Source organism: Bacillus sp. Pc3 (assembly GCF_000815145.1).
GTDB lineage: Bacteria > Bacillota > Bacilli > Bacillales > Bacillaceae > Bacillus > Bacillus velezensis.
The window spans coordinates 519045-576715 of sequence record NZ_CP010406.1; the positions used below are offsets into that span (position 1 = coordinate 519045).

Annotated in this window: 57 protein-coding genes, 1 riboswitch and 1 other annotated feature (2 of these 59 cut by a window edge); of the genes, 4 read left to right on the forward strand and 53 right to left on the reverse strand. The window is 46.8% G+C overall.

Annotated elements, in window-relative coordinates:
- From SB24_RS02035 to SB24_RS02220, 38 genes are all read right to left on the reverse strand, one after another.
- Nucleotides 1-969, reverse strand: the 5' portion of a protein-coding gene (locus tag SB24_RS02035; RefSeq protein WP_007409730.1) for a carbamoyl phosphate synthase small subunit. 126 nt of this gene lie to the left of the window's left edge; only the first 969 of its 1095 coding nucleotides appear in the window; it begins with the start codon at nt 967-969; the stop codon falls past the left edge of the window.
- A complete protein-coding gene (locus tag SB24_RS02040) occupies nt 966-2252 on the reverse strand; it encodes a dihydroorotase (RefSeq protein ID WP_033574589.1) in 1287 nt (428 codons plus the stop codon). The genes SB24_RS02035 and SB24_RS02040 overlap by 4 nt, the downstream gene beginning before the upstream one ends.
- Nucleotides 2236-3150 carry an aspartate carbamoyltransferase catalytic subunit gene (locus tag SB24_RS02045; protein WP_015417435.1) on the reverse strand — a complete coding sequence of 305 codons (915 nt, stop codon included), beginning with the start codon at nt 3148-3150 and terminating at the stop codon, nt 2236-2238. Before SB24_RS02045 ends, SB24_RS02040 begins: the two co-directional genes overlap by 17 nt.
- Before the next feature lie 141 nt (nt 3151-3291).
- Nucleotides 3292-4602: a uracil permease PyrP gene (pyrP, locus tag SB24_RS02050; RefSeq protein ID WP_039254937.1), complete on the reverse strand. Its 1311-nt coding sequence runs from the start codon at nt 4600-4602 to the stop codon at nt 3292-3294.
- A 153-nt stretch (nt 4603-4755) separates the two neighbouring features.
- On the reverse strand, nt 4756-5301 hold the full coding sequence (gene pyrR, locus SB24_RS02055) for a bifunctional pyrimidine operon transcriptional regulator/uracil phosphoribosyltransferase (protein ID WP_003154392.1): 546 nt from the start codon (nt 5299-5301) through the stop codon (nt 4756-4758).
- Nucleotides 5302-5489: 188 nt separating this feature from the next.
- Nucleotides 5490-6404, reverse strand: a complete 915-nt coding sequence (locus tag SB24_RS02060) for an RluA family pseudouridine synthase (RefSeq protein ID WP_020955794.1) — start codon at nt 6402-6404, stop codon at nt 5490-5492.
- Between the two features lies 1 nt (nt 6405).
- Nucleotides 6406-6867, reverse strand: a complete 462-nt coding sequence (gene lspA, locus SB24_RS02065; protein WP_003154398.1) for a signal peptidase II — start codon at nt 6865-6867, stop codon at nt 6406-6408.
- Between the two features lie 101 nt (nt 6868-6968).
- The gene (locus SB24_RS02070) at nt 6969-7340 is read right to left on the reverse strand and encodes a TraR/DksA family transcriptional regulator (RefSeq protein WP_007409725.1); all 372 of its coding nucleotides are present in this window, start codon (nt 7338-7340) and stop codon (nt 6969-6971) included.
- A gap of 150 nt (nt 7341-7490) precedes the next feature.
- A complete protein-coding gene (ileS, locus tag SB24_RS02075; protein WP_039251552.1) occupies nt 7491-10256 on the reverse strand; it encodes an isoleucine--tRNA ligase in 2766 nt (921 codons plus the stop codon).
- A gap of 52 nt (nt 10257-10308) precedes the next feature.
- Nucleotides 10309-10535: a binding site (T-box leader), on the reverse strand.
- A 62-nt stretch (nt 10536-10597) separates the two neighbouring features.
- Nucleotides 10598-11092, reverse strand: a complete 495-nt coding sequence (gene divIVA / locus SB24_RS02080) for a septum site-determining protein DivIVA (RefSeq protein WP_003154406.1) — start codon at nt 11090-11092, stop codon at nt 10598-10600.
- A 94-nt stretch (nt 11093-11186) separates the two neighbouring features.
- Complete coding sequence (locus tag SB24_RS02085; protein ID WP_015388260.1) at nt 11187-11957, reverse strand: YlmH family RNA-binding protein; 771 nt, start codon at nt 11955-11957, stop codon at nt 11187-11189.
- Nucleotides 11958-12018: 61 nt separating this feature from the next.
- Complete coding sequence (locus tag SB24_RS02090) at nt 12019-12297, reverse strand: YggT family protein (RefSeq protein ID WP_003154408.1); 279 nt, start codon at nt 12295-12297, stop codon at nt 12019-12021.
- A gap of 6 nt (nt 12298-12303) precedes the next feature.
- Nucleotides 12304-12762, reverse strand: coding sequence for a cell division protein SepF (gene sepF, locus SB24_RS02095; protein WP_007409719.1), 459 nt, complete (start codon nt 12760-12762; stop codon nt 12304-12306).
- Entirely contained in the window at nt 12759-13451 is a 693-nt protein-coding gene (locus SB24_RS02100) for a YggS family pyridoxal phosphate-dependent enzyme (RefSeq protein ID WP_031378756.1), read from the reverse strand. The genes sepF and SB24_RS02100 overlap by 4 nt, the downstream gene beginning before the upstream one ends.
- 4 nt (nt 13452-13455) lie before the next feature.
- On the reverse strand, nt 13456-14292 hold the full coding sequence (pgeF, locus tag SB24_RS02105) for a peptidoglycan editing factor PgeF (protein ID WP_014304972.1): 837 nt from the start codon (nt 14290-14292) through the stop codon (nt 13456-13458).
- 154 nt (nt 14293-14446) lie between these two features.
- Nucleotides 14447-14698 carry a YlmC/YmxH family sporulation protein gene (locus SB24_RS02110; protein WP_003154415.1) on the reverse strand — a complete coding sequence of 84 codons (252 nt, stop codon included), beginning with the start codon at nt 14696-14698 and terminating at the stop codon, nt 14447-14449.
- Between the two features lie 60 nt (nt 14699-14758).
- Complete coding sequence (locus SB24_RS02115) at nt 14759-16039, reverse strand: acetylornithine deacetylase (protein WP_039254938.1); 1281 nt, start codon at nt 16037-16039, stop codon at nt 14759-14761.
- Between the two features lie 76 nt (nt 16040-16115).
- A riboswitch (TPP riboswitch) is annotated at nt 16116-16220 on the reverse strand.
- 4 nt (nt 16221-16224) lie between these two features.
- On the reverse strand, nt 16225-17022 hold the full coding sequence (locus SB24_RS02120) for an ABC transporter ATP-binding protein (protein WP_015417427.1): 798 nt from the start codon (nt 17020-17022) through the stop codon (nt 16225-16227).
- A gap of 128 nt (nt 17023-17150) precedes the next feature.
- Nucleotides 17151-17933, reverse strand: a complete 783-nt coding sequence (sigG, locus tag SB24_RS02125; RefSeq protein WP_003154420.1) for an RNA polymerase sporulation sigma factor SigG — start codon at nt 17931-17933, stop codon at nt 17151-17153.
- Nucleotides 17934-18073: 140 nt separating this feature from the next.
- Complete coding sequence (gene sigE, locus SB24_RS02130; RefSeq protein WP_007409714.1) at nt 18074-18793, reverse strand: RNA polymerase sporulation sigma factor SigE; 720 nt, start codon at nt 18791-18793, stop codon at nt 18074-18076.
- 57 nt (nt 18794-18850) lie between these two features.
- On the reverse strand, nt 18851-19780 hold the full coding sequence (gene spoIIGA, locus SB24_RS02135) for a sigma-E processing peptidase SpoIIGA (protein WP_039251558.1): 930 nt from the start codon (nt 19778-19780) through the stop codon (nt 18851-18853).
- Between the two features lie 215 nt (nt 19781-19995).
- Nucleotides 19996-24291, reverse strand: a complete 4296-nt coding sequence (locus tag SB24_RS02140) for a S8 family peptidase (RefSeq protein WP_039251560.1) — start codon at nt 24289-24291, stop codon at nt 19996-19998.
- Nucleotides 24292-24561: 270 nt separating this feature from the next.
- Entirely contained in the window at nt 24562-25710 is a 1149-nt protein-coding gene (gene ftsZ / locus SB24_RS02145; protein ID WP_003154424.1) for a cell division protein FtsZ, read from the reverse strand.
- Nucleotides 25711-25745: 35 nt separating this feature from the next.
- Nucleotides 25746-27059, reverse strand: coding sequence for a cell division protein FtsA (gene ftsA, locus SB24_RS02150; RefSeq protein ID WP_003154425.1), 1314 nt, complete (start codon nt 27057-27059; stop codon nt 25746-25748).
- Nucleotides 27060-27608: 549 nt separating this feature from the next.
- Nucleotides 27609-28397 (reverse strand): cell division protein FtsQ/DivIB, encoded by a 789-nt coding sequence (locus SB24_RS02155; protein WP_039251561.1) that lies wholly within the window; start codon nt 28395-28397, stop codon nt 27609-27611.
- A 128-nt stretch (nt 28398-28525) separates the two neighbouring features.
- Nucleotides 28526-29437 carry a UDP-N-acetylmuramate dehydrogenase gene (murB, locus tag SB24_RS02160; protein ID WP_015388267.1) on the reverse strand — a complete coding sequence of 304 codons (912 nt, stop codon included), beginning with the start codon at nt 29435-29437 and terminating at the stop codon, nt 28526-28528.
- Between the two features lie 25 nt (nt 29438-29462).
- Nucleotides 29463-30554, reverse strand: a complete 1092-nt coding sequence (gene murG, locus SB24_RS02165) for an undecaprenyldiphospho-muramoylpentapeptide beta-N-acetylglucosaminyltransferase (protein WP_015417423.1) — start codon at nt 30552-30554, stop codon at nt 29463-29465.
- 116 nt (nt 30555-30670) lie between these two features.
- Nucleotides 30671-31771, reverse strand: a complete 1101-nt coding sequence (gene spoVE / locus SB24_RS02170) for a stage V sporulation protein E (RefSeq protein ID WP_003154430.1) — start codon at nt 31769-31771, stop codon at nt 30671-30673.
- Nucleotides 31772-31829: 58 nt separating this feature from the next.
- On the reverse strand, nt 31830-33185 hold the full coding sequence (murD, locus tag SB24_RS02175) for a UDP-N-acetylmuramoyl-L-alanine--D-glutamate ligase (RefSeq protein ID WP_015417422.1): 1356 nt from the start codon (nt 33183-33185) through the stop codon (nt 31830-31832).
- The gene (mraY, locus tag SB24_RS02180; protein ID WP_007409707.1) at nt 33186-34160 is read right to left on the reverse strand and encodes a phospho-N-acetylmuramoyl-pentapeptide-transferase; all 975 of its coding nucleotides are present in this window, start codon (nt 34158-34160) and stop codon (nt 33186-33188) included.
- A gap of 107 nt (nt 34161-34267) precedes the next feature.
- Complete coding sequence (locus SB24_RS02185) at nt 34268-35740, reverse strand: UDP-N-acetylmuramoyl-L-alanyl-D-glutamate--2,6-diaminopimelate ligase (RefSeq protein ID WP_003154436.1); 1473 nt, start codon at nt 35738-35740, stop codon at nt 34268-34270.
- 195 nt (nt 35741-35935) lie between these two features.
- Entirely contained in the window at nt 35936-37855 is a 1920-nt protein-coding gene (locus SB24_RS02190) for a stage V sporulation protein D (protein ID WP_003154438.1), read from the reverse strand.
- Nucleotides 37856-37968: 113 nt separating this feature from the next.
- Nucleotides 37969-40113, reverse strand: coding sequence for a penicillin-binding protein 2B (gene pbpB / locus SB24_RS02195; protein WP_039251564.1), 2145 nt, complete (start codon nt 40111-40113; stop codon nt 37969-37971).
- A 6-nt stretch (nt 40114-40119) separates the two neighbouring features.
- Nucleotides 40120-40473, reverse strand: a complete 354-nt coding sequence (ftsL, locus tag SB24_RS02200) for a cell division protein FtsL (protein WP_003154442.1) — start codon at nt 40471-40473, stop codon at nt 40120-40122.
- Nucleotides 40474-40512: 39 nt separating this feature from the next.
- Nucleotides 40513-41448: a 16S rRNA (cytosine(1402)-N(4))-methyltransferase RsmH gene (gene rsmH, locus SB24_RS02205; protein ID WP_007409704.1), complete on the reverse strand. Its 936-nt coding sequence runs from the start codon at nt 41446-41448 to the stop codon at nt 40513-40515.
- Nucleotides 41449-41517: 69 nt separating this feature from the next.
- Nucleotides 41518-41949, reverse strand: coding sequence for a division/cell wall cluster transcriptional repressor MraZ (mraZ, locus tag SB24_RS02210; protein WP_007409703.1), 432 nt, complete (start codon nt 41947-41949; stop codon nt 41518-41520).
- Between the two features lie 125 nt (nt 41950-42074).
- Entirely contained in the window at nt 42075-43694 is a 1620-nt protein-coding gene (gene bshC, locus SB24_RS02215; protein WP_031378760.1) for a bacillithiol biosynthesis cysteine-adding enzyme BshC, read from the reverse strand.
- An 86-nt stretch (nt 43695-43780) separates the two neighbouring features.
- Complete coding sequence (locus tag SB24_RS02220) at nt 43781-44662, reverse strand: 2-dehydropantoate 2-reductase (protein WP_039251565.1); 882 nt, start codon at nt 44660-44662, stop codon at nt 43781-43783.
- A gap of 162 nt (nt 44663-44824) precedes the next feature.
- Here SB24_RS02220 and SB24_RS02225 point away from each other — a divergent pair, with 162 nt between their 5' ends.
- Nucleotides 44825-45307, forward strand: a complete 483-nt coding sequence (locus SB24_RS02225) for an N-acetyltransferase (RefSeq protein WP_007409700.1) — start codon at nt 44825-44827, stop codon at nt 45305-45307.
- A gap of 40 nt (nt 45308-45347) precedes the next feature.
- On the opposite strand, the gene gerR is transcribed toward SB24_RS02225, so the two are convergent.
- The 3 genes from gerR to SB24_RS02235 all read right to left on the reverse strand — a co-directional run bounded on the left by gerR (nt 45348) and on the right by SB24_RS02235 (nt 46800).
- Nucleotides 45348-45923, reverse strand: coding sequence for a sporulation-specific transcriptional regulator GerR (gerR, locus tag SB24_RS02230; protein ID WP_003154450.1), 576 nt, complete (start codon nt 45921-45923; stop codon nt 45348-45350).
- A gap of 157 nt (nt 45924-46080) precedes the next feature.
- Entirely contained in the window at nt 46081-46260 is a 180-nt protein-coding gene (rpmF, locus tag SB24_RS19360; RefSeq protein ID WP_003154457.1) for a 50S ribosomal protein L32, read from the reverse strand.
- Nucleotides 46261-46281: 21 nt separating this feature from the next.
- The gene (locus SB24_RS02235) at nt 46282-46800 is read right to left on the reverse strand and encodes a YceD family protein (RefSeq protein ID WP_007409699.1); all 519 of its coding nucleotides are present in this window, start codon (nt 46798-46800) and stop codon (nt 46282-46284) included.
- A gap of 208 nt (nt 46801-47008) precedes the next feature.
- Here SB24_RS02235 and SB24_RS02240 point away from each other — a divergent pair, with 208 nt between their 5' ends.
- Nucleotides 47009-48256, forward strand: a complete 1248-nt coding sequence (locus SB24_RS02240) for a nucleotidyltransferase (protein WP_015417417.1) — start codon at nt 47009-47011, stop codon at nt 48254-48256.
- A gap of 18 nt (nt 48257-48274) precedes the next feature.
- Here SB24_RS02240 and SB24_RS02245 read toward each other — a convergent pair whose 3' ends face one another.
- A complete protein-coding gene (locus SB24_RS02245) occupies nt 48275-49297 on the reverse strand; it encodes a SepM family pheromone-processing serine protease (RefSeq protein ID WP_007409697.1) in 1023 nt (340 codons plus the stop codon).
- 5 nt (nt 49298-49302) lie between these two features.
- Nucleotides 49303-50082 (reverse strand): patatin family protein, encoded by a 780-nt coding sequence (locus SB24_RS02250; protein ID WP_007409696.1) that lies wholly within the window; start codon nt 50080-50082, stop codon nt 49303-49305.
- A 179-nt stretch (nt 50083-50261) separates the two neighbouring features.
- Between SB24_RS02250 and ylbJ the strand changes: the two genes are divergently transcribed.
- Nucleotides 50262-51488 (forward strand): sporulation integral membrane protein YlbJ, encoded by a 1227-nt coding sequence (gene ylbJ, locus SB24_RS02255; protein WP_003154466.1) that lies wholly within the window; start codon nt 50262-50264, stop codon nt 51486-51488.
- Nucleotides 51489-51506: 18 nt separating this feature from the next.
- On the opposite strand, the gene coaD is transcribed toward ylbJ, so the two are convergent.
- The 8 genes from coaD to SB24_RS02295 form a co-directional block, all read right to left on the reverse strand.
- Complete coding sequence (coaD, locus tag SB24_RS02260) at nt 51507-51989, reverse strand: pantetheine-phosphate adenylyltransferase (protein ID WP_007409694.1); 483 nt, start codon at nt 51987-51989, stop codon at nt 51507-51509.
- 4 nt (nt 51990-51993) lie between these two features.
- Entirely contained in the window at nt 51994-52548 is a 555-nt protein-coding gene (gene rsmD / locus SB24_RS02265) for a 16S rRNA (guanine(966)-N(2))-methyltransferase RsmD (protein ID WP_007409693.1), read from the reverse strand.
- A 298-nt stretch (nt 52549-52846) separates the two neighbouring features.
- Nucleotides 52847-53119: a YlbG family protein gene (locus SB24_RS02270; RefSeq protein ID WP_003154470.1), complete on the reverse strand. Its 273-nt coding sequence runs from the start codon at nt 53117-53119 to the stop codon at nt 52847-52849.
- A gap of 58 nt (nt 53120-53177) precedes the next feature.
- Nucleotides 53178-53627 (reverse strand): regulatory iron-sulfur-containing complex subunit RicF, encoded by a 450-nt coding sequence (locus SB24_RS02275; RefSeq protein WP_003154472.1) that lies wholly within the window; start codon nt 53625-53627, stop codon nt 53178-53180.
- Nucleotides 53628-53697: 70 nt separating this feature from the next.
- The gene (locus tag SB24_RS02280) at nt 53698-53937 is read right to left on the reverse strand and encodes a YlbE-like family protein (protein WP_003154475.1); all 240 of its coding nucleotides are present in this window, start codon (nt 53935-53937) and stop codon (nt 53698-53700) included.
- A gap of 15 nt (nt 53938-53952) precedes the next feature.
- The gene (locus tag SB24_RS02285; RefSeq protein WP_007409691.1) at nt 53953-54363 is read right to left on the reverse strand and encodes a YlbD family protein; all 411 of its coding nucleotides are present in this window, start codon (nt 54361-54363) and stop codon (nt 53953-53955) included.
- 164 nt (nt 54364-54527) lie between these two features.
- On the reverse strand, nt 54528-55568 hold the full coding sequence (locus SB24_RS02290) for a CAP domain-containing protein (protein ID WP_039251566.1): 1041 nt from the start codon (nt 55566-55568) through the stop codon (nt 54528-54530).
- Between the two features lie 84 nt (nt 55569-55652).
- The gene (locus SB24_RS02295; RefSeq protein ID WP_017417724.1) at nt 55653-56096 is read right to left on the reverse strand and encodes a CBS domain-containing protein; all 444 of its coding nucleotides are present in this window, start codon (nt 56094-56096) and stop codon (nt 55653-55655) included.
- 140 nt (nt 56097-56236) lie between these two features.
- Between SB24_RS02295 and SB24_RS02300 the strand changes: the two genes are divergently transcribed.
- Nucleotides 56237-56596 (forward strand): YugN family protein, encoded by a 360-nt coding sequence (locus SB24_RS02300; RefSeq protein WP_007409688.1) that lies wholly within the window; start codon nt 56237-56239, stop codon nt 56594-56596.
- A 34-nt stretch (nt 56597-56630) separates the two neighbouring features.
- Here SB24_RS02300 and ctaG read toward each other — a convergent pair whose 3' ends face one another.
- Both ctaG and ctaF read right to left on the reverse strand, forming a co-directional pair.
- Nucleotides 56631-57515: a cytochrome c oxidase assembly factor CtaG gene (gene ctaG / locus SB24_RS02305; protein WP_021493723.1), complete on the reverse strand. Its 885-nt coding sequence runs from the start codon at nt 57513-57515 to the stop codon at nt 56631-56633.
- A gap of 24 nt (nt 57516-57539) precedes the next feature.
- Nucleotides 57540-57671 carry the 3' portion of a cytochrome c oxidase subunit IVB gene (ctaF, locus tag SB24_RS02310; RefSeq protein ID WP_007409686.1) on the reverse strand. The gene runs 201 nt beyond the window's last position, so the window shows 132 of its 333 coding nt (coding positions 202-333); its start codon lies beyond the right edge, outside the window; it ends in the stop codon at nt 57540-57542.

A 57671-nucleotide genomic window follows, 5' to 3' on the forward strand; every position in this document is an offset into this window, starting at 1 on the left:
TGCCGGCAATGTTTTATGCTTGAGTCCTTCGATCGTTTGATCATTGATCGCAATGTGCGTCACTTCAAGCTCTGTCTCATCTATTGAAGAAACTGTATATCCGTGGTTTTGGGCGGTTAAAGCGACTTTCCCTGTCGCAAGCTCTTTAACCGGATGATTGGAACCCCTGTGTCCGAATTTCATTTTTTCCGTTTCCGCTCCGGATGCCAGCGCAAATAATTGGTGGCCAAGGCAGATTCCGAATAACGGCACCTTCCCGAGTATGCCTTTTATCATCTCAATGGCTTCCGGCACATCTTTCGGATCTCCGGGTCCGTTAGAAAGCATGATGCCGTCCGGCTTGAGCTGAAGCACTTCTTCCGCCGTTACATTGTACGGCACAACGATGACATCGCATTTTCTTTTGTTTAACTCTCTTAAAATGCCGTGCTTCATACCGAAATCGACGAGTACGATGCGTTTGCCGCGGCCCGGACTCGGATATGCCGTTTTCGCAGATACTTGAGCGACTTGATTTCTCGGCAGTTCCGTTTCTTTCAGCCTTGCAAGAACCTCTCCGACATTCTCCTCACTTGAAGCAAACGTTCCCTTTAATGCGCCGGCCGTGCGGATCATTCTTGTGAGCTTTCTCGTGTCAATCCCTTGTAAGCCGGGAATATTTTTCATTTTCAAATACTCGTCAAGCGTGTAAGCCGAACGCCAGTTGGAAGGCAGCTCGCACAGTTCTTTTACGATCAGCCCTTTTACAAAAGGAGTGATGGATTCAAAGTCATCTCTGTTAATTCCGTAGTTGCCGATCAGAGGATACGTCAGCGTCACGATCTGCCCGCAGTAAGAAGGGTCTGATAAAATTTCCTGATAACCGGTCATTCCCGTGTTGAATACGACTTCACCCGCGGTATGCTCCAGGCTCCCGAATGCTTCACCCTCAAATACCGCTCCATTTTCCAGCACTAGTCTTCTTTTCATTTGACGAGTCTCCCTTCTTCGTATGCAAGCTTACCGGCAGCCATCGTTGCAACAGGCCAGCCGAAGCACTTCATCTTGTTGAATGGCGTATTTTTTCCTTTAGATAAAAATGTATCTTTGTCAATGGCTGCTTCTTTTTCCAGATCAATCAGGGTGATGTCAGCCGGCGCCCCCGGTGCAAGCGTTCCGTACGGAAGATCAAATGCCTCGCAAGGTTTTGACGTCATGAAATCAACCAGCTGCTTCAGCGTCCACGCCCCGTTTTTCACAAAATGTGTGTACAGAAGCGGAAAGGCTGTTTCTAAACCGACGATACCGAAAGGCGCAAGCTTCATATCCGTGTTTTTCTCTTCTTCTGTATGCGGCGCATGGTCAGTGGCGATGAAATCAATCGTACCGTCTAAAAGCCCTTCAATCAGCGCCTCTCTGTCCTCTTTGCTGCGAAGCGGCGGATTCATTTTAAAATTGGTATCAAGTCCCGGGATATCTTCGTCACAAAGCAGCAGGTGGTGCGGCGATACTTCCGCCGTCACGCGGATTCCCGCTTTTTTTGCGTCTCTTACGGCTCTGACGGATTCTTTCGTGCTGATATGACACACGTGGTAATGGCAGCCCGCCGCTTCCGCCAGCAGGACGTCACGGGCGATATGTACCGCTTCACAAATGGAAGGTATGCCGTTCAGGCCGTTCGCTTTTGAAAAAGAACCTTCATGCACACTCCCTCCGTAAATAAGTGAGTTATCCTCACAATGAGCGACAATCGCTTTATTCATTGAAGCCGCCCGTTTCATGGCTTCATACATCATTCCAGCCGTCTGAACGCCGACGCCGTCATCGGTGAAGGCGAATGCGCCCGCTTCATGAAGCGCCTCAAAATCTGTCATTTCTTCGCCGGTTTGTCTGATCGTAATGGATGCGTAAGGAAGAACCCTGACAGATGAGGTTTCTTTGATCCGGTTTTGCAGCCATTCCATCTGCTCTTTCGTATCCGGCACCGGTCTTGTATTCGGCATGGCTGCGACTGTGGTAAAGCCGCCCCGCGCCGCGGCTTTAGAGCCCGTCTCAATGGTTTCTTTTTTCTCGCCGCCCGGTTCTCTGAAGTGGACATGAAGGTCTACGAGTCCCGGTGAAACGAACAGTCCGTCAGCGTCGATCACCGTTTCTCCGTCTTTCGCTGTCAGAAGCCCGGTTTCCGAAATGAATTCACCCGTTACCCGGATATCCTGTGCCACTTTTTCTCCCTGTTCATTTAACATCCAGCCGTTTTTAATGAGATAAGACATAAGCCGCTTCTCCCCTTTTTACATTGGTTTGCAGTGCTCTTTTTAAGACTGCCATTCTGATATACACGCCATTTTCCATTTGTTTAAAGATTCTTGATTTTCCGCATTCCACTAATGTTGTGTCAATTTCGACTCCTCTGTTCACCGGTGCGGGATGCATGATGATGGCATGCCGCTTCATGCTCTCCGCCCGCTTTGCGGTCAGCCCGTATGCTTCCAGGTAGCCTTTTTGGTCGGCTTCTGTCTGATGCCTTTCATTTTGGATGCGGAGCAGCATGACGACATCTGAAGCTTGTATGGCTTCATCCGTCTGTACACAGGTGCCGAAGGCGTTTTTCTCATCCTGCCATTGCGGCGGCCCTGAAAACAGCACGCGTGCGCCGAGCCTTGTCAGCACCTCGGCATTTGACCTTGCCACCCTGCTGTGTTTGATATCGCCATGAATGGAAACCGTCAGGCCCTGAAAGGTCTCAAATTCCTCTTGAATCGTCATTAAATCGAGTAATGACTGAGTCGGGTGCTGGCCGCAGCCGTCGCCGGCGTTTAAGATCGGAATATTGACTCTGCCGGTCAGATCTTTGTAATATTCATCCGTGCTGTGCCTGATGACGCAGGCGTCCGCTCCGATTGATTCCAGTGTTTTGACCGTATCGTATAAGGACTCGCCTTTTTGAACGCTTGTGCTCGTGCCGTCTAAGCTGAGCACGTTCATCCCGAGTTTCTTTTCCGCCACTTCAAAGCTGAACCGCGTTCTCGTGCTCGGTTCAAAAAACAGATTCGCAACAAATTTTCCCGCGAGTTCGGGGCGGACTGTTCCCTCTTTTATCGCTTTTGCCTCACGCAGCAGTTCTGTAATTTCAGCCGCGCTCAGTTCAGACATCGCCGTTAAATGATTCATGTTTTTCTCCTCCGTTTCCGCTTGAAGGCCGAAAAAAACACCCCGGTCTATAGACTCGGGGTGCGGTTAAAGAGAGAAGCAGCGTACAGCTTCTTCCCGTTATAACCCTTCCAAGCCTCTCTGGACTTTCTTTAAAAGGTTTTACATATGATTTTGTTTTTCTGATGCAATCGCGTCTTCTTCATTTGCATGCGGCAGGATAAGGTTCAGGATGACTCCGACGATTGCCGCAAGCGCCATGCCGGATATTTGGAATCCGCCTTTTGATACTTGAATAAAAGCCCCTCCGACGCCGATCACGAGGATGACGGATGTGATAATCAAATTTCTCTTGTTTTCATAATCAATGTTGTTGTCAATCAGCATTCTTAAGCCGCTGGAGGCGATAATTCCGAAGAGCAGGAAGGAAACGCCTCCCATAACCGCGGACGGAACAGAGCTGATCAGCGCCGAAACTTTTCCGATAAATCCGAAGCACAGCGCAATCACTCCCGCGCCGCCGATGACAAAGACGCTGAAAACTCTCGTAATTGCCAGTACACCGATGTTTTCGCCATATGTTGTCGTGGGCGGGCCGCCGATTAACGAAGCAATGATCGTCGCAACACTGTCCCCCATTATGGAGCGGTGCAGTCCCGGCTTTTTAATGAAATCCTGTCCGACGACTTTACTCAGCACCATTTGATGGCCGATATGTTCTGACATCGTCACGAAAGCGACCGGCACCATCGCAGCCGCAATGCCCAATGTCACTGACGGCGTATAGTCTTTGAAAGGGATGATAAATTCAGGAACGGCGAACCATTTTGCATCAATGACCGGCTGAAAATTGACGATGCCCTGTGTCAGCGCAAACAGATAGCCGCCTATAATGCCGATCAATACCGGAATCAGGCTTAAAAATCCCCGTAAAAAGATGGCGCAGATAATGGTGATGGCCAAAGTGACGCCGGCTACACTGAAATGTTTCAAGCTGTAGACGAGTTCCTTCGCATTCGGATCGGCATACATTGCCATATTGACGGCTGTGCTTGCCAGTCCGAGGCCGATGGCGATGATGACCGGCCCGACGACCACCGGGGGCAGCAGCTTCATCAGCCACCCCGTTCCAAGCTGCCTGATGAGCAATGCGATCAGGCCGTACACAATTCCCGCCAGGAAAGCACCGACCATGGCAGCCCCCGGCCCTCCCGTCGCCTTCACCAAGATAATCGGTGATATAAAGGCGAATGATGAGCCGAGATAAGCGGGAATCTGGCCTTTTGTCACCAAGAGATAGGCGAGTGTCCCGATTCCGCTCGTGACAAGCGCCACTGCCGGGCTCATTCCGACCAGTTTCGGCACGAGTATGGTTGAACCGAACATGGCGAATAAATGCTGCAGGCTGAATGACAGCCAAGACAATGGATTGGGGACGTCCCTGACTCCCAGGTTTACTTTTTTCTTACTCATGGCGTTTTCCTCCCGGTTGACTTTCAAATGGTATAAAAAAACCTCTTTGCTTTTTGCGCAAAGAGGCATACAAAACCCGGCCGCGTCGATCCGCCCGGCTTTGTGTTTTAAAATCCTCTTTGCAAACTCTCTGGAATGCATTTAAAAAGGTGATTATTCATTTTCGTAAATGGCGACCATATCAGTCTGATCAACTTCGCTCAGCTGAACCATCACTTTTTCAGCTTTTGAGGTCGGAATGTTTTTCCCGATATAGTCCGCTCTGATCGGCAGCTCCCGGTGCCCTCTGTCGACAAGCACGGCAAGCTGTATCGATGACGGCCGTCCGACATCAACGAGGGCATCCATCGCCGCTCTCACCGTCCGGCCGGTATAAAGCACATCATCAACCACAATGACCTTTTGGTCTGTAATATCGGCCGGAATGTCCGCGCCTTTTACAAGCGGCTCTTCATTGCTCGTTTTTTTCGTGAGGTCGTCACGGTAAAGGGTGATATCGATTTCCCCGACGGTGACCGGATTCCCTTCAATCTGTTCGATCCGCTCGGCCAGCCGCTTCGCTAAATAAATGCCTCTTGTTTTAATCCCTACAAGAATGCAGTCATTCATTCCTTTATTCCGTTCGATCATTTCATGGGCTATCCTTGTCAGCGCCCGCCTGATCGCCTGTTCGTCGAGAATAACAGCTTTTTGATTCACTCGTGACACCTCTCCATTCGTATATAAGAAGAAAAAACCCCTCCTGCCAGAGCATAGAGGGGTTCCTTTCCAGGACGAAGACACATGCGTATCTCTTCTGTCCTATCCGTTATCCTTCTCAGCCTCTCTGGACTGTGTTAAAGAATCTATTCAGCTTGTTTTTATTATTTCAGAAAAGAAAGTCGCTGTCAATGGCTATTTCTTAAATCTTCAATGAGTTTTTTCATATCTTCAGGAAGGGGCGCTTCAAACTCCATGTATTCTCCCGTCCGCGGATGATCAAAACCTAATATTCCGGCATGAAGCGCCTGACCATTGAAATCAATGGTTTTTCTCGGTCCGTACTTCGGATCGCCTGCCAGAGGAAACCCGATATATTTCATATGAACACGGATCTGATGCGTTCTTCCGGTCTCAAGACGGCACTCTACGAGCGTGAAGTCTTGAAACCGCTCAAGCACGTGGAAATGCGTGACGGCGTTTTTGCTGCTTTCTCTTGTTACGGTCATGCTTTGACGGTCTTTTTTATCTCTTCCGATCGGAGCGTCAATCGTTCCGTCATCATGTGAAATCACCCCGTGGACAACCGCTTTGTACTTTCTGGTCACGGTTTTATTGACGAGCTGATTAACGAGTGATTCATGCGCCATATCGTTTTTAGCGACCATTAACAGACCGGAAGTATCTTTATCAATCCGGTGGACGATTCCCGGGCGCATGACGCCGTTAATGCCGGAAAGGTCGTTGCAGTGAGCCATCAGTCCGTTTACAAGCGTCCCTGTCACATGGCCGGGCGCCGGGTGTACAACCATGCCCCGCGGTTTGTTCACAACCAAGACGTCCTGGTCTTCATAGTAAATGTCCAAATCCATCGGTTCTGCAAGCACGTCCAATTCTTCCGGTTCAGGAATGGTGACGTTTACCTGATCGCCGGGCTGCATTTTATAATTCGCTTTTACGGATTTGCCGTTAACGGATACCAATCCCTCTTTTACCCATTGCTGCACTTGAGTGCGTGACCAGTTTTCTCCCGTTGAAGCCAAAAATTTATCAATCCGTTCGCTCTTTTGTTCAGGCTGAACGGTTATCTCAAATTGATTCATGTTATTGCTCCTTCTTTTTCCCGCTGTCAAACAGCATATGAATAAATAAAAGTATTACACCGACGCACAGTGAGGAGTCCGCGATATTAAAAATCGGATAGTGATAATCCACGATGATGACATGAATAAAATCAACCACTTCCTGGCGCGCCGCCCGGTCAATAAAGTTTCCGGCCGCACCGCCCAGCATTAAGCCGAGAGAAATTCCGAGTAACATCTGCCCTTTTGCATAACGCTGTATGTAATAAACGATTCCGATAATCACGGCGATGGTAATGACGTAGAAAAACCACATTTGGCCGGCTAAAATCCCCCACGCCGCTCCCGTGTTGCGATGAGATGTGATATAAAGCACCTGGTCGATGACAGGTATGCTTTGTCCCAATTCCATATGGCTGACGACAAGCCATTTGGTCAATTGGTCGGCAATAATAATAAAAAGAGCGATAAGATAATAAAGCACACACGTTCCTCCAGTATACAGTTACTTTTATCCTTTATGAATTTTATCAGTAAAAGGTGCCAGAGTAAAGGCAGATCATAAGCGCATGCAAACAGACGCTGTCACTCATACAGCGCCTGATCATATGCATAATCTCCGGGTTCCCAATATGGAAGGGTTTTCTTTTCAAATTGAGCGGGATAATAGAAATCATCAGCGGTTCTGGCCGTCGGCAGCACCGCAAGTTTTTCAATCGGAATGGGGTCGCCTGTTTTTTCACAATAACCGTACGTATTGTTTTCAAACTTAGACAGGGCAAGAAGAACGTCCTGAAGTTCTTCTTTTATATGATAGATCAGAGTTGCTTCTTGGTCGTTCATTGAAGGTTCAACAGATGCTGACATTTGAAAGCAAGAATATTCGAATAATCTTGATTGAAGTTCTTCTTTCATCATGAGAAGCTCCGTGTGGATTGCGGTCAGTTGATCATTCATTCATCACAACTCCTGCTCTTGATGTTATAGCTTTATTGTTGCCCCCAGGGCGCCATTTGAAGCCCATAAGATTTTTCCTGTCGTTCTAATCGATGACATTAGTGGCATGTAAAAAAAGCGCCCGGCTGTCACCGGGCGCTTTCTCATTCATTATTTTTGATAATATTTTTCAACGATTTCCGCATTGCGCAGTGATAATGTCGGATATTTCGGATTGGCTCCGACATCTTTAGAAATTACGCGGGAACGTTCACACATCTGGCCTTCCGCTTTTTCTACGGTCATTTTTCCTGTTGTGAAGCTTTGCGCGTTTTCAGGCGCTTCACTTTCGTCTTTTACTGTCAGTTCTGAGACGATAAACAGCTGCGCGATATTTTCTTTAATGGATGACAAGAGGTCGCGGTTTTCTTTGTCCGGATACAAAGTCAGGCTCGCTTCCAATGATCTTCCGATAATTTTTTCGTTACGGGCTGTTTCCAAAGCTTTCAGCACGTCGTTTCGAAGCTCCATGAAGCGGTCGAACTTTTCTTCTGTCGCTTGACTGTCCGGAACAGCGATGGTTTCCGGCATATCTGTCAGCTGCACGCTCGCTTCTTCAACAAATGATAAGTGAGACCACATTTCATCCGCCGTATGCGGGAGAATCGGCGCCGTCAGCTTCACTAACGCCAGCAGCGTTTCATAGAAGACGGTCTGCATGCTGCGGCGGTCCGGATGATCCGCATGCTCGATGTACACAACATCTTTTGCAAAATCAAGATAGAAAGAGCTGAGCTCGATCGTACAGAAATTGTGAATGCTGTGATACACAACCGCAAATTCATATTCATCGTACGCTTTTTTCACCTTATCGATCAGCTTATTCAGCTTGATCAGCATATATTGATCCACTTCGCGGAGATCTTTTACATCAACGGCATTGACGCTTGGATTGAAATCGAACAGGTTGCCGTGAAGGAAGCGGAACGTGTTGCGGACTTTCCGGTATACTTCCGCGACCTGCTTCAGAATGGCGTCAGACACGCGAACGTCCGCCTGATAATCCACTGACGATACCCATAATCTTAAGATGTCGGCACCAAGCTGTTTCATGACTTTAGCCGGAACAACAACGTTACCGATTGATTTACTCATCTTGCGTCCTTCTCCATCCAGTGCGAACCCATGGCTGAGCACACCTTTATACGGCGCTTTTCCTGTTACGGCTACTGCTGTAGAAAGAGAAGAGTTAAACCAGCCGCGATATTGGTCAGATCCCTCTAGGTATAAATCAGCCGGGCGAACGAGGTCATCACGTTCTTCAAGCACTGCTTGATGTGAAGAGCCTGAATCAAACCAAACATCCATGATATCCTGTTCTTTTGTAAATGTGCCGTTCGGGCTGCCAGGATGCGTAAAGCCTTCCGGAAGAAGATCCTTTGCTTCTTTTTCAAACCAAATGTTTGATCCGTGCTGTCTGAACAATTCAGAAACATGTTCAATGGTTTCATCTATAATAATCGGTTCTCCGTTTTCAGCGTAAAATACCGGAATCGGCACACCCCACGCACGCTGTCTGGAAATACACCAGTCTCCGCGGTCCCGAACCATGTTGTGCAAACGCTGCTCACCCCATTCAGGAACCCATTTGGTTTCTTTAATGGCATCCAGCAGGTCTGATCTGAAATCTTTAATAGACGCAAACCATTGCGCTGTCGCTCTGAAAATGGTTGGTTTTTTTGTTCTCCAATCATGCGGATAAGAGTGAGTAATGAATTCAAGCTTCACAAGTGCGCCTTTTTCATCGAGCTGCTGTGTGATCGCTTTGTTTGCATCATCATAGAACATGCCTTCAAACCCAGGAGCTTCGCTTGTCATTACACCTTTTTCATCGACCGGGCAAAGCACATCTAAACCGTATTTTTGGCCAATGATAAAGTCATCTTCCCCATGTCCTGGCGCTGTATGAACACAGCCTGTTCCGGCATCAGTTGTTACGTGTTCACCAAGCATAACGAGAGAGTCTCTGCCATATAGCGGGTGTTCAGCGATAATGTTCTCAAGGTCTTTTCCTTTGACCGTTCTTGTCACTTCATACTGATCAAATCCGCATGCTGATGCAACACTTTCGACTAAGGCACTTGCTACGACAAAGCGGTCTTCACCTACTGCAATCACGCTGTACTCAAGATCAGGGTGCACTGAGATTCCGAGGTTCGCCGGAATTGTCCAAGGCGTTGTTGTCCAAATGATGATGCGCTCGCCGTTTTCAAGAACGCCTTTTCCGTCTTTTACACCAAAAGCGACGTAAATAGATGCTGAACGTTTGTCTTGATATTCGATCTCGGCTTCAGCCAGAGCAGACTCACTTGAAGGTGACCAGTTAACCGGTTTAAGGCCTTTGTAAATGTAGCCTCGTTTTGCCATTTCACCAAATACGCGGATTTGCTGCGCTTCGTATTCCGGTTTTAATGTCACGTATGGGTTTTCCCAGTCACCGCGGACACCAAGACGTTTGAATTGCTCACGCTGTCCCTCGATTTGCTTCCAAGCGTACTCTTCACATAGTTTGCGGAATTCCGCTACTGACATTTCTTTGCGGTTGACCTTTTTGTTTTTCGTCAGCGCCGTTTCAATCGGCAGTCCGTGCGTATCCCAGCCCGGCACGTACGGTGCGTTGTAGCCGCTCATTGACTTATAGCGGACGATGAAGTCTTTCAGGATTTTGTTCAGGGCATGGCCCATGTGGATGTCTCCGTTTGCATAAGGAGGTCCGTCATGCAATACGAATTTCGGGCGGTCTTTCGTCCGTTCTTGAACAAGACGGTAAATGTCCTGCTCCTCCCAGTCTTTTTGCATGTCCGGCTCACGATTCGGCAGATTTCCGCGCATCGGAAAATCTGTTTTTGGCATTAACAGCGTATCTTTGTAATCCATTTTCATTCCTCCACAACATTTTTCAGAAAATAAAAAAAAGCCCTCTCATCCCATAAGGGACGAGAAAGCTTATCTCGCGGTACCACCCTTTTAGAAAAAGCAAGCATACACTTTTTCCTCTTGAGCATCGTAACGTGATGAGCGTCCTAACCTACTGTGAGTTCAGCAAGGAAACTAAAGGGCTGATCTACATGATTCCGGCCATCCCGGACTCTCACCATCTCCGGGTCGCTATGAAGGCCTGAAGGAAACATGACTGTCCCTTTCAACCGTTTTTTCATCTGAATTTATGAACGTATTATATTCGACAAGCTAAGAAAATGTCAAGATAATCAGAGAATTTATTCCTTTTCCTCAAATACAGCGTCGACTTCATACTCAAGGAGATGATCCCAATCGTCATTTTTCAGAAGATCAAGCTGAGCTTCAATCAGCATTTGGAAACGTGTTCTGAAGACTTTAGACTGTTTTTTCAGCTCTTCAATTTCCATTGCGATTTTTCTTGATTTGGAAAGCGACTCATTGATGATGCGATCGGCATTTTTTTCTGCTTCACGGACGATCAGCTTCGCTTCCTTCTGCGAGTTGCGCTTTACGTCTTCTGCGGCTTCCTGGGCTACGAGAATTGATTTATTCAGCGTTTCTTCGATATTGGCAAAGTGGCCGATTTTTTCGTCCAGCTCGTTCACTTTCGCCTCAAGCTCCGTTTTTTTACGGAGTGCGATTTCGTAATCTTTTCTGACCTGCATTAAAAATTCATTTACTTCATCTTCATCATATCCGCGAAAACCTTTTGTAAACGTTTTGTTATGGATATCATTCGGCGTTAATGGCATATTGCCACCTCCATTTTTACATTTCAGTACGGTTATCTAGTTCACATTATAAAACAAATACGGCACAGATGGAGAAAAAAACTGAAAAAACGACTCATTTTTGCCGTTCAAATGTAACTTTCCATTTGTCTTTTTTCGTTTTTCCGTCAACTTTTGCCAAACTGCATCGTCCGAAGCCGCGAATCGAAAGCATGTCCCCTTCAGCAACCTGATAAGACGGATCTTCAATGGCTTTCCAATTCACCTTAACGAGCCCGTTTTTCACAAGCGCCTGCGCTTTCTGACGGGATTGCCTGCTCATTGAAGCGCAGACGGCGTCGAGACGCAATGAAGAAACCGTGTCATCCCTTATTTCGACATCTGAAGCGGGAATGTGAAGAGCGGAAAGCTCGATTTTCTCAAGCTTTACCGGCGCTTTGCCCGCCTTGGTCAGCTGAGTGCTGACAAAATCGGCGATTTCACCGGAGACGATCAGCTGCACGGCTTCCTCTGAGAAAATCAGATCGCCGTATTTCTGCCGCTTTAAGCCGATCCCCATTAATGATCCGAGAAGAGAGCGGTGGTCAATGCTGACGAATTTTTCAGCGTATTGAACGTCAAAAGCCCGAAGCTCAAAATCATCCTGTTCAGGTTCCATATATTCAGGGTATAAAATCGCGCGTTTGCGCTCAGCTCTGTCATATCCTCCGAAAAACGCAAGACCGCAGGCGTCGCCGATAACGGCTTTTACAATGACCTGTTCTCTGGGATCTAAGAAATCAGTCAGCTTCATCCGATACTGGTCCAGGACAATCTGTTTCCATTCAAGCACCTGATCAATAAAAGGCCGCTCGTCTTGTCTGAAGTGCTGGTAAATATCGCTCATGTTCTTTCCTTTCTATGTAAAGAGGCTTGGCTGGTGCCAAGCCCGTATCAAACTGTCGCATTCAAGTATACATTGCGATCATGCGGTATAGGCCCCAAAGTCCCGTCGTGGCAAACCGAAGCACGATAATCGCTACAATCGGGGATATATCCAGCATGGCAATGGGCGGAATGATCCTTCTGAACGGCTCTAAATACGGTTCGCAAATCGCTGCGAGAAACCGTCCGACCGCCGTTTCTCTCGTACTCGGCACCCATGACATAAAGATATAGATGATCAGGGCAAACGAGTAGATGTAAATTAAATAACTCAGAACGGAAAAAATTTGATAAAGAATCATCCTGCTTTACCACCTCTGATGTTCGTCTTCATTTATAAGCTCCGAAATCGTGCCGGAAACGTCGACATTATCAGGCGTGCACAGAAAAATATCTGAACCGATTCTCTGAATGTCGCCGCCGATGGCGTAGACGGTACCGCTTAAAAAGTCGACGATTCTTTTCGCCTGATCATGCTGGATGCGCTGCAGATTGACGACAACCGCCCGCCTGTTCTTTAAATGATCGGCGATTTCCTGCGCTTCCGCATATACACGCGGTTCACTCAACACCACTTTAGAGGATTTCTGAACACTTTGCAAGCTTACTACGTTCTGCTTGCCCTGCGGCTTCTGAGCGTAAGCAGGCTGTTTATCTTTCTGCTGTTCATGCTCTTCCGGATGATCCTGCTCCGTTTCAATGTATTCGTACTCGTACTCCTCCTCATCCATTGAGAAAAAGTTTTTCAGTTTATTTTTCATGCTCATTTGTTTACACCCCCCGGTTCATTTCCGACTAATGAAGAGCCGATTCTGATAAAAGTTGCGCCCTCTTCAACAGCGATTTCATAATCATTTGACATGCCCATTGACAGTTCCCGGCACGGTGCGTTTGTCTGATTCAGTTTTTGTACCTGATCCCTCAGATCACGCAATTGCCGGAAGCAGGCTCTGATCGTTTCTGTATCGTCTGTCAGGGGAGCCATCGTCATCAGGCCCTCTACAGAAATGTATCTAAACTCAGAAAGCTCTCTGATAAAGGGGATGACCTCCTCTGTTTTCAAACCGTGCTTAGACGGCTCAAGCGAAGTATTCACCTGCACAAAACAGCGAACCGCATGCTGCGCCCGTTTTTCAATTTCTTTTGCCAATGACAGTCTGTCTAAGGAATGAATATAAGATACACGGTCAACGACGGCCTTCACCTTTCTGGACTGAAGACTGCCGATAAAGTGCCACTCCGGGCTGCCTTTGATGACTTCCTGCTTATGGATAAGCTCGGCATCCCGGTTTTCTCCCAGACTTGTAATACCGGCATCAACGGCCTCTTGAGCCCTTTCAGCTGATACGTATTTTGTAACCGCGATGACGGTAACATCTTCGGGGCTTCGGCCCGATCTGTTACATGCTTCGTTTATTCTTTCGTTTATATGTCGTAATTGATCAGCAACACGCAAGATCTTACGCCTCCTTCATTCCGATAAAGGACATCATGCGTCCCGTTTTCCCTTTGTCGCGGCGGTGTGAAAAGAATAGTTCACGCTCTCGTTCGGTGCATAAACCGCTGACTGAAATGTTTTCTTCCGGAATGCCGCAATGTATCAGAAGAAGACGGTTGACCTCTTTTAAATCAAGCTGATACTGGCCTTTTTCCGTTTCGCATATGGCGGATTCAGCCGTAAAAGGCAGCGCCCGCACTTCATTGATGACGCGGTCGTCGACTGTATAGCTTCCCGCGCTGATGGACGGACCGATGACAGCCTGAATATCTGTTAAACGGGAGCCTTCTTCGTTTACCCAGCGTTCCGTCATGATGCGTCCGATTTGTTTGACCGTCCCCTTCCATCCGGCATGGGCAGCGCCGATAATGGATTTCACCGGGTCATAAAAATACAAGGGCACACAGTCCGCAAAACAAAGGGCCAAAAAAAGATTCGCATCTTTCGTGTAGAGCCCGTCCGTCCCGCGGAATGCGGAAGAATAGTCTCTCGCCCCTTTTCCTTTATCCCCGGCTGTCACGCGCCGGACGCGGTTTTCATGTGTCTGGTCGGCGAACACCCAGGAATCCAGATCAGTACCGCATAAGGACGCTATGACTTCACGGTTTGTCACAACATCATGAGCTTCGTCTCGGACGTGCAATCCGGTATTTAATGACTCATACGGAGGATTGCTGACCCCGCCGTTTTTCGTCGTGAATCCGGCGATGACCTTTGTGTTAAGCTGATTCACACAGTTCCAGTCTTCTATCATGAGTGCCGAGGGGGTGGTAAGACTAAACGGGTGATATGTATTCATGGAGATCCAACCTTTCGACAAACATTAAAAAAGCGTAATTTCCCACTCATTTTAACACAATTTTAAGCATACGTTTAGCGGCTGATTGAAAAATGAGATAAATAAATGTGCCGGAAACATTGAGATTTCCGGCTTTTTACAAGTAAAGGGAGGATTACGCTCCCCCCTTTGGTTCGTTTACACGCACTAAGATGACATCTTCCCCAATTTTAACTATATTTCGCCAAGGAATGATCATTTCCTCTTCTTTTCCGAAAAAACCGAGAACTTTTCCGCTGCCGCCTAAAATAATCGCCTGAATTTTTCCCGTTGTCACGTTAATATCAATATCACCGATGCTTCCGAGTTTTTTTCCGTTCGACACGTTTACCACATCTTTTATTTGAAATTCAGATATGCTGATCATCCGTATCACGCCCTTTGCCCGTTCTTTTTCCTATTATATGAACGGCCGGGCTGAACCTTGTCACATCGGGCAATCTTTTTTGCGGCTGCACCAGCCGAGGATAAATCTCAGCATAATTTTCGTATAGTCCATAAGCTCATCAACGGACACTTCCTCGTTTACGGAGTGGGCGTTTTTTAAATCGCCGGGACCGTATATGACGCTCGGAATCCCGGCATGATAAAGCCACCCTCCGTCAGTTACGGTTTGGGAAACATCAATGACGGGCTCCTGTTTTCTGACGGCTGAGTGTGATGCAGCCAAGACAGAAACTGCCGGATGGTCCGAATCGATTTCCAGCGCCGGGAACACCTCTCCTCTGTCTTCAATCATCGAAGATCCTCCCCATTTGAACACCGGCCTGTTTTCTTTGAGCCACAGATCACTGTCAGCGACACGATTAATATAGTCTTCGATTTCTGCGGCTGCTTGTTCGTACGTTTCGTTCGGATAAAAGTGGACGGTGATCCATAACCGGCATTCATCGGCGACAAACGCTGCGTGTCTTCCGCCTTCAATGACGGCGGGGTTGATCGTATTGGTGCCGGGCGCAAAGCCGGGATAGCTTTTCGTTACCGCCCAGTGGCGCTCCAGCTCTCCCAAGGCAGTGATGATTTTTGCCATTTTTTCGATGGCGCTCGCTCCGAATGTGCCTCCGCCCGCATGAATCATATTGCGCCTCATGCCGTCATGAAATGTTTGTTTGCTTTTCAATTCTATCCAGCCGGTGATGACACCGCCCTGCCCTTGAATATGCAGGCTGCTCGTATCCGCAACAACCGCAAAATCCGCGTGATAGCCGCGGTTGCAGCATTCCAGCGTCCCCGCCTCACCGACTTCTTCTCCGATTACAGACTGTACAATGAGGTCGCCCGGAAGCTCAATGCCGGCATCATGGATCAGCTTCAGAGAGAAAAGAACACACGCCAAACCCCCTTTCATATCAGCGGCGCCCCTTCCGATCAGCATGCCGTCTTTTACGATCGGCTGAAACGGGTCAGAGTGCCAGTCTTCGCCCCCGGCTTCTGCCACATCAATGTGTCCGTTTAAAATCAGGCTTTGATGCCTGCTTGAATCTGTCCCTTTTAAAACACCGACTACATTCGGATCTTCCGGATACACATCCCACATATCGACCGAGAAGCCCGTTTCTTTTAAAAAGCCGGCCACCCACTTTTGGGCTTCTGCCGTATTTCTTGCTGGCGGGGCCGGAATCGGAAAGGCTATCAACCTTTCAGCAATATGTATGAAGTCATTCCGCCGTTTTTCCGCCTGGTGTAACAGCATATCAATCTGATGCATTGGAAATCTCCCCTTTGGCTGTATCAAAAAACCCGTTTCATTCATGAAATGAAACGGGTGAAAAACGGATCTTCCTCCGCTTTTTTCACCGCTTCCCTCCGCCGGCATGATCCGGATCAGGTCCGTTAAGGGTTGAGACAACGTCTCTCTCAGCCGCATGGCAGCACCCCCAGGGTGAATTTATGTTATTTTACGGATGATGCCTCTTTTGCACGTGTTAAAAACGGGCGGCCATTGTTCCATAAGACATTGACAGGCGTATCGAAAAACGCTGTAAGCCGCTCGTCAGAAAGCATGTCCCTGATTTTCCCGGAGGCGAACACCTCGCCCTGTTTTAAAAGCAGCGCCTGATCAAATACCGGCAGAATTTCTTCAGCGTGATGGGTGACATAAAGGATGGACGGCGCATTTTCTTTTTCGGCGATCGACGTAATCGTGTCCAGCAGCTGCTCCCTTGCCATAAAATCAAGACCCGTCACGGGTTCGTCCAAAATCAGCAGTTCCGGATCAGCCATAAGCGCCCGCGCAATCAGCGCTCTTTGTCTTTCCCCTTGTGATAATGTTTCATACCGTCTGTCGGCGTAACTGATGGCGCCCAAATCCTTCAGAAGACCGATCGCTTTTTCCCTTACCTGCTCACTCGGAGTTTCGTACAGCCCGATTGAAGCGTACGCGCCGCTGAGGGCGATTTCAAAAGCGGAGTCCGCGGCATATAATTTGTGCTGAAGACCTGCTGAAACAAGGCCGATTTTCCTCCTGAGCCTGTCACCGAGCTCTGTTTTGCCGAATTGATGGCCGAGCACCTGCATCTCTCCTGAAGTGGGGAAGTAATAAGAGCATAACATATTCAGCAAAGCCGTTTTTCCGGCTCCGTTTAATCCGTACAGCACCCAATTTTCGTTTTTCTCGACGCGCCAGTTGATATCTTTCAAAATCCATTTCCCGTTTCTTTTTAATGACACACTGTCCAGCTGTAAAATCATTGCAGTTTCCCCCGTTTACTTTATTTAAATTTTCCAAAAACTTTTACACATTAGAATACATCACTTTTTTGCAAACGTAAACCATCGCATGAAAAAAGCCTTTAAACAAGGTTTAAAGGCTTTTTCCGTTATTGATGGATATTCTTATTCATTTGTTTAATGGCTGCCTTTTCAAGCCTTGAGACCTGAGCTTGGGATATGCCGATTTCTTCAGCGACTTCCATTTGGGTTTTCCCTTGGAAAAAGCGCTTTCGCAAAATCATTTTTTCCCGTTCGTTCAGTCTTCTCATGCCTTCTTTCAGAGCCAGCTCCTCAATCCATTGTGTATCCTTATTGCGCTCATCGCTGATCTGGTCCATCACGTAAATCGGATCGCCGCCGTCATTATAAATCGGCTCAAACAGTGAAACCGGATCCTGGATGGCGTCAAGGGCAAACACAATTTCTTCATGGGGCACTTCAAGAACTTTAGCGATTTCCTCTGCTGTCGGCTCCCTGCTTGTCTCACTGATTAACCGCTCTCTTACTTGAAGCGCTTTATATGCGATATCGCGAAGCGACCTCGAGACGCGGATCGGATTGTTATCCCGCAAATATCTGCGGATTTCTCCGATGATCATCGGTACAGCGTATGTTGAAAACTTAACATTATGGCTTAGGTCAAAATTATCAATGGATTTCATTAGTCCGATGCAGCCGACCTGAAATAAGTCATCAACATACTCTCCTCTGTTGTTAAACCTCTGAATGACGCTTAAGACAAGGCGCAGATTGCCGTTTACAAGCTTTTCCCTCGCTGAATCATCGCCCTCATCCTGTAATTGCCTAAACAGCTTTCTCATCTCTTCATTCTTGAGCACCGGTAATTTGGAGGTATCCACCCCGCAAATTTCGACTTTATTTCTTGACACGTTTTTCCCTCCCACTAGGAGCTGCTGTACAACGTTAAGTATCTCCTCGGGTGGGAAAAATATGCACCGCCATTTTACAGAAATAAACATCCGGCTGCGGCAATCCTTGCAGCAGTAAGGGCTGTCAGATGGAAAAAATTTTACACCATTTTGTTAAACTCTTTTCTCAGTCTTTTGATAATCCGCTTTTCGAGCCGGGAGATATAAGATTGTGAAATCCCCATCATGTCGGCTACATCTTTTTGTGTTTTTTCTTCTTCTCCGACAAGCCCGAAACGCAGTTCCATAATCTGCTTTTCTCTTTCGTTTAATTGCTCAAGCGCTTTTTTCAAAAGTTTTTTATCCACATTGGCTTCAATGTCTTTTGTAATAATATCATCATCTGTGCCGAGCACATCCGAAAGCAGCAGCTCGTTTCCGTCCCAATCAATATTCAGCGGTTCATCAAAGGACACCTCTGAACGGATTTTATTGTTTCGGCGCAAGTACATTAAAATTTCGTTTTCGATACATCGCGACGCGTAGGTGGCGAGTTTGATTTTCTTTTCCGGATTAAAAGTGTTTACCGCTTTGATCAAACCGATGGTGCCGATGCTGATTAAGTCCTCGATATTGATGCCGGTATTTTCGAATTTGCGGGCAATGTAAACGACAAGACGTAAGTTTCTCTCAATCAGAATGGCCCGCGCCGCCTGATCCCCGCTCGGCAGCTTTAATAAGAGCACCTGCTCCTCTTCTTTAGACAAAGGCGGCGGCAGCGCCTCGCTTCCTCCTATGTAATACACTTCATCGCTTTTCAGTCCGAGTTTCATCAGCCATTTATACCACAAATATGTCAGACGCAGCTTAAGTTTTTTCATCTTCCTCCCCCTTCTAAATACAACGCGTTTTGAGTATGATGAATAACAGACTTTTCGTCAGGAAACATGTTTTACAGCCTTCCCTGTCAGCATCTTCGGATGAACGATTCCGTCAAATTCACCGTCCGCAGATAATGGTTTCGTGCTGATGCCGATCAGGCATTTTTCACAAGCGATCATTTCGTCTTTTGTTAAAATCGTGACGTAATCCGGCTTTAAACAGATTAAAAATTGATTGTCCTGGCCGACGCCCCTGTATGGAATCAGCCTCAGCTTATCCGCATGGCGGAACGAATCATCAAGCTGCTCTATCACTTCAAGCGGACTGGCGGATTTGATGAGGTCCGTTTCCTTTTCGCTGAGAATCGGAGCGAATTTGTCAATGTGAAGGATCATGACCGGCGTTTTCGTCAGCGGATCATACAGCTGATTCCCGGAATCCACCAATCCTTTCGCGCGGATTGTCTGTCCGCTGAATTCCGCCTGCACCATGACAAGTTCATCGTACTGAATGGACTTCGTCTCGATGTCTTCAATTCTCTTTTTCGAAAAAAACCATATGGCCGGAAATCCGATAACTACAAACATCCAGCTGATCGGGTCGCCGAATCCGGTCTGGCTTGTGACCATTACGCCTTGCTGCACAATTGATTCTGTCTGCAGCAGGGAATGTACGCCGATCATTCCCCCGCCGACGAGAAAAGTCGCGAAATAAAAGGCGAACAAATTTTGAAAAAAGTATCGGAACCGTTTAAAGCCAAAAGCCGCAAGCACGATGACTACTGAAAACGCCATTTTTCCCGCCGGATGCTCCACAAAGGGAGAAACAGGCGTAAACATCAGAAGCACAATGGCTGACCCGATGAAACCGCCGGCGGCCACTCTTCTTTTTTTTACCTGGCGTTTTAAAATAAAGGCGGTCAATAAAAGCAAAAGAGAATCAAAACAAAAGTTCAACAGCCAAATGACATCCAGATAGATTTTCACATCTGACCCCTTTCCTCTTTTGTCTTACTTATCTGTTTCTCTCTCTTGTTTCATAAGTATAAAGCAAGCTCTGTGGGAAAGTCTGTCAATTAATGTTGAGGGTAAAGTACAATTTTTAAGGGATAACCGTTTTATTTGTCGAGGGCCGAAAGGGTTGCTTTCCTATTGTCCGCTTCAACTAAAAAAGCGCTGCCGTGATCTGGCAGCGCTCTGTCTTACTCATTGATATAAAGTTTTCCTTTAGCCGTCTGTCTCGTTTCATTTCCGTAGTCATCTCTAGCGATAACGTCAATTTTTGCTCCGCTTGCTTTGATGGAAGAAGTCGCCGTCCAGTAACCCTCATATCGTCCCGGAGAAATTTCTCTCAGCGGAAGCTCTGTTGCGTTTTGGCTCCCTGCCCGGGCGTTTGTCAGAGGCAGACGGATAACGAAGGAAGCGTCTAATTTCTTTCCGCTTGAAAAAGCGATTTTCACTGATTCTCCGGCTTTTAATTCCTTATCCGCTCCGGGAACCAATCCGGAAATGACGGGAGCATTGTAATTGACATCGATCACCGTCTTTTTCGTTGTTTTGTTACCCGCTTCATCTGAGGCCGTGACCTTGATCTCATTGCTGCCGTTTTCCAGAAGGGTTCTCGCTTGATAAGAACCGTTATTAACTTCAGCTTTTTTTCCGTTCACCTTTACCCATTTTAAATGGGCGTCGTGCACTTTTCCTTTTACGGTCACTGCTTCTTTATTTGTTTTATCACCGTTTGCCGGACTGTCAATCGTCACATCCGGCTTATCCTCATCCAGTATGACCGTGACAGGGCGTGACTCATCGGTTGACCCGCTGTCTGTCACAGATGCCGCCGTCAGCCGATTGGCATCTTCAGTGAGTGTGACGCCGGCCTGGAAATTGCCGTCTGCATCTGCTTTCGTTTCTGCGGCGGTTTTACCGTTATTGGTAAGACGGACAGCGGTTTTTGGTGAAGCCGTTCCTTTCACCGTGACTGACTTCTTGTTTGTAAATGACCGGTCTTTAGGCGACGTTATGTCAGGCACAGAAGCTTCGTAGTCGACCAAAGCCCTGATCATAAAGTTTCCGTCTGATTTATCGGTTTTAGACCAGCGGCCGTCGAGGTATTGCCAGTTTCTGTTCGAGTACGGACTGCCGTCATCAGATGACAGGGCAGGTGTATAAGGATCGGGTTTCGTCTGGCGGAACACAAGATAAAAATCCTTTCCGACCGCGATTCCTTTTGAGCTGAGATCCACTCTGGTCCATTCGCCGTTTCGAAGCGCTTCAGCTTGGAACGGGCCGGCAATTTTGCTGCCCGGAGCTCCATCAGGGCCGGATGCATCATATACTTCTGCTTGAAATTCGGTACCGCCCGGATCAGGCCAGTCGGCGCCCCAAAATTTAAAAAGGCCTCCCGTCAGCATACCGTGTTCTTTTCCGTCTTTGAGCGTCATCTTAACGGCAGATTTGCTGCCGGCTTTAAAATATGACAGCGCGGCTTCTTCCGTTCCGTTATCATAGGCAATTTCCCCTTCATAACCGATATACGGCTTAAGCTTGACGTTTTTTTCAGCATCTCCTTTGATGTCAACGGAAAATTCGCTATTGTAAAAGCCTTTTGCCGCTACTTTGATTGTGTAGGAGCCTTCGTACGCCTTAAGCGAATATTCCCCTTTATCGTTTGTCACCGCCGGTTCAATTGCGGCATCCTCAGCCACATAAAGCGCAGCCCCTTTTACCGGTTCGCCTGTTGACTGATTGGTGATGGTTCCTTTTAGCGTGCCGGACGGCATTTGCTCCAGTGTAAAGTCTGCCTGTGCGGTTTTGTCCGATTGAATAGAAACTTGTTTCGAAGCGGACTTAAATCCGTAAGCCTCGGCTTTCAGCGTATAGCTTCCCGCCTTATGTGACAGGCTGTAGCTTCCGCTTGCAGGGTCGGAATATACGGATTTCCCCGTCTCGGCGACACTGATTTGCGCTCTGAGAGGGAGGAGGTTTGTTTCACGTTTCACTCTTTTTCCGGGTGATTTCACTGCCGGTTTGGCCTGTTTCGGACTGACGGCTTTTTTCTTCAGGTGGCCGGGAGGTGTTTGTCTATTGTGTTTACTTTTTTTAGCCGCCTTGCCGAGAGGGCTGCTTGAAAGCCGGACATCATCGATATACCATCCGTCTTCATTGAGTACTTCGTCAGACTGCATATTAAACATGAGCTTTATGTTTTGGCCTTTATACGCAGATAAATCCGCCTCTTCATCGTTCCATCCTGCGGAGTCACCATTGTAAACGGCCGCCTGCTCCCAATTTGATTTTCCTTCCGGAAGAACGAACACATACCCGTAATCAAAAAATTCTTCGAGCTTGTGCCAGCTTTTAAATTGCAAAAACAGCCGTCCTGTTTCCGGAACTTGAATCGGAGGCATCACCAAATTCATGTTGGCTGAATCGGCATAAGGGCCGGACAGATTCGTCGCATACACTTTATCTCCGGAAAATGCGGTGCCGGGCCCTGAACCCGGGATACCCCATTCCCATTGGTCATGTGTCCCGTAACTGGACCAGCCCGCCGGCTGTGATTCAAAATCCTCTTTGTATCCCGCCGTAATGCTCGGTTTCACGTCAGCCCTGTACGTATCAGATTCTACAGAATGACCTCCGAAATCTTTTATGGTCCATTTATAACTTACCTTGCTTCCCGTTACATCCGGAATCTCCGCCTGGTATGTTCCCTTTTTTTCATCACCGCTTTTTTGAACGGCGGCTGTCGTTTTCCACTTTCCTTCATCAAACTGATAGGAAAGGATGACTTCAGTTACGCTTACATCGTCTTCTGCTGTAACCGTCAACGGAAGGTTTGCCCCTTTGTAAGCCGCTGAGACCGGTTCATGGTGAAAGCTGGGCGGATTGTGATCTTCGCCCGCAGAAGAGACCTTGCCTTCTACGCTTCCGATTCCGTCCGTTACGGCAGAAACGGCATCAAAAGCGTTAACGAGACCGTGGCCGTAACCGTTATTCGGTGATTCCGGAAAAACGGAATCTGTCAGCTTTTCGGCGGTGCGCGTCAAAACGTCTTCCATTTCATCGACCGTAATAGAGGCGTTCGCCTGCCTTAACAAAGCCGCCGTCGCCGCCACATGCGGCCCGGCCATTGAAGTTCCGTCCCAGCCGCCTTCGTATGTTCCTCCAGGAATCGAAGAACGGATATTCACTCCCGGAGCCGAAATGTCCGGTTTTGTTTCATGATACGGTGAGGGGCCTTGAAGTGAGAAATCAGCGAGTTTCTTGTCGATGTCAGTCGCACCTGTCGCAAATGCTTCAGGATAATTGGCCGGATTTGCGATTGACCCAGGTCCTCCCGGTGTAAATAAGTCTTCATTTCCCGCAGAGAATTCCGGAAAAATCCCTGCCGCTCTCCACGCATTCACCATATCGCGGTACCACTCGTCCATTCCCGAACCGCCTGCCCAGGAATTATTAACAACATCCGGCGCCATCTCGGGATGGGGCGTGCCGTTTTTATCTTTAGGCGCGAGCACCCATTCCCCGGCATCCAAAATATCGGCATCGGTTCCTCCGTCATCTGAAAATGCTTTTACTGCGATCCATTTCGCCCCCGGAGCCACACCGATTTGATTTGAGCCGTCAGGTTCTGAACCCGTCATGGTCCCTGTTACATGAGTGCCGTGTTCAAGATCATCGTAGGGAGCGTCTTTATGGGACACGGCATCATACCAGTTCATTTCATGATTCGGCGCTGCGGGATTTTCAGGATCGTAACCCCGGTATTTTTCTTTAAGCGCCGGATGATCCCACTGAACTCCCGTATCAATGGAGGCGACAACCGTGCCGGTTCCGTCGTATCCTGAAGCCCAGGCCTGCGGCGCATCAATTTGGCTGATATTCCATTCGATGCCTTCCTTTGCTTTGATCTCTTTTTGTTTTTTCTTCATTTGAAAAGGAGCTTTTGATTGTCGTTGAGTAAGCTGACGTTTTTCATTCGGAAGAACTTTTTCTACTTCAGGAAATGAGGCGGCTTTTTCCATTACCTCTTTCGAAGCAGTGACTGCCATTCCGTTGACAATATAATAGGAATGGATGTGATCAGCCTTGCCTTTCTTTTTTTGTTTTTCCAAATATGTTTTCAGATTCTGCTGCGCATCATGAGCCGCCAGTTTTAAAGAAGAAACGACGGCTGACCGCTTTTGATATTCGGTTTTTGCTGCGGAAAGCGATTGAGACTTGGCGTTTTTTTCTGCTTCTTTGACCGCTTTTTTCGTATTGGCTTTCTCTTTAAATTTGATAAGAAACGTGACTTTATCATTTTTTTCAAAACGCTTCTTGACTGAATCGGAAATCTTATGCTGAATGCTCTTAGAGGAAGAAAGATCTTTGGTGAAAGAAACTGCCCCCGGTGTGCTGTTCGCTCCGGCTGCACCCGGAAACAACAGGGAACTGACGACAATCGCGCTTAAAACGGAGCCTGTCCATCTGTTTCTCGTTTTTTTCTTCAATCGTATCCCCCCTTATTTGGTAACGCCTATAAAATGTGTATCCCTCCTTCATAATTGGAATCGTTTGTCATTTCGATGCTGTACGTTAAATGTAGACAATCTTCCATCCAGATATTGTCGCATTCTGTAGAAAGCCGTATGAAACTAAAAAACAATCAATTCGTCATAGGTATAAAGTTTCTTTTTTCACTGTATAGATCATGGGGATAGGAAGGAAGACTGTGCACAAAAGAAAAAGGACAAAACCATGTGGTCTTGTCCTTTTTTACATCAGCCGCGTTTGTTGCGGTTTCTTAAAAATGTAGGAATGTCGAGGGCATCATCCGCCGGCTGTGATGTATGGCGGTTCACCGTGTTTTGATGCTGAGTTTCTTCTCGTTTCGGCTCACGTTTCGCAGCGTTTTGGCTTTGAGACTTCAATCCTTGGTTTAAAGTCGGACGCTGCGGTTTTGAGTCATCTTTTTCCTGTTCGATAAAACCGGTCGCAATAACGGTGACGACGATTTCATCTTTCAGATTTTCATTGATAACTGAACCGAAAATCATGTTGACATCAGGGTCGGATGCAGAAGCGACGATATCGGCTGCTTCCTGCACTTCGTAGAGGCTCAGGTTTGTACCTCCCGTAATGTTCATCAAAACACCTTGCGCTCCGTCGATTGCCGCTTCCAGTAACGGACTGGAGATCGCCTTTTTGGCGGCTTCAGCAGCACGGCTTTCGCCCGTAGCGATCCCGATACCCATCAATGCTGAACCTTTGTTGGACATGATCGTTTTGACATCGGCAAAGTCCAAGTTGATTAAACCAGGCGTCGCGATGAGGTCAGAGATACCTTGCACCCCTTGGCGAAGCACGTTATCAGCTTCACGGAATGCTTCAAGCATCGGTGTGTTTTTATCGACGATTTCAAGAATGCGGTCATTCGGAATAACGATCAGTGTGTCAACGGCTTCTTTCATTGCCGTGATACCGCCTGCAGCCTGCAGCTGACGTTTTCTTCCTTCAAATGTAAACGGTCTTGTTACGACACCGACAGTCAAAGCGCCTAAGTCCTTTGCGATTTGCGCGATAACCGGTGCGGCTCCCGTTCCGGTACCGCCTCCCATTCCGGCTGTAACGAACACCATGTCAGCACCTTTTAGCGCTTCTTCGATTTGTTCCTTACTTTCTTCAGCGGCTTTTTTGCCGACTTCCGGATTCGCTCCCGCTCCGAGACCGCGGGTCAGCTTTTCCCCGATCTGCATTTTCACTTCCGCTTTTGACAGGTTAAGAGCTTGCGCGTCCGTGTTTACCGCAATGTACTCTACACCCTGCACTTCATTTTCAATCATTCGGTTGACCGCGTTATTACCGCCGCCTCCTACTCCGATTACTTTAATTGATGCTAAGCCGTCTATGTTTGTTTCGAAATCCAACATGCTAAATCCTCCTAATCTGCCGAATGACTATCAATCTATTCCCAAAACATGCTTAATAGTTTTTTCATTTTGCTCGGTTTGTTGTGTTCGGCTTGTGTTTTTTGTTTTGCTTTTGGACGCTGCTGCGCCTCTGGCCGCTGATGATGTTCTTCTTCGTGAGAGACCGCGATTTCCTGCACGGCTTCTTCCGGCATATGAAAGCCTATTTTTCTTCCCTGAATTCTGGCATTTCGGCAGGCAAATTGTATCAAGCCGACACCCGTCATATACTGAGGGTCTCTTACACCGATATAATTCGGGCTTGCGACCCTTACATTGTGCCTCAGCACTTCCTGTGCCAATGAAAGCACTCCGGGCATTGCGGCCTGTCCCCCGGTCAGCACAAAGCCGCCGGGCAGATCTGTAATTCCCATATGCTCAATTTCGGCTGCGGCAATCTCAAGAATCTCTTCCACTCTTGCTTCAATAATATTGGCAATTTCCTGCTGTGTAAAAGATTGCTTTTGATTTGTTCCTATGACGGTGACTTCAAATACTTCATCTTCTGAAGCCTCATCGTAGAATGCATGTCCGAATTGTTTTTTTACTCTTTCAGCCTCTTCGGTGGAAGTGCGCAATCCGATCGATACATCTTTCGTGATGTTTTCGCCTCCGAGCGGAATGACGGCTGTCTCCTTCAGGTGCCCCTGTTCAAATACCGCCACCGTCGTCGAGCCGCCGCCGATATCAATCATGGCGACTCCGAGGTTTTTTTCGTCTTTTGATAAAGCCGCCGAACCGGCCGCAAGCGGCTGCAGGCAAATATCAGTAATTTCAACGCCCGCTCTCTCCACACAGCGAAGTAAGTTATGTAAGATCGTTTTGGAGCCGGTAATCAGCGTGCCTTCTACTTCCAGGCGCACGCCGAGCATTTTTTTCGGATCGGTAATTTCGTCTCTTCCGTCAACGATAAACTGTTTCGGAACGACGTCTACGATCAGCTGCTCATGCGGAACTGACACGACCTGTGCCGCTTCCATTACCCTGCGGACGTCTTCAACGTGAATTTCTTTGTTTTCACTGGAAACAGCGACAACGCCGTTCGTATCTTGAATATGAATATAATTTCCATTAACGCCGACAATGGCTTTTTTCAGCGGAAAACCTACCATTCTTTCAGCTTGGTCAAACGCTTTTCTTATAGAATGAACGGTTTCATCTATATCAACGATTGAGCCTTTTTTCAACCCTTCAGACGGTACATTTCCCACTCCGATAATGTTAAGGGAATCATCTGTCATTTCTCCGACGATCACTTTTGTATTGGACGTACCGATGTCAAGACTGACGTAAAGTTCATTGTTGTTCATTCTATGGCACCTCCTCACATTTCGATCAAATTCTATTCTATTATTTGCGGAACAACAATACAATGAATGTGGCTTTACAAGTGTGTAACAAAAACAACAGCATCAACAAATTCTTATCTGATTTCTCACAATTTATGTTTAATGAAACTATTCGTTATATTCTATGTATATCCTCTTTTATATCGTATTTTTTTTATTTTTTTTAGAGAAGGCCCACCTTACCGTAAGATTTCTTGTCACGGTGCCATACTGTGCAAACCAGATGCAAATATACCCGCTTTCCATTAGTCTACACTAAGATGAACCTCCAGAAAAGCTATAGATATTGCCAGAAACATCCGAAAAAAGAAGAAACAGGAGGAAAATTCCAAATGCAATGCTCATTGCAGAAGACACGCCCATTGCATTGAGAATTTTCCGCTTGTCCGGCAGCCATATCCCGGGCAAAAACAAACATAGTCATAATGATTCCGCTATCGGTTATATCGGCTGCCCCGCTGATTGCAATAGATTCTTTTGAACCACCTTGAAATTAGTTCTTTAGAACTATTAATCATTTTCTTTTTTCTTGCCGGATTTACCTTTGTTAAATTCTTCAAAATACGTAGCGACTTCTAAGTGGATAATCCCCTTTTTCCCGCCGTCCAGCTGGGAAACGATAGAAGGATAGGTCTTCATCCGGCCGGCAAACGTTTTAATAGAAGCGGTAACTACATACCCGTCGTTCATATACAGCTTGATCCGGTCCTGATCCATTTTTACCGGTGTATAATAGATTTCAGAAATCGACTGCTTTAGCGAACCGGAAAGCTTATCAAGCTGCTCCGCCATTTTGACCCGCTTTTTCGCGTTTGTCCAGTCAACCAAAATCGGGCCCGCGTCATCCGGCGTGACTTCGTTCGGCAGCACAGTGCCGTTTTCGAGCACTTCATAATACACATCATGTCGCTGCAGATACGCGATCGTCTTGTATTCTTCAATGTGAATGCTGACTTTGTTAGGAAATACTTTTGAAAGTTCCGCCTTTTTCACCAGCTTATTCTGCTCAACCTTTTCTTCTGTTTTTTTCTTGTTCAGACTCCAGAACTCGGTTTGTCCGTTATGTATATCAGAAAGCGCGTTGATCTCTTTTACAGACACGTTTTCGTTTCCGGAAACGGTGACAGAAGACACTTTGCTGATCGGCATCTGCAAGTACACGATGATCAGCACCATCATAAAAAAGAGCACAATGAATGAAATCAGCCGGCGGTTTGCTTTTTGCTTCCGCTGCTCTTTGATTTTCGGAATCCGCTCTTCAATATTTACGATTTTTTCTCTTTCATGATTTGGGTTCACTGCCTGTCCACCTCACTAAGAATGAAACAGCTTGACATTCGTCTGATTGAAAAACAAACGGCATGCTGTGATGCCGTTTGACATTTGTTAAAAGTATATCACATGAGCTCATGTAATCAGAGAACCTTTTAACGATTCCCTCCGATGATTTCAACTTCTGTATGCATGTCAACATCATACTGCTCACGGATTGTCTTTTTCACATATTCAATCAGATCAAGAACGTCCTTGGCAGTCGCTCCGCCGGCATTGACGATAAAATTCCCGTGCATTTCGGACACTTTTGCTCCGCCAATCTGATGTCCTTTTAATCCCGCTTTTTCAACGAGGTTTCCGGCATGATTCGGCAGCGGATTTCTGAATATGCTCCCGGCGCATGGGCTTGAATACGGCTGAGTGTTTTTTCTGTAATCTTTGTTCTGCTGCATTTGCGCCGTAATGGCTTCCCGTTCCTTTTGCTCAAGCTGAAGAACTGCCTCGAGACAGACGCCGGGGCGTTTTTTCTGCAAAACAGACGTTCTGTAGCTGAAATCCATCTCTTCGTTCGTCAGCCATTCGATTGTGCCGTCTTCAAATAAGATACGGGCTTTCACAAGAATCTCACTCATATCAGATCCGTGCGCCCCGGCATTCATATAGACGGCTCCGCCGATTGATCCGGGAATGCCCGCTGCAAATTCGAGACCGGACATTCCTTTTTTACTCATGGAAGTCGCAAGCCGGACGACCGAATAGCCGCCTCCGACTGTCACCTGATCACCGTCAATCTCCAAATGATCCAGACCCGCTCCCAGTTTGATGACAACTCCTCTTATGCCTTCATCAAGCACGAGCAGATTTGAACCCCGTCCGATAACCGTCCATGGCAGATCATGTTTCTTCACAATATCCATAATATCTTTGACCGCTTCCACACGGTTGGGGATGATCAAAATGTCCGCCGGACCGCCGATTTTCATCGTTGTATGGTTCGCGAGCGGTTCTTGTTCCAGCACTTTGCCGACTTCGCGGTCTCTTAATTCCTGAATTACGTTCTCCATCATAAACCTCCGCATTCCATTTGCTCTATTTTTTTATGTCTTCCATGATACTGTACAGTCTGGCTGCCGCATCCGGAACACCGAGTGATTTTGTCCGCTCACTCATGTCTTTTAAGGTTTCTTCATTCATGACGATTTTGTCCAGCGCAGCGATCAGTTTTTCTCCGGTGAGCTCGGTTTCCTTCAGTACGATTGCAGCGTCATGCTGGCTAAGCGCCTTCGCATTGACTTCCTGGTGATTGGCTGTCACATACGGGCTCGGAATAAGCACGCTCGGAATGCCGAGAGCGGTGATTTCCGCAATCGTCGTCGCTCCGGCTCTGGCCACAATGACATCAATTGATTGTAAGTACTCCGGCATTTGGTGCAAAAACGGTTTTGTCACCATATTATCAGCGGCTTTTCCGCCTTTCAGCTCAGCCGTTACCTTCTCGTAATGCACTTCCCCGGTAATATAAAGCACTTGGTAAGGTCTCGTTTTCAATTCTTCCTGCATATCTATAACGGCACGGTTAATGGGAGCCGCGCCTCTGCTTCCGCCGAAAATGAGCACCGTTTTTTGATTGTCTTTCAGCCCGAACTCAGTTAATGAGCGGCCTGTCTTAATTGAGACGACTTCAGAGGCTCTCGGGTTTCCCGTAAACACAACTTTTTCAGCAGGAAAATGCGATTTTGCCTCTTCAAAGCAAATTGCCACCTTATTAACATATTTCGAGAGAAACTTATTTGTGATGCCGGGCAGGCTGTTTTGCTCATGAATGATCGTCGGAATTCCCATTTTTGCCGCCGCGTATACGACCGGACCGCATACATAGCCGCCTGTACCGATAACGGCATCCGGTTTAAACTCTTTTAAATATGATTTGCTTTTCTTCACGCCTTTTAAGAAACGCATGACGGTTTTTACATTTTCAAAAGAAAGTTTTCGTTTGAAACCTGTAATTTCAATGGCACGGAACGGAATATTTTCCCGTTCAACAATTTTTTTCTCAAGACCGTTCTCTGTTCCGATATACAAAAATTCCACATCCGGATGCCGGCGCTGAACTTCTTTAATAAAGGCCAGGGCCGGGTAAATATGTCCTCCGGTTCCGCCTCCGCTTACTGCAATACGCATTCGTATGTCCCCCTTAATCACATAGCGATAACCCTGTTTTTTAGGACAGGGTTATTGATGTTGTCTGTTTTTTTATAGATAACGAATAAATCATGAGTGATGAGGCAAGATACAGATCAATACCTCGAGTACCGGCTGACATTTAAAAGCACGCCGACCGCTGCGAGCATCAGCGTCAGTGATGAGCCTCCGTAGCTTAAAAACGGCAGCGTAATTCCTGTTACCGGGATCAGCCCCGTCACAACGCCGATATTAATCATGACTTGAATAGCTATCATAGAAATAATACCGATGGCGACAAAGCTTCCGTATAAATCCGGCGCGCCGAGGGCAATCCTGACGCCCCGCCATAATAAAATACTGAACAGCAGCAATATGAGCGAACCGCCGATAAAGCCGAGTTCCTCAGATAAAATAGCAAAAATGAAATCGGTTTGCGGCTCCGGCAGGTAAAAAAACTTTTGCCGGCTTTGGCCGAGCCCCATCCCGAACAGTCCGCCCGGACCTACGGCATAGAGCGACTGAATGATCTGAAATCCGCTTCCAAGCGGATCCTCCCATGGGTTTAAGTAAGAGGTAATCCGTTTAATCCGATAAGGAGCGGACAGAACTAGTGCCGCAAATCCGCTTAAACCGATGAGTCCGAGGAACGCAAAATGAGCGATTCGCGCACCGGAAACAAAAATCATCACGATGCACGTGCCCACCATTACCGTCCCCGTTCCCAGGTCTGGCTGGCACATAATAATAATAAATGCAGAAAACACGATTCCGAGCGCGGGAACGAATCCGCGTCTGAATGACGTAATATTCTTCTGTTTTTCAGAAAGAAATTTAGCCAGAAACGCAATCATCGCGAGTTTCATAAACTCCGAAGGCTGAATGCTGAACGCTCCCACTCCGATCCAGCTTCTTGAACCGTTCCGCACCATTCCGACTCCCGGAATCAGCACAAGTACAAGCAGAAAAAAACAAATGATCAGAAGCAGCTTCGACCATGTGCGCCATGTCCAATAATCCACATTCATTATGAAAAACATGGCAATGACGCCGATCCCCGCAAACAGCAGCTGCCTTTTCGCGAAGAAAAACGAGTCGTCAAATTTATAATCCGCCCATACCGCACTTGCACTGTAGACCATAATTAATCCTATTGTTAAAAGCAATAACGTAATGATAACTAATAACAAATCAGGCGCTGTTTTTTTAGTAGTCAAAGCAATCGACACCCCAAGCATAAGTCATTTAGGGCTGCCGATGAACAGAGACAAGCCCTTACTTAAGCATATGCACGGCATCTATAAACATGTCACCGCGTTCTTCAAATGTTTTGAACTGATCCCAGCTTGCACACGCGGGTGACAAGAGGATGACGTCTCCTTCATTTGAGAGCGCAAACGCCGCAGATACTGCTTGTTCAACATTATCGACACGTTTGACATGTTGTATTCCCAGCTCATTGCCCAGTTTTTCTATCTTCGGCGCTGTCTGTCCGAACGTCAGGACCGCTTTGACATTGTCCATATACGGTTTCAGGTCGTCAAAACCGTTGCCGCGGTCCAGTCCGCCTGCAAGCAGAATAACCGGTGCTTTGAACGCGGAGAGCGCTTTGCTTGTGGCCAAAATATTCGTCGCTTTGCTGTCATTATAAAATCTACGATTCTGGATCGCAGTTACATACTGCAGACGGTGTTTGACACCGGTAAAGCTTGTCAGCACCTTCTGAATCGCTTTATTAGACGCGCCCGCCGTTTTTGCCGCGGCTACAGCGGCTAAAATATTTTCTAAATTGTGCGCGCCCGGCAGTACGATGTCATCAACAGGCAGAATCGCTTCATCGCCGAACATCAGCATACCGTCTTTAATGAATGCGCCGCTTGACAGTTCCTGGTGAACTGAAAACGGAACGGTGCCGGCTTTTCCGCTTTCGGCAAGCCGCACGACTGTTTCATCGCTTTGATTCACGATGGCCGTATCACTCTCAAGCTGATGAAGATACACGTTCTGCTTGGCTTTTTCATAGTTTTCACGGCTGTGATGGTAATCCAAATGAGCGTCGAACACATTTAAAATCAGGCCGATTTCAGGTCTGAACGCATGAGTCCCCATAAGCTGGAACGAAGAAAGCTCTGTGACGATCCATTCATCACCATCAGCATGATAAGCCACTTCACTGGCGACAGTGCCGATATTCCCTGCGATCAGCGCCTTTATCGAGTCAGCTTTCAGCATTTCATAAATCAGGGTCGTCGTTGTTGTTTTCCCGTTTGAACCTGTAATGCCGATGAATTTTGCATTGGTGATATAATACGCAAGCTCGATTTCCGTCCAGACCGGGATGCCTCTTCTTTGCGCTTCCTCCACCATGATATTTTCATACGGGATTCCGGGATTTTTGATCAGAATGGTAATGTGATGCTGATCAAAAAGTGACGTCGGATGCTCACCGCAGATGACTTCAATTCCTCTTTCTGCAAGCCTTTGGGCAGGTTCGTTTTCTTCAAAGGCTTTTTGATCATTCACGACGACGTTAATGCCTTTTTCATGAAGAATCGACGCAGCCGCATATCCGCTTTTCGCCAGTCCGAGGACCAGAAAGTTTTGTTTTTGCAAAAAAAGTTCGTTTTCCACTTATAACCACACCTCGATGTAAATTCCTAAAACGGCAAGCAGCAGTCCCGCAGTCCAGAATGTGACGACAACTCTCCATTCAGACCATCCGACCAATTCGTAATGGTGGTGAAGCGGACTCATCTTAAAGATTCGTTTTCCTGTCGTTTTAAAGCTGATGACTTGTAAGATAACAGATAAGGTCTCAATAACAAATACTCCGCCGATAATGACGAGCAGAATTTCAAGCTTCGTCAGAATGGCAACGGTCACGATCGCTCCTCCGAGCGCAAGCGAACCGGTATCCCCCATAAATACCTTGGCGGGATGGGCGTTGAATACAAGAAAACCGAGAACGGCGCCGACAACGGCAACCGAGAAAATCGCAACGTCATATTGTGACTGGTTCCACGCAAGGATGGCGAAAGCGCCGAATGCGATAGCCGCGGTACCGGACAAGAGACCGTCCAGACCGTCTGTCAGGTTGACGGCATTTGAACCTCCGACAAGCATAAAGAGAACGAGGATAAAGTATCCCCAGCCGAGATCGATTGACAGATGTGTGCCCGGCACCCTGATGCCGGTTGAAAAATGGCAATAATGATATACTCCGTAAAATACAATGGCAATAATGATCTGGCCGATCAATTTCTGCTTCGACGTCAATCCGAGATTCCGTTTCATTACTACTTTAATATAGTCATCCAGAAAGCCGAGCAGGCCGTATCCGATCGTGACAAACAGCAGAAGAAACATTTCCGCGCTCAGATGCGAAAATTTCTGCGTCATGACAATCGCCGTAATGGCGATGGATACAATAATCATGACCCCGCCCATCGTCGGCGTCCCTGATTTTTTCATATGTGATTTCGGCCCCTCTTCCCTGATACTTTGGCCGAATTTTAAACGTCTTAAAAACGGGATAAGAATCGGAGATATCAGAACACTGATTAAAAATCCCATTATTATTGTAAATAAAATCACTTGCTCAAGCATTGCTCTTTTCTCCTCCCGTTTCGTTCAAACGACATACGTATTTATCATATTCACATTGTGTCCCCGTAATTCTTTTCATTTCCCTCATTCTAACACTCTTTCCTGTTTTACTTTTTATTCAGCTCAACAATAGCTCTTCCCGCTACTTCGGCGTCATCAAAGTCGAATGTTTCATTGCCGATCTGCTGATAGGTTTCATGCCCTTTCCCGGCAATCAGAACCACATCTCCCTTTTTCGCGTTGGCAATGGCAAAAAAGATAGCCTGCTCGCGATTTGCGATACTGTGATAGTAAGTGCCTTCTACCCCTCTTTCCATATCTCTTAATATGGCCAGCGGGTCCTCGCTTCTCGGGTTATCTGAAGTGAAAATCGGTTCGTCGGCAATCCGCACCGCAATTTCCGCCATTTTCGGGCGTTTCGTTTTGTCCCGGTCACCGCCGCAGCCGACGACGACGAAAAGCTTGCCCTCTGTCATGTCTTTGCATGTATTCAGGACGTTTTCCAGACTGTCAGGCGTGTGCGCGTAATCGACGACCACAGGAAACGGCTGATTGTGATTCACCAGTTCAAACCGGCCTCTGACACCTTGCAGCTCTTCAAGAGCGCTTGTGATCGTATCAAACGGCAGACCCGCTGCGATCGCTGTCGCCGCTGCAGCCAGTACGTTATACACGTTGAAGCGGCCGACGAGTGAAACCGTGATCTGCTTTGTTCCTTTTGGCGTAACGAGTTCAAAGCTTGTGCCTTGCGCAGAGATCTCGATTTGTTTCGCCATGACATCGGCATCATTCTCGATTCCGTATGTAAGGATGTGCGCCGCCGTCACTTTTTCAAAATAAGCACTGGCTTTGTCATCTGCGTTTAAAACGGCCCGCTTCGGCTTTTCGTGATTAAAGGAGCCGCCCAGCTGGGAAAACAGGAGGCTTTTAGCCTGTCTGTAGTCTTCCATCGTCTTGTGATAATCTAAATGGTCCTGCGTCAGGTTCGTGAATACGGCGATATCATAATCGCAGCCGTGAACCCTGCCGAGTGACAGAGCGTGAGAAGACACTTCCATAATAGCTGTGTCAACATGCTCATCATTCATTTTCTTGAACGTTTTTTGCAGTGTGACGCTTTCGGGCGTTGTATTTTTGACCGGGAATGTCTCATCCCCGATTTTAATGTACATCGTTCCGATTAAACCGGTCTGTCTTCCCGCTTTTTTGAAAATCTCATCAACCATGTGCGTCGTTGATGTTTTGCCGTTTGTGCCGGTGATGCCGATAAGCTGAAGCTGCTTTGTCGGCTGCCCGTAAAACGCGTCAGAAAGAACGCTGAGCGCCCGCTGTGACCGGCGGACAATAATGACAGGAACATCGACGTCAAGCTCTTTCTCGGCAACGATGGCCGCTGCGCCGTTTTCTGCGGCTTTTTGGGCAAAATCATGTCCGTCTACCGTATACCCTTTTATACACACAAAAAGACTCCCTTTTCTCACTTCCCTGGAGTCCATCTCAATTGAAGTTATGTCAGGGTCATGAAAGTCATTTTGAACAGGTTCGGCCATTAAATATGTAAGCAGCTTTGTAAGTTTCATTGTATCAAACCTCTCAGAAATTCTATTCATTCTTTTATCATGATAACCGTTTATAAAAGTCAGAATGGCTTTTAAACATACAGTTCATATTTTAGCGTAAATAAAAGGATACATCCAGTTAATCTTAAAAGTTATCTTCTTTTTTTCTCTTTATGATAAGAGGCAGCCGAAAACAATCGGCTGCCTCAAAAAGACTCATTCTTCACTCAAGTAAACACGGATCTTTGAGCCTTCTTTTACTTTCGTTCCGGCTGCAGGTGATTGTTTCACAATTTTGCTTCCTTTTCCTGAGGAGTCAATATTCAAATTGACAAGCAGCGACTCAAGATCAGAGACAGACATCCCTACAACATTCGGAACCTCTATTGTTTTTGTGTCGTTCCATTGATATTTTTTCTCGATTTGATTTTTTCGCGGTTTCACGCCGAGCTCCGGCAGACTGTCTCTCATCATATTTCCGACAATCGGCGCGGCGACGGTTCCCCCGAATTGAATCGTGCCTTTCGGATTATCAACCGCGACATACACGACAAGGCTCGGGTCATCAGCCGGAGCAAAACCGATAAAGGAGACGATATGGTTGTTTTCGAGATATTTGCCGTCTTTGACCTTTTGTGCGGTACCTGTTTTTCCGCCGACGCGATATCCTTCCACAAAGGCATTCCGCCCCGTTCCCTGAGCGACGACGCTTTCTAAAGCATATCTGATCTGCTTTGACGTTTCCTGGGAAATAACTTGCCTTTTCGCAATCGGCGATTGTTTCTTAACGGTTTTTTTCGTAACGGGATCAACCCACTCTTTGGCGATAAACGGAGTATAAAGCGTTCCGCCGTTTATTGCTGCGGAAACGGCTGCCACCTGCTGAATCGGCGTGACGGAAACCCCTTGTCCGAAAGCGGTTGTCGCCTGTTCGACCGGGCCGACTCTGTCAAGCGGGAATAAGATCCCCGTTCCTTCCCCTTGCAGATCAATGCCTGTTTTCTTCCCAAAACCGAAGTCCTTAATATATTGAAACAGCTTTTGTTTTCCGAGCCGTTCCCCCAGCTGTACAAACCCGGGGTTGCAGGAATTTTGAACGACTTCAAGATAAGATTGCGAACCGTGGCCGCCCTTTTTCCAGCATCGGAGGCGGGCGCCGTCGACCTCGGCAAATCCTTTGTCATAAAAGTGGTCTCTTTGCAAGTTTACTTTTTGCTCTTGAAGAGCCGCCGCAAGCGTAATAATCTTAAAGGTCGAACCCGGTTCATATGTGCTCCATACCGGCAGGTTCCGGTTGTAAACGGACGGATCCACCGATTGATAGTCAGCCGGATCAAAATCAGGACGGCTTGACATGCCGAGCACTTCCCCGTTTTTCGGATTCATTGCGACCGCAATCATTCCGTCCGGGTTATATTTCGCCGCTGCATTGTCGAGCTCTCTTTCTATAATCGTCTGAACCTTGGCGTCAATCGTCAGTTTCATATCAAGTCCGTCTTTCGGAGGGGTGTAATCATCCGCTTCATCAGGCATTTTCTTCCCCTTGGCATCCGTATAAAATTTTACGGATCCCTTGACACCTTTTAAGTCATCATCATAATAAGCCTCCAATCCGAGAAGGCCTTGGTTATCAATACCGGCAAACCCGAGAACATGGGACAAAAAGCTTCCGTACGGATAATGGCGGATGCTGTCTTCAGCCACATAAACCCCTTTTAAGTCGAGCGCTTTGATTTCTTTCGCTTTTTTATTGGAAATTTTCCGCCCCTCGGGTGAGATTTTTTCTATGGAGGTTTTCTTAGTAATGTGTTTGTAGACCTTCTCTTCCGACATATTTAAAACTGACGCGAGAAGCTTGCCCGTTTTGATGGGATTTTGGATCTGGCGCGGTACGACAAAGACGGTCGGCGCGCTTTTATTAGTAGCCAGCTTCACGCCGTTTCGGTCAAGAATCTCTCCCCGCTCAGGCTCAAACGGCAAATTCCGGCTCCAGGAATCCTTAGCCAATGAAGTCAGCTTTTCTCCCATCACAAATTGGACATAGCCTAATCTGCTGTCAATGATCAAAAAAATGATTACGCCAAAAAGCAAAACCAGTAATAAACGTTTTCGAACCGTTACATTTGAAACGCGCAAGGGACCGTCCACTCCTTATTTAGGCTTGTTTCAATTTATGCCTCAGCTTGGACACATAGAACGGCGGCGCATAAAAAAGAAGCCCGCGGGCATCCGCGGACTTCTCTGTCCCGTTAATCAGGATTTTTAAATTTCACCTTGATCACGGTATTTTCTTTCAGTTCTTTGCCTTTTTTCACACTTTGGCTTGAAGCGTAACCTTCACCGCTCACATCGATGTGAATGCCTGATACTTTGCTGAATTGAAGCACTTCCCGTCTCGACCATCCGGACATATCCGGCATCGTCATCTTTCCGTCTGTTTTTAAGAAGATTTTCTGATTGGTGATCACATCTTCTCCGGCTGTCGGATACTGCTCTTTTACGGCAACATCGCTGCCGATGACAATCGGTGTGAGATGTTCATTTTTCGCTTCCTTCTCAGCGCTCTTGACCGTCTTATCTGTCAGGTCAGGCATCTTTTGGCTTTTCGTTTCTTCCTGACCGGAATCTGTTTTTTCCGTCGGTTCGATATTCATGTAGTGAAGGCTGTTTTTCATCGTCGGGTTAAAGATTTCCGCGACAGGATCAGAGCTGCTTTGCCCCGCTTTTAATTGCGGCTGCTGCACGGCTACATAGATGACGAGCTTAGGATCATTTTTCGGCGCCATGCCCATGAATGAAAACACATAGTTGCTCGTTCCTCTTAAATATCCGCCCGTCCCGGCAATTTGTGCGGTTCCCGTTTTACCCGCGACGTCAAATCCTTCAATTTTATAAGGTTTTCCCGTTCCGATGTCTGACGTCACGACTTCTCCGAGCAGATTCCGGACTTTTTTAGCCGTATCTGCTGAAATCGGCGTGCCTGCCTGCTCGGGTTTTGTCTGCTTGACGACTTTTTTCGTATCGGGGTCGACAATATGATCAATGACGTAAGGTTTCATCATTTTGCCGTTATTGGCAATCGCCGTGACGGCCTGAAGCTGCTGGATCGGCGTTATCGCCGATGCTTGGCCGTAAGCAGTAGACGCTTTGTCAAAATCATATTTGTAGTTAATTTTACTTGATACTTCACCGGGCAGATCAATCCCTGTTTTTTGATAGAGCCCGAATTTGTGCAGGTACTCATTAAACCGGTCAAACCCCAGTTTTTCGTTGGCCAGTTTGGCGAAAGCAACATTCGATGACCTCATGAGGCCGTCATGGAAGCTTGTCATACCCCAACCGGCGCCATCGTTCCAATCTTTAACAGGTCCGCCTCCCACTTTATATGTTCCTGATTTATATTTCTCGTTTGCGGCAAACACATTTTCCTGAATCGCCGCGGCAAGCGTAAAGATCTTCATCGTTGATCCCGGTTCATACGCGTACGACACTAAGTCGTTGTAATAATTGGTGACGTTTCTGATATTCGGGTCAAAACTCGGACGCTGCCCCATCGCAAGCACTTTGCCTGTTTTCGGTTCTACGACAGCCGCCATAATTTTTTTCGGTTTATATTTTTCCGCTACTTTCGTCATGCTGTCTTCTAAAAAGGTTTGAATTTTCTGATCAATGGTTAAATATACATTGTCACCGTTTTTAGGTGCGGTGATTTTTTCTTTGCTGTTCGGAAGTTTCCAGCCGGATTTATCACTTTCGTAAGTGACGGATCCGTCGCGTTCCGTCAGATAGTTGTTCAGTATTTTTTCAAGCCCTAAAGAGCCTTGTATCTCGTTTGTTTTTTCATTCACATCGGCATAGCCGAGAACATTTGACAAAAATATGCCGTTCGGATAGTAGCGCTTCGTATCTCTTAAGAAAGAGATACCCGGAAGATTCATTTTTTCGATCTTTTGTTTTTTCGCATAAGAGATATCGCGGCCGGCTGAACCGAATTCCACCTGCTTCGCGCCATCCCTGTTTAAGATGTCCAGAATCTTGCTTTTATCAAGATTGATAACGGTCGCCAGTTTTTCCGCCGTTTTCTCTTTGTCTTTGACATGCTGAGGATGCTTCTTGTCGGTCGTCATCTTTTTATCAAGCACGGCAATGAGTTTATATGTCGCCGTGTCCTCTGCAAGCACTTTGCCGTTCCGGTCAAGAATAGAGCCGCGGCTCGCTTCTATCGTCCGCTTTTTTTCGTGCTGCTCGGTCGCTTTTGTTGCAAGTTCTACACCGTTTGCTTTACCGGTTAATTGAATGTACGCCATTCTCCCGAGAATGACAAAGAAAAAGAGAGCGAAACAAATACTGAGTATCGCTGCTCCTCTGTTCATAAACTTATTTTTTTTCGGCATGGGTTATCATTCCTGTATGTTTTTCACTTTTTTATCTTTCAGATTCAAACCGTGCTTTTTGGCGATATCCATCAGGCGCTGCGGCTGGCTTAAGTCAGCAGCCGTCTTTTCGAGATCACCGATCTGCTTATTCTTCTCAGATACTTTCTCCTCCAGTTTTTGCACCTCAATATTGGATTGGTACGCCGCGTATGCCTTTGATACGATAAACATTGATGTGGAGAGAACGGCAATGGCAAACAGGACGAGCAGCACCTTTTCCCCGAGTGTAATGGAAGCCCTCTTTTTGACAATCACCTTTTTTTCGGGACTTATCACTGGCCGTTGTTGTTTTTCCTGCTGGTAAGCTAAGTTGCTCATAGGCTGATGACCTCCTTTAATGTTGTCATTTGCTGCCCGTTATTTTCGTTTCTCCGCAATGCGGAGCTTCGCTGACCGGGCGCGGTTATTTTCTTCAAGCTCCTCTTTTGATGCCGTAATGGGCTTTCTCGTAATCAGCTTTAATTCCGGTTCAAATTCTTCCGGTATCACGGGAAGACCCGGAGGCAGTTCGGGAAGTGATGATTTTTCCTTGAATGTCGTCTTGCACATTCTGTCTTCCAGCGAGTGAAAAGTGATCACAGACACCCTTCCGCCCGGCTTCAGCACCTCTATCGCTTGCAAGAGGGCCTCTTCAAATACTTGAAGCTCGTCGTTTACGGCGATTCGAATGGCTTGGAATACACGTTTGGCCGGATGACCTCCGCTTCTTCTTGCCGGAGCCGGTATCGCGTCCTTTATTAGATCGACCAGTTGGCCGGTTGTTTGAATAGGCGATTTTTCTCTTGCCTCTTCAATTTTTCGGGCGATCTGCTTGCTGAATTTTTCTTCTCCGTATTTAAAGAAAATCCTCACAAGGTCCTCATACCGCCATTCATTTACGACTTCTTTCGCCGTAAGGGCGGCCGACTGGTCCATCCTCATGTCCAGCGGTGCGTCATGATGATAGCTGAATCCCCGTTCCGGTGTATCAAGCTGCGGAGAGGATACTCCTAAATCAAATAGAATTCCGTCGACACTCGTAATGCCGTGTTCATGTAAACACTCTTTTAAATAACGAAAGTTGCTTTTCACCAGAATAAGCTGTCCTTTGTATTCGGACAATGTTTTCTTTGCGTTTTCAAGTGCTGTGTCATCTTGGTCAAAGGCGATCAAGCGTCCTTTTTCCGATAATTGCTGCAATAAATATGTACTGTGCCCGGCGCCGCCAAGGGTGCAGTCCACATAGGTTCCGTCCGGTTTGATATTTAAACCGTCGACGGTTTCACGAAGAAGTACTGTCTTATGCTGAAACATTTGTGTCGGTCCCACCTTTATCAGGAATGAATTGAATTGTCAGTTGTTGTTGTGATGCACGAAGATCCATTATATATCAAATCCAATCATGTTTTCAGCAATTTCAGCGAATGAATCTTCTTGCTCTTCTGTGTATTGTTCCCATATTACCTTACTCCACAATTCAATTCGATTGGAAACCCCGATGACAACACATTCTTTTTCCAGTTTTGCGTAATTCAGAAGAGATGACGCAATATTAACCCTTCCCTGCTTGTCCAGTTCGCATTCGGTCGCACCGGAAAAAAAGAATCGGGTAAATGCGCGGGCGTCTTTTTTGGTGAGCGGCAGAGCCTTCAGCTTTTCTTCAATCAGCTTCCATTCATTCATCGGATAGCCGAAAAGGCATTGGTCCAGTCCTCTGGTCAGCACAAACTGCTCACCGAGGCCTTCTCTGAATTTTGCGGGTACGATCATGCGGCCCTTTGCATCAACAGTATGCCGGTATTCACCCATAAACATGATAAGGACCCCCACTTTCTCCCCTAAACTCACCACTATCCGCCACTTCTCTCCACAACCTCATTTTACACTGTTTACACATAAAAAAAAACCCTGAACTATTCAGGGTTCTTTAAAACTTTATTTCAAAGTTTGACAATCTGATGTTGGTTTTGAAAAGAAAATGGCAGATGTTTGAAGGTTGTGAAGAATTTTGGACCGTAGCGGTTCAGATAATACATCACATTCCAAATCCGTTCCTGCGGAGCGCCGAGCGGTCTGATGCTGTTTTGGATTCTTTCATAGTCACGCAGCACAAAACCTTCTTTTTCTTCAATTCTTTTCGTTACCGTCCGTTCTAAAAACAAGAGCTGATCTTGAATGAAGGCGGCATTCTTCTGTAAGAGCGGCTCAAGGCTTGAATCGACCTTCAGCGCTTCGTCCCTTGCGCGTTTATGGACAGCTTCAATCTGCGACTTCGCCTGTTCCATTACAGAAGAAAACTCTTCCGGAATCTGCTCTTCAAAATAAGTGTCTTTCAGGTGTCCGGTGCCGTGTTCGATCGCTTCCTGAAGCGGGATATTCCGTTCTGAAAGCTTCTTTTCAATATGGCGCTCAAGAAACGTAATGTTCAGTCTCGGCACTACCGGCGTCATGCGAAAGCCCATTAATGAGAAAGCCCGCTTCAGTTCACCCCAATAATTGATCTCCCCCGGTCCCGCGATAAACGCCAGAGTCGGGATGAGAAACTCCTGCATGAGCGGCCTTGTCACAACGTTATTGCTGAAACAATCCGGTTTTTCTTCCATATGCGTATGAAGCTCGTCGTTCGTCCATTTCAGGTCAAGCTCCTTAATGACAAAAACGCCGTTTTCTTTTTCAATTAAGAAACGCTCTCCCTCATGTTCGTAAAACAGATTGGCCTGATCTTTGTCCGATTCAATAATCGGGTGATAACCGGCTTCCCGCATAAGACGCTGCTGGTCTGACACGGCTTTGGCAAGCTCATGATTGTGTTTTAAAATCTGCTGAAACATACCCGTTTCCAGCTTTTTAATCCCCGGATCTCCCGAATTCATCAGAATAAGGCCTTCTTCTTGAAACAAGTCGGCGATCAACAGTTCAAAAAAGTCTGTGAATGTCTCTGATGAGCGTAAACATCGCTTCACGTTTTGAAGGAGTGTGTTTGTGTGATCCGTCTCCTCAAAAGCAGCGAACACTTCATCAATCCAAGCCGCGCATTTTTCCTGATCAAGCTCGGTTTTAGCCGCCGATGTTTTTTTCCAGTACGACTGCGGCAGTTTCTGTTTCACCGGACCTTTATTCTCTGTTGACGTATGCACAAAATTGATTTCTTCCAGATCGTGATCTTCACCCGCCACCCAGAAAATCGGAACGACAGGAATCTGCAACGCCTCTTCCTGCTGTCTGGCAAGTACGATAATGGAGATAATTTTATGTATGGTGTAAAGAGGCCCCGTTAAAAGACCGGCCTGCTGGCCGCCTACTACCGCTGCGCTTTTTGGATCTCTCAGTTTTTCGATGGAGGCCTGCATGGCGGCGGAGTGAAATTTTTCGTGATAGGAGGATAAATAATCCGCTAATTCTTCTCTGGCAAACGGCCGCGAAGACAGGTCATGAAGCCGCTTTTGCCATACGTCCTCTGAATGAATATCATAATCAAAAAATGAAGACATGTTTTCTCCATCTATATAGTGCTGCACAAACTTATTTTGACTTTTGATGGAAAGTTCAGTTAGCTGCATCTGTCTGGAACTTCCTTTCTCCAATAAATAGTTAGGTTTCCGAAATGAGTATAGCATGTTACCGGAAAACCTCAAAAGACTTTGTTTCAGTTTCTTTCTAACGCTTTTATGCTGCGGTGTAAAAACGGGAGATGAACGGCCGGCAATCCGTGACTTTCCGCTTCTTTTACAAGGTAGCCGATAATCGCATCGGCCTCTGTCCGCCTGCCTGCCATGATATCGACGAGCATGGAAGAATGATTTTTTTCCGTCAGTCTGCAAACTTCGCAAACTTTGTTCCACGCTTTTTCTCTATCGGCGAGGCCAAGTATTGTCTCCGCTTCTTCAAACACGTTTCTCATATATTTTTTGTAAGCGTCATTTCTTAACAGCTCTCCGTTTTTCACGCGCAGCAATGCAGTTAACGGGTTGATGCATACATTTATGATCAGTTTTCCCGTTAACAGCCGATACCAGTCGTTTTCATCATATACAGGAAAATCCCGGTGCATGCCGGAAAAGATGCTTTGGAGCGTTTCCGGCCGAGATGCGCTGAATACACTCCATCTTACGGCTCCCTCTCCCGTATGTTCAACGGCATGATCTGATATCTTTTTTGCTCCGTGCTCAACTGTGCCGACATAAAGCGAATGATCCGTATGCCAATCTTTAATGTCGTGTATGTGTCCCATGCCGTTTTGCAAAAACAGCACATTCGTCCCTTTTATCGTCTCAAGATCCCGCAACACAGCACTTAGCTGGTGCTGTTTAACGGCTGCGATTAAGAGGTCGAATCCGGAAGTGAGGCCGGTTTGCGCTCTGCATGCCGCCGTACATTCTATTCCGTCTTTCAAAAGCCGTATACCGCCTGAGTTAATCGCATCAGCCTGCTCCGTCCGCCGCGTAATGACCGTTACCTGATGGCGGGACGATAAGTAGTAAGCACATAAAAGGCCTACCGCTCCGCCGCCGATAATTCCGATTTTCACACTGTCACACCCTATATCTGCATTTTTCCATATTATCATAGCAGAAGCCGTCGCAAATTACTTCAATTTCGTTTTGAGCAAAAAGACTGGCAAGCATATTATAGTTGGAATTTTCAATTAAAGCGTTTACAATAATGGTAGAACACAACAAAGGGGGAGTTTGTGTTGAAAATAGAGCGACTGCTCATCAACTTTAAGACACTCGAAGAATTTAAAAGGTTTAAGGAATACGGGATGCAGGAGCTGTCGATGCTAGAAGATCTTCAGGATAATATCATTGAAAATGACAGCACCTCGCCTTTTTACGGGATTTACTTCGGGGATAAACTAGTGGCGAGAATGAGTTTATATCAGGTAAACGGAGGCGCGAATCCGTATTTTGACCACCGTCAGGACTTTTTGGAACTTTGGAAGCTTGAGGTCCTTCCGGGCTATCAAAACAACGGATACGGAAAAGCGCTTGTTGATTTTGCCAAATCCTTCAGAATGCCGATCAGGACGAATTCACGCATGAAATCAGCAGATTTCTGGGATAAGATGAATTTTGAGCCCGTTAAATATGATATGGCGCGTGATAAAGGAGAAAATCCTTATATCTGGCATCCCGATATGGACGGTGAAATGACATCCGGAGAAACGGCATAATAAAAAACCGGCCGGGCCGCCGCCCCCAGGCCGGTTCATTTTACAGGCTCTGCGCCGATTTTCTGTCGTCTTCTTTTGAATTGACCATCCTTCTCGCTCTGTCCATAATGTCAATTAACGCTTTGTAATCTTCTTCCGTCATCTCCAGCTTGTTTCTCAAGCTTTCATTTTCCTCACGCAGATCCTCGACTTCTTTTTGCAGCGCGGTCAGCTGTTCTGTGAGTTTTTCTTTTTCATGACGCACATCCGCTGCGGCTGGCGACTCTTTAAATTGCTGCAGAAACAAAATGACATCATCAATGGACAGCTCTTTTTCTCCTTCCGCCCTGCGGATCGGAGGCTGTTTAACGGTTCCCGGCAGATTGGCGGAATGCACCCCGATCTGCTTTCTTAATTCCTTCCGCTGTTTTTTCGCCAGTTCTATCCCTGACTGATATTGTTTTCTGACATAAGAATTCCATCTGAACCCGCAGGCGGCAGCCGTTCTCGTCAGCGCTCTGCCGACTTCTTCAAAAGCGGAAAGCTGGGTCCCGCCTTCCCGAATATGCCTGAGCACCACTTCGGCCAGCAGCAAATCTTCATCTTGCGTCCACGCGTCTTGTCTCGTTATCGTCAATCGTATCTCCCTCCATATTTGCTCATTTACCTCATACATATGCCGGTGATAGATTAGATAGACTACTGGGGCTCACAATTTTTTCGGCGGGAGCAGGCTGGAGGGGCAAAAAAAAGAAAAGCGCAGGAACCGAGATTCCCGCGCTTTTCTTCATACATTAATTGCTTTTAACATTTATGTCTTTGCCGTTGTATGATCCGCATGCTTTACATACACGGTGAGACAATTTCATCTCTCCGCATGACGGGCATTCTGTCATACCAGGTACATTTAGTTTGAAATGTGTACGGCGCAATCTTTTTTTCATTTTAGAAGTTCTTCTAAAAGGTACAGCCATTATTCCCACCTCCTTAAAGAGTTAAGATTCATCATCTTGTGTTAAGAGCTTTTTCAGATCCGCAAGTCTGGGGTCGATTTGATTTTTCTTGTCTTCCTCAGAAATCACTTGCCAATCCTTCCCCACTTGGGGAGCGGCTCCTTCTTTTTGTTCAGTTTCACAAAAGACTTGCATAGGAATTTCTAAAAGAATCTCTTCTTTTATGATCGGAGTTAAGTCGACGGTATCGTCTTCAGCAAAATGAACGTCCTCATCTTCTATATCATCCGACTTATGAAATCTAAACAGTTCTTTTGTCGCGATTGTAAATGGATACGGCACATCAACTAAAGTTCTTGAGCACGGCAAAACCATTTCGCCTGAAATCGTAAAGTCAAACGAAACTTGCTTGGATTCAATCTCCGCGCGGCCCTTCACCCGGACGGGAGAAATGCGGCGGATGTCAGAATTCAATTTTGTCAGCTCATTTAACTCAACTGTTTCATCAAATTCAAAGCTCTTTTTCGCCATTTGATGAAGCTGATAAATCGTCCATTTCATTTGTATCACCTCAGGAAAGCAACAAACATGATTATAGCTTTTCAGAATGTTTTTGTCAATATTTTTTCTTTACAGCATAATGCCGCCGTCATGCAATCGTTGACAGCCGGATAGGCTATGCATACACTAAACGAAACGGACTAAAATATGCACTTCATTTGCAAATGTACCACACGAAGCAAAACATAGCAAGAAAGGCGGGACAAATATGAAAGCAGTCGGCCTGGTTGTTGAATATAATCCCTTTCATAACGGACACCGCTATCATGCGGAACAAGCAAAAATCAAAACGGACAGCAGCGTCGCGGCGGCGGTGATGAGCGGCCCTTTTTTGCAGCGCGGGGAACCGGCCGCCGTCTCAAAGTGGGGCCGGACAAAAATGGCGCTGGAGAACGGCGTGGATATCGTCATTGAGCTCCCTTATATATATGCCGTACAAAAAGCGGAATTATTCGCGCGCGGCAGCGTTTCGCTTCTTCATCATTTAGGATGCAGCAGCTTGTTTTTCGGCAGCGAAAACGGGCGGATCGAACCCTTTATTGAAGCGTCTGAAGCGTTCAGCCGAAAGGAAGATGACTGCAGCCTGATTCTGAAAGAGGAGCTGAAAAAGGGTCTCAGCTATCCGGCCGCCGCCTCAAAAGCTTTTTCACACATATTCAAAGGGCGGGACATGCTCGATTTGTCCAAGCCGAACAATATTCTCGGTTTTCACTACGTTAGAGCGATACACGCCTCCTGTTCCGCTATGAAGCCTTATACGACAGCCAGAATCGCTTCCCAGTATCATGACGCCGAGCTTCCCGGAGATAACAGCCGGATAGCCAGCGCAACAAGCATCCGGAAAGCGCTGATAGAAAAAGGAACGGCGGCCGCAAGGAACTTTCTCCCGGAAGCGTCTGCGCGTGAGCTGGAGGCATACAGAAATTCATACGGCATATGGCACAGCACGGAAGACTATTTTTCATATGTAAAATACAGCCTCAGCACTCTTTCCGCTGAAGAATTGAGCCGAATCTATGAAGTGGAAGAAGGCCTTGAGCACAGAATTCTGCGCACCATCAGACAAGCCCGATCCTATCGCGAAATGATGGAACGATTGAAAACAAAACGATACACGTGGACGAGGCTGCAGCGGATGAACACGCACATTCTGACACGGACGAAAAAAGAAGACATGCATCGTCTCTTAAAGCCTTCAAGCGCTCCTTATATCCGTCTTCTCGGAATGACGAAAAAAGGACAGGCGTACCTGTCGGCAAAGAAAAAAGAGCTTACCGCACCTCTCGTCAGCAAGCTCTCTTCTTTCTCTCATCCCGCTCTGGATCTGGACATACTGGCGGGACGGGTTTACAGCCTGCCGATAAACGAACCTGAACGCACATTGTTTGAGAAACAGGAATTTTCACAAGCGCCGATCCGCTATGATGAAGACGAAAAGCGTTTTTTGAATGCGTAAAAAAAGCACCTGTCTGTATCAGGTGCTTTTTACTTTCAGCTGATCCAAATAGTCAAGTGCGTCCTGCATGGTGTCGACAGGGACGATCTTCATATCGGACTTGATTGCTTTCGCCGTTTTTACCGCATTTTTGTAATCAGAATTTTCAGCTCCGTTTTGATTCGGCGCAAAGAAAATATCTTTTCCCGCTTTGTCTGCGGCGACGACTTTCTGATCGATTCCGCCGATCGGTCCGACTTTGCCGTCCACGTCGATTGTCCCCGTCCCGGCTATATTATAGCCTTTTGTTTCGTCAGGTTTTGTCAGCTGGTTATAAATTTCTAAAGACATCATGAGACCCGCAGAAGGCCCGCCGATGTTTTCAATGCTGAAATGAAGATCCGGCTTCACTTTCACGTTCCGGTCCGTATATAATGCGACACCGATTCCCGCTCTTTTCGGGTCGTCCGGGAATGATTTCAGCACAATGTCAACGGTCTTTTCTTTCGTGTCCCGTTCAATGTGAAACGTTACTTTTTCCCCCGCTTTTTTGCTGCTGATATAATCAATCAGCTTTTCAGCGGATTCGTATGTTTTCCCGTCCGCGCTGATAATTTTATCACCGACCTCTATTTTTCCTTTTGCCGGCATGTCAGAGACGACTGAACTGGCATAAATGCCGTTAAATGAGTATTTTACCTGTTTCCCGGCTTTTTGATAAGCGGCAATGACCGCGTTTTCTTGGGAGCTTTTCATCATTTGCAGCTGGCGCTTCATATAATCCGAGTCCGATTCGCCCTCTTCTTTTATGCTTTCATCAGGGACGATTTCTTCGTAAGGATGCACTTTCGCCCAAAGATATGTATACGGATTGGCGGGGCCTACTTTGACAGTCATCAAGGAAAGGCTTCCTTTTTCAGGATAGCCTCCGTCCACCTTAATCAGCGGTCTCAGCTCTGATGCTTCTCCCGGCTGTGTGATGTAATACGGAAGCTTAATAAATGTAACAGCGATTAATAAGATCAGGATGATAAACACCCAGCGAAAATGTTTTGCTTTCATATGAGTTAGCCCTCCCAGTTCTCTATTTCTTGTTTAATCCGGCCGATCATCCGGTCTGCGGCTTCTTCGCCCGCTGTGATCATATGATCAATGTTGGCAAAAGAACTTGAGCTGAATGATTCAAGAGAAGGGCGGATCATGACGTCTGCGGCAATGGTCTGGTGACGGACCAATTCATTTTGCAGTATATCCATACTTTGCATGATTACATCAAAAATATGTGCCGCCTTTTCCGTTTTTTTCACCCGGGATACGTCAGAGGCGATGACGATATCAGCACCCATATCTTTTACGGCGGAAACCGGTATTCTGTCGACCACCGCGCCGTCGACTAACATACGTCCGTTCATTTTTTGCGGGACGAAAACGCCCGGTATGCTGATGCTCGCGCGGACGGCTTCGGATACTGAACCTTTCGTAAAAACAAGCTTTTCGCCGGTCTGAAGGTCGCAGGCCACGATGCCGAGCGGGATCCGCAGTTCTTCTATCGGCTTGCCGTACGTATAGGCATGAACGAGCTGCCTGATGCGGTCTCCTTTTAAAAATCCGAGCTTCGGCATCGTATAATCCGCGTACAGCCGCCGCTTAAATGCTTTAGCGACTTTTTTCATCGTGGCCACGTCATGCCCGGCCGCATAAAAGCTCCCGACTAACGCTCCCATGCTGCTGCCGGCAATCATATCAATTGGAATCTGATGCTTATGTAAACTGGATAACACTCCGAGATGAGCGATGCCTCTTGCCCCTCCCGAACCTAACGCTAACCCGATTGTAGGTTTGGCCAACGCGACGAACCCCCTAATAGACATCCTATACATGAATTCTATGGTCTAAATTGAACCCCTATGCTCGTATATTAGTACAGGATGACAAATAGGTACTTGCCCGGCCGCCTTTAAGGTCTGTTCTATATTTTATCATGATATAAATGTCAGTGTGCAATTTTAGCATCGGGGAGGTAAGAATGAATTTGTCTAAGTTTCATACATTTTTGATTTCATTGTTTTTCATTTTTTTGACGGCGACGGTTATTTCACACCCTCAGGCCTCATTCGAAGCCTCCAAAACCGGTCTTTCCATGTGGTGGGAGGTCGTTTTTCCTTCATTGCTTCCGTTTTTTATTCTATCTGAGCTTTTAATCGGATTCGGCATTGTCAAGTTTGTCGGCCTTTTACTCGAACCCTTTATGCGTCCCATTTTCAGAGTGCCGGGGGTCGGCGGATTTGTACTGGCTATGGGCATGGCTTCAGGCAATCCGGCCGGCGCGAAGCTGACTGCACGGCTGCGCCAGGATAAACAAATTTCCAGAGTAGAGGCTGAACGCCTCGTCTCTTTTACCAATTCATCCAATCCGTTATTTATATTTGCGGCTGTGGCAGTCGGCTTTTTTCATAACGCGTCTCTCGGCATTCTGCTGGCATCGGCTCACTATCTCGGAAACATCGCCGTCGGCCTGACGATGCGTTCATACGGACGGAAAGAAGAAGCGGCGTATACCGGTAAAAAGACGATCGCTCTCCCTTCTCTGAAGGAAGCATTTCTGGCCCTCCACAAGGCGCGGCTTTCGGAAAAGCGGCCGCTCGGAAAAATTTTGGGCGACGCCGTCACCTCTTCTGTACAAACCTTGCTGATGGTGGGCGGTTTTATTATATTGTTTTCGGTGTTCAGCCGGTTATTATCAATCGTACAAGTCATGGATGTGCTTTCTGTATTTACAAACGCGCTGCTTTCGCTTTTTCATCTTCCGGCAAATCTGGACATCCCTCTTATCAGCGGAATGTTTGAAATTACACTTGGGAGCAAGCTGGTCAGTGAAGCTGATGCCGCCTTGCTGCCGAAAGCCATGATTGTGAGTTTTATTCTCGGGTTCAGCGGCCTTTCCGTACAGGCCCAGGTAGCCGGCATTTTATCGGAAACAGATATCCGCTTTAAACCGTTTTTCGCGGCGCGTATCCTTCAGGGCATTTATGCCGCACTCTTTATTCTCTTACTGTGGAAGCCGCTTTACCTTGCGTTGGACGAACCTTACCAGTCCGTATTCCTCCCTTTCCGCGATCAGGACGCAGGATCTGCTGCCGTCAGCGGCTGGAATACACTTGTTGAAACCGGTCCCGCCATCACGCTGACAGCTCTCGCCGTATACGCATTGATTTATTGTTACAGGCTGTCAGCACGGACAAAAAAAGGATGAGACGCCAATCAGCGCTTCTCATCCTTTAAATTTCTGCATCAGCGCCTGTTCAACTTCCGGAGGAACAAACTCTGAAACAGGCCCGTTATATTTTGCGACTTCTTTTACGATGCTTGAACTTAAAAAAGAGTACTGATTGTTCGTCATCATAAAAAAAGTTTCTATTGATTCGTCGAGCACGCGGTTGACGGAAGTCCCCTGCATCTCATATTCGAAGTCAGAAACGGCTCTGAGCCCCCTGATAATCGCCTTCGCCCGCTTTTTTTTCGCATAGTCGATTAACAGTCCCTGTGACGTCTCGACCGTAACATTCGGTATGTCTTTTGTCACTTCTCTTAACAGCTCACATCGTTCCTCAACTGTAAACAGCGGCTGCTTAGAAGAATTATTGAGCACGCATACGTACACCTGCTCAAACACGTTTGCCCCCCGTCTGATAATGTCCAGATGTCCGTAGGTAACGGGATCAAAACTTCCGGGACATACAGCTATACTTGCCACATCATTACCCCCTATTTCGGTATATCGTCACTCCTGTAAGCCCGTAAATTTCCCTTCTTGTTACAGAAAGCGCGCCGACGGCTTCAGGAAGCGCAACGGCTTTATCATGCTCGGCTACGACAAAACCGTCTTCATTCAGCATGTTCTGCTCATCAATCATTTCGATAAGCGCTTTCAGCTTTTGTTCCTTATACGGAGGATCTAAGAAAATTCCGTCAAAACCTTTTTCCCGTTTCGCCGCGGCATAGAGGGCCCGCTCTGCATCATTGCGGTATACTTCCGCTGAAGACAGCAGATCAAGCGCTTTGATATTCGCTTTTACCGTTTGGATGGCTTTGAAATCACGATCCACAAAGATACAGCGGTCAAATCCGCGCGACAGCGCTTCAATCCCGAGACCGCCGCTCCCCGCAAATAAATCCAGCCCCGTTCCTCCGTCAAAATACGGACCGATCATATTAAAAATAGACTCTTTTACTTTATCCGTCGTCGGCCTTGTTGATGTGCCCGGCACAGCCTTTAAGGCTCGTCCTTTTCTTGAACCGGAAATTACTCTCATTATTCACACCACTTTTTCTGAAAACTTTGATGTTACTCATCGGCTGAGCCGTTATGTATCAAAACAATCCCTATCTTATCATAAAGCATTCTTTCAAACAATGAACGTGAAATCGTGTATACATATTCACATTCCTGTCAAGACTACGTGTAACAGCATCAATGAATGATGTTGTTGCCAACCGCGGAGAAGACTTACGTTTCCCCATAAGTTCTTCCTCCGGTTTCTCCTCTCCCTTTTCCTTCTCCTTAACTTGTTAAGGAATAGAAGGACCCCGCAGGTATCTGCGGGGATTTTTTTATATACCGACTTTATAATCGTACTCTTTCGCCTTATCAAGCTTTGATTCAAATTCCAGCTTTAAAAAAGGTTTATAAGAAGGCTCTACCTTCTTCACATAAGAATAAGAAGAAATCTTTTCCATTGTTTTTTCGATTAGGTCCATATCGCAATACAGCACAACGTATTTCAGCCGCTTGGAAACATAATGAACGTTGCCGAATTTTCTCAGCATTTTGCTGTGTTTTAAGGAATGCAGATATACGATTATGCCTTGGCGCTTATTTTCCATCATGATCACCCGCCTGACTTTCTGTTCATTTTATGTAAAAGACGAGACGGCCGTCTCGTCAGGAAACTTTGCATCCGCAGCCGCCGCCGGAACCGCACCCGCCGCCGCAGGATGACAGGCCGTCAAAATAAGGATTCCCCGTCGGCACTTTTACATGCTCCGAGACGGCCGTTCCGAGTTCAATGCTGATCTCGTCAAGCAGCGACTGAAGCTCAGTCTCCGCTTTTTTAAATTCGGCCACCTTATCGTTTAAATCCAGTTCCCGCTTCATTTCTCTCATTTTGCGGGAAATCTCTCTATAATCAGGATGGTATTTGCCAAAGCGCTGCACATCCTCATACTGCTCTTTAACGCTCATAAAAGAACGAATGATCCGCCCTGCCTCTTCATCTTCACGGAGACGCTTGTAACAATCGCGGTAATTTTCAGCCGTCTCAGACTGCAGAATCATGCCGGCAAGCTGCTCCGCTTCACTTTGAAGCTTGACGGACTCAATTGTTGCATACATAAATACGCACCTCCAGTTGCTAGTTTACCATGAAACCACCCAATTGGAAAATGCGGCGTTTAAACGCTTTTTAATCCTGTGAACGCATGGCGTGAACCATCTGCATCATCATCTGCGCCATTTGAATCCCGTTTGAGAATTGGCTTACCCGATGCGGTATCGTCTTTTCATAAAAATTCATCATGTCAAGCTGAAAGGAATTGAGATCGTCCGGTTTTCTCGCAAGTCTGCGGTACCAGACGGGGCGCTGCCGTATAAACCGTTTCCGTTCCTCATCTGCGGATATGAATTCCTGAACCTCTTTTCGCATACACGATCCCCTTCTTTAATCCTTTCTGAACGAAAAAGGATGTTGTCCGGAGCCTTGCCGGGGCTGCTTCGTGCTGCTCCCCGAAAATTGGCTTAAAAGGCTTTGCAATGATGAAATGGATTGGCTCATTTTATTGATCTGCTCATTCATTTGGTTGATATCCATCTTTTTGACGGCAGTGACCATTTTTGAAACGAAATCGTTTTTTTCAGCTGGTTCCTGTTTGGTTTCCGCGTCGGAAGAAGGCTGAACGGCCTCGTCTTTAAAAGGGTCCCATATCGGATCATCCTCGCCCAGAAGAACCCAGTTTTCATAGACTTCCTGCCAGCTTCTTTGTTCCTTGCGAACATTTTGGATCAGTTTGGGATGCTTTTTTACGAATTGTTTAAAATCATCGATTGATTGCCGTGATTGCTGATTCGCCACAATTCTCACCCCCTCCGAAAAGTTTTGCCTGCTATAATGTATCGGTTCATGCGCCTTAATGTTCGCCTAAATTGCGAAAAAAAGCAGGTATATTTTTTTCAGCAGGAGCGCCGCTCGCGAAAAAACATAAAAAAACCGCGGGGGACGCGCCCCTCTGCGGTTTTTTACTGCCAAGGCTTAATGAAGTTTTGCGTATAATACTTCTGATCAACGCCGACACCGAGGTGCGTATAATCCGGGCTTAACAGCGCCTTTCTGTGGCCTTCGCTGTTCAGCCAGCCCTCCACGGCTGCAGGACCGTCCACATAGTTGTAGGCAATATTTTCACCGGCCTCCCGGTATTTCACATCGCCTTTTTCCAAGCGGTCCTTCAGAGTCCCGTATTTCTTTGAGACGTGAGAGAAATACTTGTTATCCTTCATGTCCTTGCTGTGACCGAATGCCACTTTTGCGGCGCCTTCGTCCCATTTCAGCCTTGCAAGTCCGTGTTTCACGCGGATGACATTTGTAATATCGAGAATCTGCTGTTCACTCGCTCGTTCAATATCGTTCCATTTTTTACCAGAAACAGGCTCGGGTTCTGTCAGCTTTCCTCTGTACATGACTTCATACGGCCTTTGTTTCACAAGTGTTTCCGCATCAAATGCCCTGATGCTTGACAGATTCCCGTCAAATTTGTCCATGTACAGCTGAACATACATTCCGCCTATCTTAACGGTGGGACGGGTATTGATATCTTCCTCGGAAAACTCGAACCGATACGTGTTTCCCTTGTCAGTCACATTGACAAAAGGAGAAACCTGCGTCGTTTTAAAAACTTCGCCCGTCGATTCGCCGATCTTAAACGGTTTTGCGTTGATGCCGCTTCCCGAAGCGTATAAAGTCACGGCTTTATCATTCAAAATACCGACTTGTACGTATTGGTCTTTCCCCTGGTTGTACACCCACCACTCGTAATCGTAGGCAGAAGGATCTTTCCGGGACGGTTCCCCAAGTTTCTTTTTCACATCGGCGGCAGATTTCCCCATGAGAGAAAGCAGTCCGGATGACGGCATTTTCAGCCGTTTTCCGCTCTCTTCTTCATTGGAAACCTGAGGCTCCTCCTGATCCGTCTTTTTCTGAGGAGCCGATCCATATTGTATAAACAGAACATACGCTCCGTAAATAAGCAAAAGGATAACGAGAGCCCTTGCGATATTTTTCAACCTCTCACCCCCATATGTTCAAACCGTTCTGTTTTTGTTTACTCTTATACAGTACAGCCTATTTGCATCGTCCGTGATTTATGTTTAATGGATAAACCCCTCCGGACCGCCGTCTTCAGAAATGTCAGACAGCACTCGGCCTGCTTGCTCATTTGATTGCTCGGCCAACGAAAGATCGCCGAGCGTAACAATGCCGACCAGTTTTTTATCCTTTGTGACGGGAATTCTTCTGAGCTGATGTTCAGCCATCAAATGGAGCACCTCCTCCACAGAGGCGTCTTCTTCTGCACTGATAACCCGCTCTGTCATTGCGTCGGTTATTTTTTGAGAGTTCGGCTTTTTTGAAGCAATTCCCCGTAATACGAGATCTCTGTCTGTCACGATCCCGACAAGTGTGGCGCCGTCTTCATCCACTATTGGAATGGCGCCGACATCTGCGTCTTTCATCTTCACCGCAGCTTCATATACATTATCTAATACTGTACAATATTGCAAGTCTGACGTCATGAGCTTATTGATCTTTGTCATTGCGGAATTCCTCCTTTTTTCTGCTACTATTGTCGTCAAATTTTTCTTTTTGCATACTTTCACCGTATGAATCATTGAAAGTGTAACGCTTTCATACTATGATTGTCAGGAAAGGGCATTTTTAAAAGGAGGGGGAAGGTTTGAAGTTTGAAAACAGCGGTCTTGAAGGGGTAACAGCGGAGCTCAGCCGCTTGAATGATCTGATGGAAGGTAAAGGGCTCATTCTGGCTGGACAATGGGATTATGAAAGAGTGACTTACGACAAAAAGTTTTCAGTACCTGAGGGGACATTTTATCTGCGGATTCAAGGAACGGCAAAAGAGGGCGATGTCGGCGGCAGCCGGGCCGTGATTCAGCTGAAGGCCCCTCTTTTAGGAAAGCATTATTATCCGCACGGCGTAGAATACGGCAGCGCTGAAGAATTTCCGGAACATGTCGTCGCTGAAAGCAAAGCTTTACTGCTTGAATTGGAAGAGTCATTAAAAACAGTGCAAATGTAATAAAAAAGTACAGCATATTCTGCTGTACTTTTTTTCATGAGACGGTATGCTCGATATACGGCGGCTCTGACAGCGTATCTTTTTCCCGTTCCGTTCTGACCCACTGAAAAAAGATGACAGCCAAATATGTTCCGTAGACCGCTTCTTGAATGATTTTCATCAGTACTGCCCCAAGCTGCTGATCTTCCAAAGGAGGCAGCGTGTTAAACATCTCCGGCCCGGATAAAGGGATCTCCTCCAGCAAATCTAAAGGAACGCAAAGCTTCATTGCTTCGGCCCAAGCCGCCGGATCTGTATACGTGGCATACATGGGCGCCCCGCTGAACATAATGAGCGCGCAGGCCGGCGTTAACAGAATCCCGTCTGCCATAATATACCCCAGCTTCATTAAACCGCTGAGACGGGGCAGACCGTCCACCTTATGCACAAGCGGCCACCACATAAAAAACGCCGTTACAAAGATGAGTCCGTTCATCAGCGTGTGATACAGCGAATCCGTTTTGACGAAATCAAATATAAACGGGATGTGATACAGTGAAAAAATACCGTTAAACAGCACTAATGCGATAAGCGGCATTGAAAAGAACGAAAACAGCGGCTTTACGACAGGACGGAAGATCAGTTTTTTCCATGCCCAGCCGGGAATTCCGGAAATCAACAGCGGCGGTACGACTAAAAACAGAACCGCCATCTGCGCCATATGGGCGCTGAACATCACATGGCCCAATAAATCAACCGGACTTCCCGCAGCCGCGTAAAAAAATAGCGCGGAAAGCACAAACAGCACCTTCTCCTTAGCGGCCACACGTCCTTTATGCCGGCTGCACCAGTAAAAGTAAACACCTGTTATCACGGCAGTTATACAAAACAGATACGGGCTCCACATTGCGCGAAACCCGAACATTTCCAAATTAATCAAATCTCTCACTCCCCGCCGCCCCGATTACCACCAAATAATCGTGACAAATGCAAGCACGGTGATAAACGCGACAAATATTCCCGAATACAGAAATAATGACGGCGCTTCATGCCCCTTCTGGCTCATATGCATAAAGTAAAACAGCTGAAAGATGAC

What these genes read in the sequence shown, in the direction of transcription:
- SB24_RS02040 (WP_033574589.1), bottom strand. Translation starts at nt 2,252, where the DNA reads ATGTCTTATCTCATTAAAAACGGCTGGATGTTAAATGAACAGGGAGAA.
- SB24_RS02045 (WP_015417435.1), bottom strand. Translation starts at nt 3,150, where the DNA reads ATGAATCATTTAACGGCGATGTCTGAACTGAGCGCGGCTGAAATTACA.
- pyrP (WP_039254937.1), bottom strand. Translation starts at nt 4,602, where the DNA reads ATGAGTAAGAAAAAAGTAAACCTGGGAGTCAGGGACGTCCCCAATCCA.
- SB24_RS02060 (WP_020955794.1), bottom strand. Translation starts at nt 6,404, where the DNA reads ATGAATCAATTTGAGATAACCGTTCAGCCTGAACAAAAGAGCGAACGG.
- SB24_RS02070 (WP_007409725.1), bottom strand. Translation starts at nt 7,340, where the DNA reads ATGAATGATCAACTGACCGCAATCCACACGGAGCTTCTCATGATGAAA.
- ileS (WP_039251552.1), bottom strand. Translation starts at nt 10,256, where the DNA reads ATGGATTACAAAGATACGCTGTTAATGCCAAAAACAGATTTTCCGATG.
- divIVA (WP_003154406.1), bottom strand. Translation starts at nt 11,092, where the DNA reads ATGCCATTAACGCCGAATGATATCCATAACAAAACGTTTACAAAAGGT.
- SB24_RS02085 (WP_015388260.1), bottom strand. Translation starts at nt 11,957, where the DNA reads ATGAGCGATATTTACCAGCACTTCAGACAAGACGAGCGGCCTTTTATT.
- SB24_RS02090 (WP_003154408.1), bottom strand. Translation starts at nt 12,297, where the DNA reads ATGATTCTTTATCAAATTTTTTCCGTTCTGAGTTATTTAATTTACATC.
- sepF (WP_007409719.1), bottom strand. Translation starts at nt 12,762, where the DNA reads ATGAGCATGAAAAATAAACTGAAAAACTTTTTCTCAATGGATGAGGAG.
- pgeF (WP_014304972.1), bottom strand. Translation starts at nt 14,292, where the DNA reads ATGAATACATATCACCCGTTTAGTCTTACCACCCCCTCGGCACTCATG.
- SB24_RS02110 (WP_003154415.1), bottom strand. Translation starts at nt 14,698, where the DNA reads ATGATCAGCATATCTGAATTTCAAATAAAAGATGTGGTAAACGTGTCG.
- SB24_RS02115 (WP_039254938.1), bottom strand. Translation starts at nt 16,039, where the DNA reads ATGCATCAGATTGATATGCTGTTACACCAGGCGGAAAAACGGCGGAAT.
- SB24_RS02120 (WP_015417427.1), bottom strand. Translation starts at nt 17,022, where the DNA reads ATGATTTTACAGCTGGACAGTGTGTCATTAAAAAGAAACGGGAAATGG.
- sigE (WP_007409714.1), bottom strand. Translation starts at nt 18,793, where the DNA reads ATGAAAAAACTTAAGCTGCGTCTGACATATTTGTGGTATAAATGGCTG.
- ftsZ (WP_003154424.1), bottom strand. Translation starts at nt 25,710, where the DNA reads ATGTTGGATTTCGAAACAAACATAGACGGCTTAGCATCAATTAAAGTA.
- ftsA (WP_003154425.1), bottom strand. Translation starts at nt 27,059, where the DNA reads ATGAACAACAATGAACTTTACGTCAGTCTTGACATCGGTACGTCCAAT.
- murB (WP_015388267.1), bottom strand. Translation starts at nt 29,437, where the DNA reads ATGGAGAACGTAATTCAGGAATTAAGAGACCGCGAAGTCGGCAAAGTG.
- murG (WP_015417423.1), bottom strand. Translation starts at nt 30,554, where the DNA reads ATGCGTATTGCAGTAAGCGGAGGCGGAACCGGAGGACATATTTACCCG.
- mraY (WP_007409707.1), bottom strand. Translation starts at nt 34,160, where the DNA reads ATGCTTGAGCAAGTGATTTTATTTACAATAATAATGGGATTTTTAATC.
- SB24_RS02185 (WP_003154436.1), bottom strand. Translation starts at nt 35,740, where the DNA reads ATGAAACTTACAAAGCTGCTTACATATTTAATGGCCGAACCTGTTCAA.
- pbpB (WP_039251564.1), bottom strand. Translation starts at nt 40,113, where the DNA reads ATGCCGAAAAAAAATAAGTTTATGAACAGAGGAGCAGCGATACTCAGT.
- ftsL (WP_003154442.1), bottom strand. Translation starts at nt 40,473, where the DNA reads ATGAGCAACTTAGCTTACCAGCAGGAAAAACAACAACGGCCAGTGATA.
- rsmH (WP_007409704.1), bottom strand. Translation starts at nt 41,448, where the DNA reads ATGTTTCAGCATAAGACAGTACTTCTTCGTGAAACCGTCGACGGTTTA.
- mraZ (WP_007409703.1), bottom strand. Translation starts at nt 41,949, where the DNA reads ATGTTTATGGGTGAATACCGGCATACTGTTGATGCAAAGGGCCGCATG.
- bshC (WP_031378760.1), bottom strand. Translation starts at nt 43,694, where the DNA reads ATGCAGCTAACTGAACTTTCCATCAAAAGTCAAAATAAGTTTGTGCAG.
- rpmF (WP_003154457.1), bottom strand. Translation starts at nt 46,260, where the DNA reads ATGGCTGTACCTTTTAGAAGAACTTCTAAAATGAAAAAAAGATTGCGC.
- SB24_RS02235 (WP_007409699.1), bottom strand. Translation starts at nt 46,800, where the DNA reads ATGAAATGGACGATTTATCAGCTTCATCAAATGGCGAAAAAGAGCTTT.
- SB24_RS02240 (WP_015417417.1), top strand. Translation starts at nt 47,009, where the DNA reads ATGAAAGCAGTCGGCCTGGTTGTTGAATATAATCCCTTTCATAACGGA.
- SB24_RS02245 (WP_007409697.1), bottom strand. Translation starts at nt 49,297, where the DNA reads ATGAAAGCAAAACATTTTCGCTGGGTGTTTATCATCCTGATCTTATTA.
- ylbJ (WP_003154466.1), top strand. Translation starts at nt 50,262, where the DNA reads ATGAATTTGTCTAAGTTTCATACATTTTTGATTTCATTGTTTTTCATT.
- rsmD (WP_007409693.1), bottom strand. Translation starts at nt 52,548, where the DNA reads ATGAGAGTAATTTCCGGTTCAAGAAAAGGACGAGCCTTAAAGGCTGTG.
- SB24_RS02270 (WP_003154470.1), bottom strand. Translation starts at nt 53,119, where the DNA reads ATGGAAAATAAGCGCCAAGGCATAATCGTATATCTGCATTCCTTAAAA.
- SB24_RS02275 (WP_003154472.1), bottom strand. Translation starts at nt 53,627, where the DNA reads ATGTATGCAACAATTGAGTCCGTCAAGCTTCAAAGTGAAGCGGAGCAG.
- SB24_RS02280 (WP_003154475.1), bottom strand. Translation starts at nt 53,937, where the DNA reads ATGCGAAAAGAGGTTCAGGAATTCATATCCGCAGATGAGGAACGGAAA.
- SB24_RS02295 (WP_017417724.1), bottom strand. Translation starts at nt 56,096, where the DNA reads ATGACAAAGATCAATAAGCTCATGACGTCAGACTTGCAATATTGTACA.